The organism is Streptococcus suis (genome assembly GCF_002964575.1).
Lineage (GTDB): Bacteria > Bacillota > Bacilli > Lactobacillales > Streptococcaceae > Streptococcus > Streptococcus suis_R.
In genome coordinates, this window is the sequence record NZ_POQQ01000057.1 from 1 (window position 1) to 57671 (window position 57671).

50 protein-coding genes and 4 pseudogenes (1 of these 54 running past the window's edge) are annotated in these 57671 nt (G+C 43.3%); 49 read left to right on the top strand and 5 right to left on the bottom strand.

Annotation, left to right across the window (positions count from 1 at the left end):
• Positions 1-57 precede the first annotated feature (57 nt).
• The 10 genes and pseudogenes from C1E58_RS07790 (at position 58) to C1E58_RS07830 (ending at position 8618) form a co-directional block, all read left to right on the top strand.
• Positions 58-585, top strand: a complete 528-nt coding sequence (locus C1E58_RS07790) for a hypothetical protein (RefSeq protein ID WP_105209955.1) — start codon at positions 58-60, stop codon at positions 583-585.
• A 254-nt stretch (positions 586-839) separates the two neighbouring features.
• The gene (rimP, locus tag C1E58_RS07795; protein WP_105106918.1) at positions 840-1310 is read left to right on the top strand and encodes a ribosome maturation factor RimP; all 471 of its coding nucleotides are present in this window, start codon (positions 840-842) and stop codon (positions 1308-1310) included.
• Between the two features lie 39 nt (positions 1311-1349).
• Positions 1350-2504 carry a transcription termination factor NusA gene (gene nusA / locus C1E58_RS07800; RefSeq protein ID WP_105209956.1) on the top strand — a complete coding sequence of 385 codons (1155 nt, stop codon included), beginning with the start codon at positions 1350-1352 and terminating at the stop codon, positions 2502-2504.
• Between the two features lie 16 nt (positions 2505-2520).
• A complete protein-coding gene (rnpM, locus tag C1E58_RS07805; protein ID WP_105114456.1) occupies positions 2521-2817 on the top strand; it encodes an RNase P modulator RnpM in 297 nt (98 codons plus the stop codon).
• Positions 2774-3112, top strand: coding sequence for a YlxQ-related RNA-binding protein (locus C1E58_RS07810; protein ID WP_105114457.1), 339 nt, complete (start codon positions 2774-2776; stop codon positions 3110-3112). The genes rnpM and C1E58_RS07810 overlap by 44 nt, the downstream gene beginning before the upstream one ends.
• A gap of 17 nt (positions 3113-3129) precedes the next feature.
• Positions 3130-3493: pseudogene (locus C1E58_RS12620) on the top strand (translation initiation factor IF-2 N-terminal domain-containing protein); the annotation flags it as partial.
• Between the two features lie 215 nt (positions 3494-3708).
• Positions 3709-5919, top strand: a pseudogene (gene infB, locus C1E58_RS07815) (translation initiation factor IF-2); the annotation flags it as partial.
• Between the two features lie 130 nt (positions 5920-6049).
• Complete coding sequence (rbfA, locus tag C1E58_RS07820) at positions 6050-6403, top strand: 30S ribosome-binding factor RbfA (RefSeq protein ID WP_024379497.1); 354 nt, start codon at positions 6050-6052, stop codon at positions 6401-6403.
• Between the two features lie 213 nt (positions 6404-6616).
• The gene (locus C1E58_RS07825; protein ID WP_105114459.1) at positions 6617-7312 is read left to right on the top strand and encodes a colicin release lysis protein; all 696 of its coding nucleotides are present in this window, start codon (positions 6617-6619) and stop codon (positions 7310-7312) included.
• A gap of 166 nt (positions 7313-7478) precedes the next feature.
• Complete coding sequence (locus tag C1E58_RS07830) at positions 7479-8618, top strand: carbohydrate-binding domain-containing protein (RefSeq protein WP_105209958.1); 1140 nt, start codon at positions 7479-7481, stop codon at positions 8616-8618.
• Between the two features lie 36 nt (positions 8619-8654).
• On the opposite strand, the gene C1E58_RS07835 is transcribed toward C1E58_RS07830, so the two are convergent.
• On the bottom strand, positions 8655-9314 hold the full coding sequence (locus C1E58_RS07835; protein WP_105114461.1) for a trimeric intracellular cation channel family protein: 660 nt from the start codon (positions 9312-9314) through the stop codon (positions 8655-8657).
• Positions 9315-9546: 232 nt separating this feature from the next.
• On the opposite strand from C1E58_RS07835, the gene C1E58_RS07840 reads away from it, so the two are divergent.
• The 8 genes and pseudogenes from C1E58_RS07840 (at position 9547) to C1E58_RS07875 (ending at position 21112) form a co-directional block, all read left to right on the top strand.
• The gene (locus C1E58_RS07840; protein ID WP_029187403.1) at positions 9547-10515 is read left to right on the top strand and encodes a thiamine pyrophosphate-dependent dehydrogenase E1 component subunit alpha; all 969 of its coding nucleotides are present in this window, start codon (positions 9547-9549) and stop codon (positions 10513-10515) included.
• 52 nt (positions 10516-10567) lie between these two features.
• Positions 10568-11563 carry an alpha-ketoacid dehydrogenase subunit beta gene (locus C1E58_RS07845; RefSeq protein ID WP_002942393.1) on the top strand — a complete coding sequence of 332 codons (996 nt, stop codon included), beginning with the start codon at positions 10568-10570 and terminating at the stop codon, positions 11561-11563.
• Between the two features lie 217 nt (positions 11564-11780).
• Positions 11781-13166: a dihydrolipoamide acetyltransferase gene (locus C1E58_RS07850; protein ID WP_105209959.1), complete on the top strand. Its 1386-nt coding sequence runs from the start codon at positions 11781-11783 to the stop codon at positions 13164-13166.
• Positions 13167-13364: 198 nt separating this feature from the next.
• The gene (gene lpdA, locus C1E58_RS07855) at positions 13365-15125 is read left to right on the top strand and encodes a dihydrolipoyl dehydrogenase (protein ID WP_105209960.1); all 1761 of its coding nucleotides are present in this window, start codon (positions 13365-13367) and stop codon (positions 15123-15125) included.
• A gap of 140 nt (positions 15126-15265) precedes the next feature.
• Positions 15266-16105 carry an HAD family hydrolase gene (locus C1E58_RS07860; RefSeq protein WP_105209961.1) on the top strand — a complete coding sequence of 280 codons (840 nt, stop codon included), beginning with the start codon at positions 15266-15268 and terminating at the stop codon, positions 16103-16105.
• A gap of 188 nt (positions 16106-16293) precedes the next feature.
• Complete coding sequence (gene licT, locus C1E58_RS07865) at positions 16294-17127, top strand: BglG family transcription antiterminator LicT (protein WP_105114465.1); 834 nt, start codon at positions 16294-16296, stop codon at positions 17125-17127.
• A gap of 198 nt (positions 17128-17325) precedes the next feature.
• Positions 17326-19235 (top strand): annotated as a pseudogene (locus tag C1E58_RS07870) (beta-glucoside-specific PTS transporter subunit IIABC).
• 191 nt (positions 19236-19426) lie between these two features.
• Positions 19427-21112: a carboxylesterase family protein gene (locus C1E58_RS07875; protein ID WP_105114466.1), complete on the top strand. Its 1686-nt coding sequence runs from the start codon at positions 19427-19429 to the stop codon at positions 21110-21112.
• A 126-nt stretch (positions 21113-21238) separates the two neighbouring features.
• On the opposite strand, the gene C1E58_RS07880 is transcribed toward C1E58_RS07875, so the two are convergent.
• Both C1E58_RS07880 and C1E58_RS07885 read right to left on the bottom strand, forming a co-directional pair.
• A complete protein-coding gene (locus C1E58_RS07880) occupies positions 21239-21568 on the bottom strand; it encodes a putative quinol monooxygenase (protein WP_419579767.1) in 330 nt (109 codons plus the stop codon).
• Between the two features lie 249 nt (positions 21569-21817).
• Entirely contained in the window at positions 21818-22732 is a 915-nt protein-coding gene (locus C1E58_RS07885; RefSeq protein WP_105209962.1) for an AraC family transcriptional regulator, read from the bottom strand.
• A gap of 110 nt (positions 22733-22842) precedes the next feature.
• Between C1E58_RS07885 and C1E58_RS07890 the strand changes: the two genes are divergently transcribed.
• The 9 genes from C1E58_RS07890 (at position 22843) to alr (ending at position 33620) form a co-directional block, all read left to right on the top strand.
• Positions 22843-24327, top strand: coding sequence for a family 1 glycosylhydrolase (locus tag C1E58_RS07890; protein WP_105209963.1), 1485 nt, complete (start codon positions 22843-22845; stop codon positions 24325-24327).
• 44 nt (positions 24328-24371) lie between these two features.
• Positions 24372-24755, top strand: a complete 384-nt coding sequence (locus C1E58_RS07895; protein ID WP_044689260.1) for a VOC family protein — start codon at positions 24372-24374, stop codon at positions 24753-24755.
• 12 nt (positions 24756-24767) lie between these two features.
• Positions 24768-26237, top strand: a complete 1470-nt coding sequence (locus C1E58_RS07900; protein WP_105209964.1) for a glycoside hydrolase family 1 protein — start codon at positions 24768-24770, stop codon at positions 26235-26237.
• An 8-nt stretch (positions 26238-26245) separates the two neighbouring features.
• Entirely contained in the window at positions 26246-26845 is a 600-nt protein-coding gene (locus C1E58_RS07905) for a histidine phosphatase family protein (protein ID WP_105209965.1), read from the top strand.
• Between the two features lie 13 nt (positions 26846-26858).
• On the top strand, positions 26859-28295 hold the full coding sequence (locus tag C1E58_RS07910) for a 6-phospho-beta-glucosidase (protein WP_105209966.1): 1437 nt from the start codon (positions 26859-26861) through the stop codon (positions 28293-28295).
• Between the two features lie 83 nt (positions 28296-28378).
• A complete protein-coding gene (locus C1E58_RS07915; RefSeq protein ID WP_105114473.1) occupies positions 28379-29368 on the top strand; it encodes a lipoate--protein ligase in 990 nt (329 codons plus the stop codon).
• 152 nt (positions 29369-29520) lie between these two features.
• The gene (gene secA / locus C1E58_RS07920) at positions 29521-32046 is read left to right on the top strand and encodes a preprotein translocase subunit SecA (protein ID WP_105114474.1); all 2526 of its coding nucleotides are present in this window, start codon (positions 29521-29523) and stop codon (positions 32044-32046) included.
• A 79-nt stretch (positions 32047-32125) separates the two neighbouring features.
• On the top strand, positions 32126-32485 hold the full coding sequence (gene acpS / locus C1E58_RS07925; protein ID WP_105209967.1) for a holo-ACP synthase: 360 nt from the start codon (positions 32126-32128) through the stop codon (positions 32483-32485).
• Positions 32478-33620 (top strand): alanine racemase, encoded by a 1143-nt coding sequence (gene alr, locus C1E58_RS07930; protein ID WP_105209968.1) that lies wholly within the window; start codon positions 32478-32480, stop codon positions 33618-33620. Before acpS ends, alr begins: the two co-directional genes overlap by 8 nt.
• Positions 33621-34110: 490 nt before the next feature.
• Here alr and C1E58_RS07940 read toward each other — a convergent pair whose 3' ends face one another.
• A complete protein-coding gene (locus tag C1E58_RS07940; RefSeq protein WP_105209970.1) occupies positions 34111-35466 on the bottom strand; it encodes an aspartate kinase in 1356 nt (451 codons plus the stop codon).
• A gap of 181 nt (positions 35467-35647) precedes the next feature.
• On the opposite strand from C1E58_RS07940, the gene C1E58_RS07945 reads away from it, so the two are divergent.
• The 16 genes from C1E58_RS07945 to C1E58_RS08020 all read left to right on the top strand — a co-directional run bounded on the left by C1E58_RS07945 (position 35648) and on the right by C1E58_RS08020 (position 48807).
• Positions 35648-36292 carry an HAD family hydrolase gene (locus tag C1E58_RS07945; protein ID WP_105209971.1) on the top strand — a complete coding sequence of 215 codons (645 nt, stop codon included), beginning with the start codon at positions 35648-35650 and terminating at the stop codon, positions 36290-36292.
• A gap of 155 nt (positions 36293-36447) precedes the next feature.
• On the top strand, positions 36448-37239 hold the full coding sequence (locus C1E58_RS07950; RefSeq protein WP_105209972.1) for an enoyl-CoA hydratase: 792 nt from the start codon (positions 36448-36450) through the stop codon (positions 37237-37239).
• Between the two features lie 79 nt (positions 37240-37318).
• The gene (locus tag C1E58_RS07955; protein WP_105113994.1) at positions 37319-37753 is read left to right on the top strand and encodes a MarR family winged helix-turn-helix transcriptional regulator; all 435 of its coding nucleotides are present in this window, start codon (positions 37319-37321) and stop codon (positions 37751-37753) included.
• The gene (locus C1E58_RS07960) at positions 37750-38727 is read left to right on the top strand and encodes a beta-ketoacyl-ACP synthase III (protein ID WP_105209973.1); all 978 of its coding nucleotides are present in this window, start codon (positions 37750-37752) and stop codon (positions 38725-38727) included. The genes C1E58_RS07955 and C1E58_RS07960 overlap by 4 nt, the downstream gene beginning before the upstream one ends.
• A gap of 58 nt (positions 38728-38785) precedes the next feature.
• Complete coding sequence (locus C1E58_RS07965) at positions 38786-39010, top strand: acyl carrier protein (protein WP_002938891.1); 225 nt, start codon at positions 38786-38788, stop codon at positions 39008-39010.
• 167 nt (positions 39011-39177) lie between these two features.
• Entirely contained in the window at positions 39178-40143 is a 966-nt protein-coding gene (gene fabK, locus C1E58_RS07970) for an enoyl-[acyl-carrier-protein] reductase FabK (protein WP_105209974.1), read from the top strand.
• A gap of 1 nt (position 40144) precedes the next feature.
• Complete coding sequence (gene fabD, locus C1E58_RS07975) at positions 40145-41065, top strand: ACP S-malonyltransferase (RefSeq protein WP_105209975.1); 921 nt, start codon at positions 40145-40147, stop codon at positions 41063-41065.
• Positions 41066-41074: 9 nt separating this feature from the next.
• Positions 41075-41809, top strand: a complete 735-nt coding sequence (gene fabG, locus C1E58_RS07980) for a 3-oxoacyl-[acyl-carrier-protein] reductase (protein WP_105209976.1) — start codon at positions 41075-41077, stop codon at positions 41807-41809.
• Positions 41810-41822: 13 nt separating this feature from the next.
• Positions 41823-43058, top strand: a complete 1236-nt coding sequence (fabF, locus tag C1E58_RS07985; RefSeq protein ID WP_105209977.1) for a beta-ketoacyl-ACP synthase II — start codon at positions 41823-41825, stop codon at positions 43056-43058.
• The gene (accB, locus tag C1E58_RS07990; RefSeq protein WP_105209978.1) at positions 43059-43535 is read left to right on the top strand and encodes an acetyl-CoA carboxylase biotin carboxyl carrier protein; all 477 of its coding nucleotides are present in this window, start codon (positions 43059-43061) and stop codon (positions 43533-43535) included.
• Positions 43532-43954, top strand: coding sequence for a 3-hydroxyacyl-ACP dehydratase FabZ (fabZ, locus tag C1E58_RS07995; protein ID WP_014638565.1), 423 nt, complete (start codon positions 43532-43534; stop codon positions 43952-43954). Before accB ends, fabZ begins: the two co-directional genes overlap by 4 nt.
• A gap of 296 nt (positions 43955-44250) precedes the next feature.
• A complete protein-coding gene (locus C1E58_RS08000) occupies positions 44251-45624 on the top strand; it encodes an acetyl-CoA carboxylase biotin carboxylase subunit (protein WP_105209979.1) in 1374 nt (457 codons plus the stop codon).
• A 14-nt stretch (positions 45625-45638) separates the two neighbouring features.
• Positions 45639-46505, top strand: a complete 867-nt coding sequence (accD, locus tag C1E58_RS08005; RefSeq protein ID WP_105209980.1) for an acetyl-CoA carboxylase, carboxyltransferase subunit beta — start codon at positions 45639-45641, stop codon at positions 46503-46505.
• Positions 46502-47275: an acetyl-CoA carboxylase carboxyl transferase subunit alpha gene (locus C1E58_RS08010; protein WP_105209981.1), complete on the top strand. Its 774-nt coding sequence runs from the start codon at positions 46502-46504 to the stop codon at positions 47273-47275. Before accD ends, C1E58_RS08010 begins: the two co-directional genes overlap by 4 nt.
• A 142-nt stretch (positions 47276-47417) precedes the next feature.
• Complete coding sequence (locus C1E58_RS08015) at positions 47418-48080, top strand: CPBP family intramembrane glutamic endopeptidase (protein ID WP_238142256.1); 663 nt, start codon at positions 47418-47420, stop codon at positions 48078-48080.
• Between the two features lie 58 nt (positions 48081-48138).
• Positions 48139-48807: a CPBP family intramembrane glutamic endopeptidase gene (locus C1E58_RS08020; protein WP_105209983.1), complete on the top strand. Its 669-nt coding sequence runs from the start codon at positions 48139-48141 to the stop codon at positions 48805-48807.
• A gap of 60 nt (positions 48808-48867) precedes the next feature.
• Here the strand turns inward: C1E58_RS08020 and C1E58_RS08025 are convergent.
• Positions 48868-49793 (bottom strand): annotated as a pseudogene (locus tag C1E58_RS08025) (site-specific integrase).
• Between the two features lie 120 nt (positions 49794-49913).
• Here C1E58_RS08025 and C1E58_RS08030 point away from each other — a divergent pair.
• The 6 genes from C1E58_RS08030 to C1E58_RS08055 all read left to right on the top strand — a co-directional run.
• A complete protein-coding gene (locus C1E58_RS08030) occupies positions 49914-50489 on the top strand; it encodes a restriction endonuclease subunit S (RefSeq protein ID WP_105209984.1) in 576 nt (191 codons plus the stop codon).
• A complete protein-coding gene (locus tag C1E58_RS08035; protein WP_105209985.1) occupies positions 50482-53688 on the top strand; it encodes a type I restriction endonuclease subunit R in 3207 nt (1068 codons plus the stop codon). The genes C1E58_RS08030 and C1E58_RS08035 overlap by 8 nt, the downstream gene beginning before the upstream one ends.
• 107 nt (positions 53689-53795) lie before the next feature.
• Complete coding sequence (locus C1E58_RS12405; protein ID WP_105209986.1) at positions 53796-55010, top strand: restriction endonuclease subunit S; 1215 nt, start codon at positions 53796-53798, stop codon at positions 55008-55010.
• Positions 55011-55022: 12 nt separating this feature from the next.
• Positions 55023-55691 (top strand): Fic family protein, encoded by a 669-nt coding sequence (locus tag C1E58_RS08045; RefSeq protein WP_105114010.1) that lies wholly within the window; start codon positions 55023-55025, stop codon positions 55689-55691.
• Between the two features lie 98 nt (positions 55692-55789).
• Complete coding sequence (locus C1E58_RS08050) at positions 55790-56278, top strand: restriction endonuclease subunit S (protein WP_105209987.1); 489 nt, start codon at positions 55790-55792, stop codon at positions 56276-56278.
• 44 nt (positions 56279-56322) lie between these two features.
• Positions 56323-57671 carry the 5' portion of a type I restriction-modification system subunit M gene (locus tag C1E58_RS08055; protein ID WP_105209988.1) on the top strand. The gene runs 241 nt beyond the window's last position, so 1349 of the gene's 1590 nt are visible here — the first part of the coding sequence; it begins with the start codon at positions 56323-56325; its stop codon lies beyond the right edge, outside the window.

Genomic DNA, 57671 nt, shown 5'->3' on the forward strand with positions numbered 1-57671 from the left:
GGAGGGGGGGGGGGGGGGGGGTATACTATAGAAAGAATAAATTAAAAGGAGATTGATATGATTAAATTTAAAGAGTTGACACCATTTCTAGATAAATGGAGCTACTTCCCAAATGGTGAGGATATGCCAGAACTATCATTAGAATTTTGCAAGTTAGTAATCGAAGAAAGCGCTGCAAAATTAGATTTACCAGTAGAAGTTTTTGTTGATCAAATCAATGTAGGTGGTTTGTTCAAGAAGGAAGAAGAAGCTTGCTTGGTTGTGCGTCACCCAGAACATATAAAAGATTATATTAGTTTAGTATTTAGACTCCGTACACAAGGCAGTATGCAAATTCTACAAGTGGATCAGTTAGGTACTAGTAAGCAACTAAAGAAACTGCATGCGGATGAATTTAACAGAAAGCATCGCGAGGAACGCTGGCATAATTCAGATCACACAATTAGTCAAAAAATGTTATACAGTGTTGGAAACAAGTTAGGTAATGCTATTGCTACTTTTGGTTTAAATAAGGCTAAAGTCGAGCAGGAGCAAGAGTACTATCAATTATTAAGTGATATTTTATCACAATTCAGCAATGATTAAAAAGTAATGAAATAATCCTGGGTCTAGATGTTTAGGAAACGGAATGATTTTTCCAGTTGCTTAATTGATTTAATTGATCAAACAAGCGTGATATGGAGAACGTTTACAAGGTCTATTCTTATCGTTTTCCTTTACAGGTGCTAGAAATTGTGGTAGAATACATGATAGAAATAAAGAGAAAAGGGGGTTGACGTCAGTCAACCCTTTCCCTGTATGCAAATTGTAGCAGGTTAGAATTGTAAAAGGAGGTGCCTATGTCATCAATTATTGATTTAGTCACGGCTACCATTGAACCAGCTATCCAAGCTCCTTATGAGCTGGTAGATGTGGAATATGGCAAAATGGGTGGTGACTATGTCTTATCGATTTTCATTGATAAGGAAGGAGGGATTTCCCTTCAGGATACGGCAGATTTATCCGAAATCATTAGTCCGCTTTTGGATACGATTCAGCCAGATCCATTTCCAGAGCAGTATATGCTTGAAGTGACCAGTCCAGGTTTAGAACGTCCCTTGAAGACAGCAGAAGCAGTTGCCCAGGCTGTTGGGAAATATATTCATGTCAAGCTGTATCAGGCTATTGACAAGGTCAAAATCTTCGAGGGAACCCTTCTGTCCTTTGATGGAACTGATTTGGTCATGGAATATATGGACAAGACTCGTAAAAAAGAAGTGACCATTCCATATTCGACTGTAGCCAAGGCACGTTTAGCCGTTAAAATTTAAGTATAAGAAAGGACCTTTTGCTATCAAAAGGAAATTAAGATGAGTAGAGAAATGCTAGAAGCCTTCCGCATTTTAGAGGAAGACATGGGTATTAACAAGGCGGATATTATTGATGCAGTGACAGAATCACTTCGTTCTGCTTATAAGCGCCGCTATGGACAAGCTGAGTCAGCAGTTATCGAGTTTGATGAGAAGAAGGCTGATTTCCACGTATATACTGTCCGTGAAGTAGTGGATGAGGTCTTTGATAGCCGTTTGGAAATCAGCCTCAAGGATGCCTTGGCCATCTCAACTGCCTATGAAATGGGTGATAAAATCAAGTTCCCAGAAGATCCAGCAGAATTTGGTCGCGTAGCTGCCCAATCAGCTAAGCAGACAATCATGGAAAAAATGCGCAAGCAAAAGCGTGCCATTACCTTTAATACCTACAAGCAACATGAAAATGAAATCATGTCTGGTACGGTAGAGCGTTTTGACAATCGTTTTATCTATGTCAACCTTGGTAGCATTGAAGCACAGTTGTCAAAACAGGATCAAATTCCTGGTGAGGTTTTCCAATCACATGACCGCATTGAAGTCTATGTTTACAAGGTAGAAGACAATGGTCGTGGGGTTAACGTATTTGTCAGCCGTAGCCATCCAGAAATGATCAAACGCCTCATGGAGCAGGAAATTCCTGAAGTGTATGATGGGACTGTTGAGATCATGAGTGTTGCTCGTGAAGCAGGTGACCGTACAAAAGTTGCTGTTCGTAGCCACAATCCAAACGTGGATGCTATCGGTACGATCGTTGGTCGTGGTGGTTCAAATATCAAGAAAATCACGAGCAAATTCCACCCAGCTCGTTACGATGCTAAGAATGACCGTATGATTCCGACTGAGGAGAATATTGATGTCATCGAGTGGGTAGCAGATGAAGCGGAATTTATCTACAATGCTCTTGCACCTGCAGAAGTTGACCAAGTATTGTTTGACACGGAAGATGGCAAGCACGCTACAGTCGTTGTGCCAGATGATAAATTGTCATTAGCAATCGGTCGCCGTGGACAAAACGTTCGTTTGGCAGCTCATTTGACAGGATTCCGTATCGACATCAAGTCTGCTTCCGAATATGAGGCATTTGAGGCTGCTCAATATGCGGCAGAAGAGCTTGTAGAAGAAGTCGCGGAAGAATTTACAGAAGAACAAGAATAGAACAAAAGGAGCAACCATGGCAAAAGCTAGAAAAATACCCTTGCGCAAGTCTGTGGTGTCCGGTGAAATCATCGACAAACGGGATTTGCTCCGTATTGTAAAAAATAAAGAAGGTCAAGTATTTATCGATCCAACAGGCAAGGCCAATGGGCGAGGAGCCTATATCAAACTAGATAATACTGAAGCTGCCCAGGCTAAAAAACGCCGTGTCTTTGACCGTTCCTTTAGCATGGAAGTACCTGAAGAGTTCTACGATGAATTGATTGCCTATGTTGATCACAAGGTCAAGAGGAGAGAACTTGGACTGGAATAAGAAACAGAAAATCTTAAATTTATTGGGCTTGGCTCAACGGGCAGGTCGCTTGGTTTCAGGTGAAGATCTGGTTGTTGAAGCCATCCAAAAAAAGCAGGCAAAGCTGGTGTTTCTAGCTGACGATGCTGCTGGAAATTTAAGTAAAAAAGTAACAGATAAAAGTCATACCTATCAAGTAGAAGTTGTAACAGTGTTTTCAACACTGGAATTGAGTGCAGCTGTCGGCAAGGCTAGGAAAGTTCTTGCAGTGACAGACGCTGGATTTACAAAGAAGATGAGGTCTATTATGGAATAGAACAGGAGGACAAGGCATTGTCTAAGAAGAGATTGAATGAAATTGCCCGAGAATTAGGCGTAAGTAGCAAGGAAGTTGTTGCTAAGGCGCAAGAATTGGGTTTTGAAGTCAAAAGCCATGCTTCAAGTGTAGATGAAGCAAGTGCCAAACGTTTGGCGGATAGCTTTAGCAAAAAAGTAGAAGCACCTAAACCTGCAATGAAAGTGCAGCCGGTCGAAAAGCCCGTTGAAAACAAGGTTGAAGTTGTAAAAGAAGAAGCACCTGCGCCAACGCCTAAGGAAGAAGCAAAGGTGGCTGCACCAGCAACACCTCACCGTCCACAGAGCCGTAACTTTAAGGCAGAACGGGAAGCGCGTGCCAAGGAGCAAGCTGCTAAACGAGCACAAGGTAAAGGTGGTCAAGGCAAACAGAATCAAGACCGTCGTGATAATCGTCAACAAGGTCAAAACCGTCCAAATAATGACCGTAATGACCGACGCGATAATAGACGTGAGCAAGGTTCAGATAAACGCAAGGACAATCGTTTTGGTGACCGTCGCGACAATCGTCACCAGGATAACCGTTCAGGCCAGTCAGCTCGCTTTGAGCAAAGAGAGGCTGCAAAACCTGCGGCACCTAAAATTGACTTCAAAGCGCGTGCAGCAGCTCTAAAAGCTGAGCAGAATGCAGAATATGCTCGTACTAGCGAGGAGCGTTTCCGCCAAGCTCAAGAAGCGAAGAAGCAACCGAAAAAACCGAAAGAAATCAAGTTTGAAGAACCGGTGATTGAAAGCAAGCCATTTGTTAAACCAACACCAGTCGCAGCGGTACCTGAGAAAGTTGCAGAAAGCGCTGTAGATACCCGTCGTAAGAAACAAGCTCGACCAGATAAAAAACGTGACTTTAACAGTGACGAAGAAGATGGTCCACGGAAACAACAAAGAAATCGAAATAGTCAAAATCAAGTGAGAAATCAAAGAAATAGTAACTGGAATAACAACAAGAAAAATAAAAAAGGCAAGAATAACCAGCCTGCTAAACCAGCAACCGAACGCAAGTTCCATGAATTGCCAACTGAATTTGAATATACGGCTGGTATGACCGTTGCAGAAATTGCAAAACGGATCAAGCGTGAGCCTGCTGAAATCGTCAAGAAACTCTTCCTCATGGGTGTCATGGCAACGCAGAACCAATCTCTTGATGGCGATACCATTGAACTCCTAATGGTTGATTATGGAATTGAAGCCAAAGAAAAAGTAGAGGTCGACAATGCCGATATCGAACGTTTCTTTGTCGAAGAAGGCTACCTCAATGAAGAGGAAATGGTGGAGCGTCCACCAGTTGTGACGATCATGGGTCACGTTGACCATGGTAAGACAACGCTTTTGGATACTCTTCGTAATTCTCGTGTCGCAACAGGCGAAGCGGGAGGGATCACCCAGCATATCGGTGCCTACCAAATTGAAGAAAACGGCAAGAAGATTACCTTCTTGGATACGCCTGGACACGCTGCCTTTACATCTATGCGTGCTCGTGGTGCCTCTGTTACCGACTTGACCATCTTGGTCGTTGCAGCAGATGACGGTGTTATGCCACAGACCATCGAGGCGATCAACCACTCAAAAGCGGCCAACGTTCCAATCATTGTTGCTATCAACAAGATTGACAAACCAGGTGCAAACCCAGAGCGTGTCATCGGTGAATTGGCTGAACATGGTGTTATCTCAACTGCTTGGGGCGGTGAGTCTGAGTTCGTAGAAATTTCTGCCAAATTCAACCAAAATATCGATGAATTGTTGGAAACGGTTCTTCTTGTAGCTGAAATCCAAGAACTCAAGGCAGACCCTACAGTTCGTGCCATCGGTACAGTTATCGAAGCGCATTTGGATAAAGGTAAAGGTGCTGTCGCAACCCTTCTTGTTCAACAAGGAACACTGAATGTTCAAGACCCAATCGTTGTCGGAAATACCTTCGGTCGCGTTCGTGCTATGACAAATGACCTTGGTCGTCGTGTCAAGGTTGCTGGTCCATCAACGCCAATTTCGATCACTGGTTTGAACGAAACACCAATGGCTGGTGACCATTTTGCAGTCTACGAAGATGAAAAATCTGCGCGTGCAGCTGGTGAAGAACGTGCCAAACGTGCACTTCTCAAACAGCGTCAAGCTACCCAACGTGTTAGCCTTGAAAACCTCTTTGACACTCTTAAAGCAGGTGAAGTTAAGTCAGTTAATGTGATCATCAAAGCTGACGTACAAGGCTCTGTTGAAGCACTTGCTTCATCTCTTCAGAAAATCGAAGTGGAAGGTGTGCGTGTTAATATCGTTCACTCAGCAGTTGGTGCCATTAACGAATCAGACATCACTCTTGCGGAAGCATCAAATGCGCTTGTCATCGGTTTCAACGTTCGTCCAACTGCCGAAGCCCGCAATCAAGCGGAAGCGGATGATGTAGAAGTTCGTCTTCACAGCATCATCTACAAGGTGATTGAAGAGATGGAAGATGCCATGAAAGGGATGTTGGATCCTGAGTACGAAGAAAAAATCATCGGTGAAGTAGTTATCCGTGAAACCTTCAAGGTATCCAAAATTGGTACTATCGGTGGATTTATGGTCGTACGTGGTAAGGTTACCCGTGATTCAAGTGTCCGTGTCATCCGTGACGGCGTTGTGATCTTCGATGGTAAATTGGCAAGCTTGAAGCGTTACAAAGATGACGTGAAAGAAGTCGGAAATGCCCAAGAAGGTGGTTTGATGATTGAAAACTACAATGACATTCGTGTAGATGATACCATCGAAGCCTACATCATGGAAGAAATTAAGAAATAGTCAACCTGAAAAGGTGCTATTTCAACCAACATATAAAATAAGGTGGATAGAAAGTACTTGCTTTCCTTCTACCAGCAAGAAAAGCTGAGGAAACTCAGCTTTTCTATCATTCAGTTAGAAAGGAAAGACTATGGCAAACCATTTTCGAACAGACCGTGTAGGGATGGAAATCAAGCGTGAAGTCAATGAGATTTTACAAAAGAAAGTCCGCGATCCTCGTGTGCAAGGTGTGACCATCACCGATGTCCAGATGGTTGGGGATTTGTCTATGGCAAAGGTTTACTATACTATTATGAGTAACCTGGCTTCTGACAACCAAAAAGCCCAAACAGGTCTTGAAAAAGCAACGGGAACGATTAAGAGAGAACTTGGCCGCAAGCTCACTCTTTATAAAATTCCTGATTTGGTTTTTGAAAAAGACCAATCGATTGAGTACGGCAACAAGATTGACCAAATGTTGCGAGCCCTAGAACAAAAAGATTAATACTCTTCGAAAATCAACATCAGATTTTCATTGAGTATAAGATAGGAAAGTCGAGTGGAAACATTCGGCTTTTTCTAATTTGACTCTTGTTTCGGTAAGATACTGTCTGTTTTTTAGGGTACCTCTAAATATGATTTATTACATCGTGTAAACGTGTACAAATAACAATAAAGATGGTATACTTAGATAAAAGAGAAGGTGGAGTAGTATCATATGAAAAAAGTTCTTACCAAGTTCATCCTGGTATCAAGTCTTGTTTTGTTGGCTGCTTGTCAATCGAATCAGACAAAGGAAGTGGAAAATTCTAGTTCGTCTACCAGTAGTTCAGTTCAAACTTCAACAAGCTCAAGTCAGGAAATTTCAACCAGTACAGAAACTTCGTCTAGTTCCGAAGCACAAACTGACACTTCATCTACGGTTGCTCAAGCGGTACCGACGATTTATCAATCCGTTATTGAGCGCTATCAAGCAAACCTAGGTCAAGCGGCAGAAGCAATAAATCAAGATGAGGTCAGTAGCTACCTGAGTTTATTAACTAGCCAAGGGAAAGAATATAGCGGACTATTTTATAGTTTGTATGATATCAATCATGATGGAGCAGAGGAGTTGCTTTTAGCTTTAGATAAATCAGGAGAATATGTTTTAATTGATCTCTACACCCAGCTCTCTGGAGAGAGTTTGCGACTAATAGATAATTTCAGGAATACCGGCTTGGAGATCGGTCCAGATGCGCAGCTCTATCCCTTGCAGGACGGAACCTATTTATTTGAAGGGAATGGTGTGTATCGTACTTACCAATACAATGCCATGATTCCTGGTTTGAAGAAAGTTGCGGAGTATGACAGTAGACCAGAAACGGGTGCCTTACTGGATTTGACAAGCTTAACTTGGACAAAGTTAGAAAAATAAGAGATGTTAAAGACTGGCTATCAGTCTTTTTTGCTGGCTTTACTGAAAATTTACTTTAAGTTTTCTTTTTGTTATCTTTAATCTTTCTTTTAGGAATGGGGAGTAAACTGAGAGCATATCAGGAAGGCAACCAAAACTTCCTAAAGAAAGAAAAGGAATCTACATTATGAAAACAAATCTAAAAAAACTTCTCTACTCTGGTGTTACTCTTATGAGTCTTGGTGTCTTGGCGGCTTGCTCGACAGCTTCTAGTTCGACAACAACATCAAGTTCTGTAACTACGAGTCAGTCAGCGACAGGTTCAAACAACTCGACAGCATCTAATTCAAGTTCTTCATCGATTGACTGGTCAGCTCTTCCAACAACAGAAGTAACCTTGTCAAATGATGGTTTGAAGATTACAGAAGGTGGTACTTACATCCTGACTGGTTCAACAACAGCAGGTGTGATGGTTGAAACAGATGCTAATGTTCGAATCATTTTAGCAGGTGCTGATATTTCAAGTTCGGACACCGCTGCTATCAATGTGATTAAGGCGGATAATGTTGAGTTGGAAATCAAGGACGGGACAAGCAACACAGTAAAAGATACCAGCAATCACTCAGATACAAACATCGAAGGAGCCATCCATGTTGAAGCTGATTTGACCATTACTGGTAATGGTAACTTGACAGTTGAAGGTAATTTCCAAGATGGTATCGTATCAACAGATGACCTTGTGGTAAATTCTAGCAACATTACTGTGACAGCAGTTGATGATGGTATTCGTGGTAAAGATTCATTGACTATCAATGGCGGAACAATCAATGTAACTGCAGGTGGTGATGGTATCAAATCAACCAATGACACAGATACAACTAAAGGATATACAACGATTATAGGTGGTGAAATCACTGTTAAAGCAGGCGATGATGGTATCAAAGCAGAAACTGCATTGACCATCGATGGTGGTACCATTACAGTACCTGAATCTCTTGAAGCCCTTGAAGGAACCAATATTACCATCAATGGCGGTACATTAGATGTCTACGGTTCAGATGATGCCATTAACGCTGCAAGCACAACTTCGACAGACATCTTTATCAAGGTGACAGGTGGTGACTTGAAAGTTGCAGTAGGTAGTGGTGATACAGATGCCTTCGATGCTAATGGAGATATCTACATCTCAGGTGGTACCATTGATGTGACAGCTCCAACATCAGCCTTCGACTTCGATGGAACTGCTGAATTGACAGGTGGTACAGTAAGGGTTAATGGTGAACAAATTAGCCAGATTGTAGCAACAGGTCCTGGTGCTCGATGGTAAGATTGACTAAAAACAAAAAGGTCTGAGTTGAGCAACTCAGGCCTTTCGTTTTCTATCCATATTTGGGAGGTTGATTTTATACTTGATGACCAAGAGCCGAATAATCAGACTAATGGTAAAAATACTGATAAAGGTCGGAATTTGTGGTAATTGCCAATCGACAATGCAAAGGTGGTAGAGAACACCAGAAAAGAAGGCTAGAACAGCATAAACATCTTCCTTAAGGACAATGGGAGTTTCATTGACCAATAAATCACGGGCAATCCCGCCGCCAACACCTGTCAGGGCCGCTAGTATTCCAGTTGTCATGGCGTTTAGTTGAAGGTCAACGCCAGTATTGGCACCGATAAGGGCGAAGATAGCTAGTCCGATAGCATCAAAGACTAGATTAATCTGGGAAAGAAAATGAACCATCTTTTTATCAAGTGGCTGATCCTGCTTTAGATTGATGACAATGATATACATGATAATGGCCACACCTATAGAAAGGTAGATGGCTTTTGGATCTGTTAAAGCTGCTGGAATACGATTGGCCATGGTGTCGCGGATAATGCCGCCGCCCACAGCTGTAATAATACTGAGCAGGCTAATCCCAAAAATATCTAGATTTTTCTTAAAACCTTTTATGGCACCTGAAACAGCAAAAGCGATAGTACCAATGTAGTTGCAAATGATAAGAAATAGATCGAATTCCATACGCACCTCCTTCTTTATATTAACAGAAAGGATGGAGGCTGACAAGTTTAGATTATAGTTTGTGAAAATTATTTCAAAAGGTGTAGGCAAAAGAATGTTGAATTGTGAAAAAACGCACTAAATCAGGCTTCTTCACAAAAATTTCAGTAAGTAGAAAACGGTTCAATTATTTGCCATTTGTGAAATATTGGTCTATCATATTACAGAACGAGAAAAACCTTTGGAGGAAATTATGGTATCTATCTCAAAAGAACAACACTTGGATATGTTCCTAAAAATGCAACAAATCCGTGATGTTGATATGAAATTGAACAAATTGGTGCGTCGTGGCTTTGTACAAGGTATGACTCACTTCTCAGTTGGTGAAGAAGCGGCTGCGGTTGGTCCAATCGCTGGTTTGACAGACCAAGACATCATCTTCTCACACCACCGTGGTCACGGTCACGTTATTGCAAAAGGGATTGACATTAACGGTATGATGGCTGAGCTTGCTGGTAAAGCAACTGGTACATCTAAAGGTCGTGGTGGTTCCATGCACTTGGCAAACGTTGAAAAAGGAAACTTTGGTTCAAATGGTATCGTAGGTGGTGGTTATGCTCTTGCAGTTGGTGCTGCCCTTACTCAACAATACCTTGGTACAGATAATATCGTTATTGCTTTCTCAGGTGACTCAGCGACAAACGAAGGCTCATTCCATGAGTCAATGAACTTGGCAGCTGTTTGGAACTTGCCAGTTATCTTCTTCATCACCAACAACCGTTACGGTATCTCAACAGATATTTCTTATTCAACTAAGATTCCTCACCTCTACCAACGTGCTGCTGCATACGGTATGCCAGGTCACTATGTTGAGGATGGTAACGATGTCATTGCTGTTTATGAGAAAATGCAAGAAGTCATCGAATACGTTCGTGCAGGAAACGGACCAGCAATGGTTGAGGTTGAATCATACCGCTGGTTTGGTCACTCAACTGCCGACGCTGGTGTTTACCGTACCAAAGAAGAAGTCAACGAGTGGAAAGCAAAAGACCCACTTAAGAAATACCGTAAATACTTGACAGAAAACAAGATTGCGACAGACGAAGAATTGGATGCCATCGAAGCACAAGTTGCAGAACAAGTAGAAGCATCTGTGAAATTCGCACAAGAAAGCCCAGATCCAGACATCTCAGTAGCTTACGAAGACGTTTTCGTGGATTAGTCTACTGTCCAGATTGAAGAAAATTTTTGATATAAGTAGGAGAAATTTTAAAATGGCTGAAACAAAAGTAATGGCCTTGCGTGAAGCGATTAACTTGGCTCAAAGCGAAGAAATGCGTAAGGATGAAAAAGTATTCTTGATGGGTGAAGACGTCGGTATCTACGGCGGTGACTTCGGTACATCTGTTGGTATGTTGGACGAATTTGGTCCAAAACGCGTTCGCGACACGCCTATCTCTGAGGCAGCAATCGCTGGTTCTGCGGTTGGTGCAGCTCAAACAGGTCTTCGTCCAATCGTTGACTTGACTTTCATGGACTTCATCACAATTGCCCTCGATGCGATTGTTAACCAAGCGGCTAAAACCAACTATATGTTTGGTGGTGGCTTGAAAACACCTGTAACCTTCCGTGTGGCATCTGGATCAGGTATCGGTTCAGCGGCACAGCACTCACAATCTCTTGAAGCTTGGTTGACCCACATCCCAGGTATCAAAGTTGTTGCACCAGGTACAGCGAACGATGCAAAAGGTCTCTTGAAATCATCTATCCTTGACAACAACCCAGTTATCTTCTTGGAGCCAAAAGCTCTTTACGGTAAGAAAGAAGAAGTGAACTTGGATCCTGATTTCTACATTCCACTTGGTAAAGGTGAAATCAAACGTGAAGGTACAGATGTAACTATCATTTCATACGGTCGTATGTTGGAACGTGCCTTGAAAGCTGCTGAAGAAGTAGCTGCTGAAGGCATCAGCGTAGAAGTGGTTGACCCTCGTACCCTTATCCCATTGGATAAAGAATTGATCATCGAATCTGTGAAGAAAACTGGTAAGGTTATCTTGGTCAACGATGCTTACAAAACAGGTGGTTTCATTGGTGAAATCGCATCAATCATCACAGAAAGCGAAGCCTTTGACTACTTGGATGCACCAATCATCCGTATCGCTTCAGACGATGTACCAGTTCCTTACGCAAACATTCTTGAAAACGCAGTATTGCCAAACGTAGAGAAAATCAAGGCGGCAATCTATAAGCAAGTAAACAAGGGTTAAGAAAGATGAAAGGACGGGCAACCGTCCTAGCCCTGTTTGAAAGAGTGTAGCCAGAATTTGACCTGACTTGATGAAACAGTCTGGTTTAATGGTTACGTAAGAAACTGAAAGAAAGGAATTGAACCCGTCCGGAAGACTTGGAAAAAAGATAAATCGCTACGAAAAGGAGGATTTTCTATTTTTCAATCGTTTTCTGTTCGGACTTGGTATCTAAAAAATGGCTATTGAAATCATTATGCCTAAGCTCGGTGTGGACATGCAAGAAGGTGAAATCATCGAGTGGAAAAAACAAGAGGGCGATTTCGTCAATGAAGGCGATGTCATCTTGGAAATGATGTCTGACAAGACCAGCATGGAGCTGGAAGCAGAAGAGTCAGGCGTCTTATTGAAAATTGTTCATGGAAACGGTGCTACTGTTCCCGTAACAGAAGTTATTGCCTACTTGGGTGCTGAAGGTGAGACAGTTGAAGCAGGAGCTTCATCTGCTCCAGTTGCTCCTGCAGCAGCAATCGAAGAAGTGCCTGCAGGTCGTACACCTGTCATCGTTGCACCTGCAGTTGCTGCCAAGCCACAAGGTGGTGGCAAGGTTCGTGCGACTCCTGCAGCACGTAAATTGGCGCGTGAGCTTGGAATTGACTTGGGTCTTGTTCCAGGAACAGGTGCTAACGGTCGTGTCCACAAGGTTGACGTTGAAGACTTCAAGGGAGCAGCTCCAAAAGCAACTCCGCTTGCAGCCCGTATTGCAGCCGACCAAGGTGTTGACTTGTCAACTCTTACTGGTTCAGGTGTCAATGGTAAGATTGTTAAGGACGACGTTCTTGCAGTACTTGCTCCTGCAGCTGTAGAAACTGCTGCTCCAGCACCGAAAGCAGAAGAAAAACCAGCTAAAGAATTGCCAGAAGGCGTTGAAATCATCAAGATGAGCCCAATGCGTAAGGCAATTTCAAAAGGTATGGTCAACTCTTACTTAACAGCTCCAACCTTTACGCTTAACTACGATATCGACATGACCAACCTCATGGCATTGCGTAAGCAAGTCCTTGAGCCAATCATGAACAAGACTGGTCTGAAAGTGACCTTTACAGACTTGATTGGTCTTGCGGTTGTTCGTACTTTGATGAAAGAAGAACACCGTTACATGAACGCATCTTTGATTAATGATGCTCAGGAAATCGAGTTGCACAAGTTTGTCAACCTTGGTATCGCGGTAGGTTTGGATGAAGGATTGGTGGTGCCAGTTGTTCACGGTGCAGATAAGATGAGCTTGTCTGACTTCGTAGTGGCTTCGAAAGATGTCATCAAGAAGGCGCAATCTGGTAAGTTGAAGGGTGCTGAAATGTCAGGTTCGACCTTCTCTATCACCAACTTGGGTATGTTTGGTACTAAAACCTTTAACCCAATCATCAACCAACCAAACTCAGCAATCCTTGGTGTTGCGGCAACTGTTCAAACACCAGTTGTCATCGACGGCGAAATCAAAATCCGTCCAATCATGGCACTCTGCTTGACCATTGACCACCGTATCGTTGACGGTATGAATGGTGCTAAGTTCATGGTTGACTTGAAGAACTTGCTGGAAAACCCATTAGAATTATTAATCTGATAAGGTTTTTATTGGTCGAAAATAAAGGAATGTAGATTTCTGAATAGAAAATAAAGAAAGGGAATAAGAGCGAGAGAGTTTTAGCAATTGAACCCGAGCGGAAAGCTCGGAAAAATAGATAAATCGTTTAGAAAATCAGGATTTTCTACGATTTCCTAATTTTTCAGTCGCTTTCTCTTCGCTCTTGGTATCTTAATCATGGCAATTGAAATTATTATGCCTAAACTTGGTGTAGATATGCAAGAAGGCGAAATCATCGAGTGGAAAAAACAAGAAGGTGATTTTGTCAACGAAGGTGATGTTATCTTGGAGATGATGTCAGACAAGACAAGCATGGAATTGGAAGCAGAAGAATCAGGTGTTCTTTTGAAAATCGTTCATGGTAACGGTGCAACAGTTCCTGTAACTGAAGTCATTGCTTACCTTGGTGCAGAAGGTGAAACTGTTGAAGTGGGTGCTGCACCTGCTCCAGCAGCAGTTGCTCAAGCAACTGCTGACTTGAAAGCAGCTGGTTTAGAAGTGCCTGGAGCTCCTGCAGCAGCTCCACAAGCCCCTAAGGCTGAATTGGCTGCTGACGAGTATGATATGGTTGTTGTCGGTGGTGGTCCTGCTGGTTACTACGCAGCTATTCGTGGTGCTCAATTGGGCGGTAAAATCGCTATCGTTGAGAAATCAGAATTTGGTGGTACTTGTTTGAACAAGGGTTGTATCCCAACTAAGACTTACCTTAAGAACGCTGAAATCCTTGACGGCTTGAAGATTGCAGCTGAGCGTGGTATCAACCTTGCTTCAACAAACTACACCGTTGACATGGACAAGACAGTTGACTTCAAGAACAAGGTTGTGAAGACATTGACTGGTGGCGTTCAAGGTCTCTTGAAAGCTAACAAGGTAACCATCTTCAATGGTCTTGGTCAAGTAAACCCTGACAAGACTGTTGTCATTGGCGACAAGGTTATCAAAGGTCGTAGCATCATCCTTGCAACAGGTTCTAAAGTATCACGCATCAACATCCCAGGTATTGATTCTAAGTTGGTATTGACTTCTGATGATATTCTTGATTTGCGTGAAATTCCTAAGTCACTCACTGTTATGGGTGGTGGCGTAGTCGGTGTGGAACTTGGTTTGGTTTACGCATCATACGGCACAGAAGTAACAGTTGTTGAAATGGCTGACCGTATCATTCCAGGTATGGACCGCGAAGTGTCTGTTGAATTGCAAAAAGTCCTTTCTAAGAAAGGTATGAAATTCTTGACATCCGTTGGTGTATCTGAAATCGTTGAAGCTAACAACCAATTGACAATCAAGTTGAACGACGGTTCAGAAATTGTTTCTGAAAAAGCCCTTCTTTCAATCGGACGTGTACCACAATTGGCTGGTCTTGAAAATCTTAACCTTGAATTGGACCGCGGTCGTATCAAGGTTAACGAATACCAAGAAACATCTATCCCAGGTATCTACGCACCAGGTGATGTCAACGGTACCAAGATGTTGGCACACGCTGCTTACCGTATGGGTGAAGTGGCAGCTGAAAATGCCATCAACGGCAACCACCATAAGGCTAAATTGGACTTCACACCAGCAGCGGTTTACACACACCCAGAAATCGCGATGGTTGGTTTGACAGAAGACCAAGCTATTGAGATATACGGTAAAGAAAACATCCTTATCGGTCGCAACAGCTTCACTGGTAACGGTCGTGCGATTGCTTCTAACGAAGCACATGGTTTTGTAAAAGTTATCGCTGAGAAGAAATACCATGAAATCCTTGGTGTTCACATCATCGGTCCAGTTGCAGCTGAAATGATCAACGAAGCAGCAACCATCATGGAATCTGAATTGACAGTTGACGACGTGGCAGCATCAATCCACGGTCACCCAACCTTCTCAGAAGTGATGTACGAAGCCTTCCTTGATGTTCTTGGTGTTGCGATCCACAACCCACCAAAACGTAAATAATCAGATAAGTAAAAAGAAAGCCCGTGTGGCTTTCTTTTTTTGCATGTTCATACAATAGTATCAATCTTTCGCAGTTTTTGACTGTTATTTGGTAGAAAAACAGACTATACTTGTAGTAGAAAAAGGCAAGGAGAATAAAGATGCGCAAGATTATTTTTTTAGATGTGGATGGGACCTTGGTAGACTATCACAATCGAATTCCAGAATCAGCTATTCGTGCTATCCGGCAGGCTAGAGAAAATGGGCATTTGGTCTATGTCTGTACTGGTCGCAGTCGGGCAGAAATGCAGCCAGAACTATGGGAAATTGGCTTGGACGGAATGATTGGTGGCAACGGCTCCTATGTAGAGCATCAGGGCAAAGTCGTCATGCACCAACTCATATCAGAAGAGGATAGCCGAGCGATTGTGGACTGGCTTCATGAACGCGGTCTGGAATTTTACCTGGAAAGCAACAACGGCCTTTTTGCCAGTGAGAATTTCCGTGAACGGGCTCGTGAAACCTTGAAGATTTATGCCATGAACAAGGGAAAAACAGCTGAGGAGGTCGCTAATCAAGAGGTAGAAGATGTCATGCATGGAATGGTATTTGATGGAGAATTGTACCGAGATGATTTGAATAAAATCAGTTTTGTGCTCGATTCCTATCAGGATCATTTGGACTCCAAGGAAGCTTTTCCCAACTTGGTCGCAAATACTTGGGGTGGCCGCGGAGAGTCAGCTCTATTTGGTGACCTAGGAGTGAAAAACATCGACAAGGCGCATGCGATTAATGTTTTGTTGGACTATTTAGGAGCCAGTCAGAAGGATACCATCGCTTTTGGAGATGCTAAGATTGATATTCCCATGCTGGATTACTGTGCGGTTGGGGTCGCTATGGGAAATGGCGGAGCGGAGATCTTGGCTATGGCTGATATGATTACAGACGATGTTGAAGAAGACGGCCTTTACAATGCCTTTGACAGATTAGGGTTGCTATAAGATTTTTGAATTAGAATAATTTGTTCTAAAGTATTGCCAAACCGCTTACAATCTGATAAGATAAGAATAGGATTGTTACTGATAAGCAGGCAAAACCTAAGTAGATAGTAAATGGTCTGGAAACAGCCTTATTTGCTATATGCTTGGGTTCTTTTTTATCAGTCAAGTGAAATAGGTGGTGAGAACAAATGCAGATAGAAAAAGTCTATAACAATAATGTTGTTCAAGCAGTTGATAACCAGGGACGTGAATTGATTGTAATGGGGAAGGGTCTGGGATTTCAGAAGAAAACTGGTGAACAAGTAGATGCCAGTAAGATTGAAAAGACTTTTGTTCTTCAAAACGATAATCAACAGGCAGATCTAACCAATCTCTATCTTCAAATGGGGAATGGAGAGACTGAGGTTGTCAATACTATTATTGCTAAGGCAGAAACAGTTTTGGGTGTTTCCTTTGATCTATCACTTTACCTTGCATTAGGTGATCACCTCCACTTTGTTTTCCAAAGAAGTCGAGAAGGATTAAGCATTGAAAATCCTTTGGCTTGGGAAATTAGAAAATTTTATCCACAAGAATATCAGTTGGGACTAGCGGCGCTTGCTTATATCAAGGAAAGCTTGGGACTGGACTTGGAAAAATCAGAAGCATCATCTATTGCTCTTCACTTGATCAATGCTCAGAAAAATGGTGCTTTTGGAAAAGATAGTCAGATTATAAGTAAAATTGTCACACAGATCTTAGACATTGTCCGCTTGCATTTTGGCTGTGTAGCTTATGAAGAAGATACCAGCTACCACCGTTTTGTGACCCATGTGCAGTATTTTGCCCAGCGGGTGGCAAATGGGATTGTAGAAGGACAGAACGATGCCTTCCTTTATGAGCAGGTCAAAGCTAACTATCCGGATTCCTTTGCCTGTACACAAAAGATTCAGCAGTATATTGCTCAGGTCTATCAATTTGAAATGTCCAAGGATGAACAAGTCTATTTGACCATTCATATCCAACGTTTAAAAACTAGTTAGAAAAAAATCAAAAAAACTTCAGAAAACGCTTGCAAAAGTTTTGGCAATGTGTTATTATAATTTTAACAAAAGGATTGTTACTGGTTAGCAGGCAAAACCTAAATATATACAAGACATGATTGTTGGCGTATGCTATCAACTGTGTTTGGTATATGTTTAGGTTTTTCTGTTTATCAGAAAAAAGAAAGGAGCCGAAAAATGGCAAAGGATTATACAGATTTAGCTACAGATATCGTAGCTCACGTCGGAGGAAAAGAAAACATCAGCAGTCTCAAACACTGTGTGACTCGTCTTCGTTTTGGTCTCAAGGACGAAAGCAAGGCAGACACTGATTACTTAAAGGCGCGTGATGGTGTTGTGACAGTTGTACAAGCTGGAGGTCAATACCAGGTAGTTATTGGCAACCACGTACCCGATGTCTATGCAGCGGTGCAAAAAGTTGCGGGGATCGCAGGGGACGGTGCTTTGGATATTGACGAAGGTGACGGACCAAAAGGCAATCTCTTTGACCGCTTCGTTGATTTGGTTTCAGGTGTATTCCAACCCTCACTCGGTGTTTTAGCAGCTGCCGGTATTATCAAAGGAATCGTTGCCATTTTAGCTGCAACACTTGGCTGGAATAGTACCAATAGTGCATTATATGTAATCTTGAATGCCGCAGGTGATGGTTTCTTCCAATTCCTACCAATTGTGCTGGCTTATAATGCAGCTCGCAAATTCAGAATGAATGAATTTACAGGTATGGCAATTGCCATGGCCCTAGTTTATCCAACACTTCCTACAACAGTTGCAGGTCTTGCAGAAGCAGGTTTAGATAAAGTATTTGGAATTACTCTTCAATTACCAGCGTCTGGTAGCTATTTGCAAACAGTAATGCCAGTTTTACTTGCTGTATGGGTGGCATCCCATGTTGAGAAGTTTATGAAGAAAATCACGCCCGATGTGGTCAAAGTCTTCATCGTTCCATTTGCAACACTACTTATTACAGTACCTCTTACTTTCTTGGTAGTTGGACCAGTTGCAAACTATATTTCAGATTTACTATCAGCAGGATTTACTGCAGTTATGGGCTTTAGTCCACTACTTTATGGTATCCTTCTAGGTGCATTGTGGCAGGTTATGGTTATGTTCGGTCTTCACTGGGCATTGGTTCCGCTTGCGATTTTGCAGTTCTCACAAAACGGTTGGTCTAATATTTTATTAGCAGCTGCACTTCCAAACTTTACTCAAACTGGTGTGTTGTTGGCTATTATGATGAAAACTAAAGAATCGAAAGTTAAGTCGGTTGCTATGCCAGCATTTATATCTTCTATCTTTGGTGTTACTGAGCCTGCGATTTATGGTGTTACACTTCCGATGAAAACCCCATTCTATATCTCTTGTGCTGTATCTGCAGTAATTGGTGCAGGACTTTCCTTCTTCGATTTGAAAAACTACGCTATGGGAGCTCTTGGTATCTTTATGTATCCAGGCTATGTAAGTCCTGAACTTGGTGTCACACCAATGTGGATTATGATGGGCTTCTCTCTAGCAGCAGTTGTTCTATCATTTGCAGTCCAAATGGCTCTTCCAGTTCCTTACTTGTACGGAGAGCCTACTGAAAAAAAGTAGTTGAGACTCCACAGGAGTCTATCCCAACATTAAAAGAAATCAAGCAAGAAATTATTGCTAGTCCTCTCATTGGTAAAATTGTCAAATTAGAAGATGTTCCAGATGCGGTGTTTGCTTCAGGAGCTATGGGGAAAGGGATTGCCATCGACCCCCTAGACGGTATCCTAGTTTCCCCTGCTAAAGCAGAAGTTACACTTGTCTTCCCAACCAAGCATGCTATCGGTCTACGGACGGAAAATGGAGCAGAGCTTCTCATCCATATCGGCATGGACACCGTTTCCCTCGCAGGTAAAGGTTTTGAGTCCTTTGTCCAAGTAGGGGATATGGTAGAAGCAGGTCAGAAGTTGTTAGAATTCGATCTTCATCAAATCAAAGCAGCAGATTTACCGGTCATCACTCCAATTATCGTGACCAACACAGCTGACTACGAGGACATCTTGGTAACCCAAGAAAGCCAGATCAACAGTGGTGATTACCTGTTGACGACTGTGAAATAATTAAATTGAATAGAGAAAGGGTAAATTAATATTTCTATACAAGACTAGAAAAACAGATAATTTTGTATAGATCATTGTAATAAATCTAAATAGATGCTAATCAGAACGTATTTTCCACGGATTTTGCGAATAAGTTAGTATTTATTTAGATTTTTTTGTGGTAAAAACATATTAAAATATGGGTGATTATTATGAAAAAGATACTATTTTATATACTTACCGTTCTATCCTTCAGCACATTAGCTGCTTGTGGCCAGACTGATAATGCACAGACTTCTATTTTTGATAATAAAGTAACTAAGGTGATCGCTAGTGGAGAAGTCACGGGTCAAAAAGATGATACGACTTCAACAATTGAATGGCTAGGTATCCCTTATGCAGCGGAACCAGTAGGAGAGTTGCGTTGGAAGGCACCGCAACCTGTAGAAAAATGGGAAGGTAGTTTTGATGCAACTGAAACAGGTTCTCCCTTTATTCAAATTTCCAAAGGTGAAGTAATTGGAACGGAAGAAGCTTTGAATCTTGATATTGTAAGACCAGATACAACAGATACCAATTTGCCTGTTGTCGTCTTTCTACATGGAGGCAATAACCAAACTGGTCATGCACAAGAAATCAAAGGAAACGGCTTTGTAAATGATCTCAATGCAGTTTACGTTTCAGTTAACTATCGATTAGGAGCTCTTGGTTTTAATCCTTTAGATGCTCTCAAAAATGGGACTGATGAAGAGAATTCTGGAAACTATACACTTCTAGATATTGCTGCTGCTTTGGATTGGGTTGAAGAAAATATTGAAGTTTTTGGTGGAGATAAGGATAATGTGACCTTAGCAGGCTTTTCGGCTGGTGGTCGTGATGTAATGGCAACATTAATTTCTCCACTATTTAAAGATAAATATGATAAAGCAATCTCCTTTAGTGGAGGAATGACTTTAGCAGATGAAACAGAGAGCCAAGATATTTTTGCAACTGCGATAGCGCCATTAGTTGTTGAAGATGGTATAAAGTCAACAGAGAGTGAAGCAAAAGAATGGTTACTATCTAATGATGATCAAGTAACTGATTATCTCTATGGTCTACCTGCAGAGCGACTGGCTTCTTTGATGGGAAATGCTGGTATTCGTATGTCTGTCTTTCCGCACCTGTATAAAGATGGGGTAGTCATTCCGAAGGAAGGATTTGATACGTCAAATTATAATGATGTGCCTCTTCTTTTAATAACAGGAACTAGCGAATTTTCTTTATTCACAGCTTTCGATCCCTATTTTGCAAATTCTGTGACAGATGGCAGTCTATTTTCAGATGCTGACAAATTAAAAGAATTTATATTTACCGAAACATATGGTAGTGCTCTGTATCGTCTCTCTAACACTGTAGATAGTGCTAGAAAAATGCAAGGAACATATAATTCACCAATATACATTGGAGAAATTTCTTATGGAGATAATGCAGAGACTGCTCCAAAAACAGCTCAGCTGTTAGGTGCCTTTCATGGCGTATTTGAACCTTTACTTCAACAACCATCAAATTATGCTACCTTCATCGGTGAAGATTTCAATTCTGAAGGTGCTAAACAACTAAGCCAACAGTTTAAAGCATATCTGAAAGGATTTATCACAAGTGGTAACCCTGAAGGAGAAAAATTACCACAATGGGAAGAGTGGACAGCTGACGGCAGTCAGGTAATGAAATTTGATGCTAGTTTAGAAAAAGCTGAAATTGAAATGGGTGAAGATTCTCAAACTGCGGAGGACATTGTTATGGACCTTCGAGAAGATAGTAACTTAACTGCAGATAAAAAACAGATTTTAATTGACAATGTGTTGAATGGTCGCTGGTTCAGTCAACCATTGGATGGATTAAAAGTCAACGAATAGTAATTGAATTATTTTTGATAGATTCCATTAAAAGTTTACCAAAGAGTGGTTATTACAGTTGAATAACAAAAAAACATCTGTCTACTAATTAAATAGAGGCAGATGTTGTTTTGTATGATATTGATATTACTTCTCTATAAAATTTCGGTCTCTATCCGGAATCCCATCTTCATCACTGCAATATCGTTCTGCTGTCACAGTCAGCTGGTACTTGCTCCGTAGATCTAGGATTTCCTGCATCATAGGGGAAGCATGGTGGATATCTAGAGCAGCTTGGTCTGTCCAACTATCAATCAAGAGAATGGAATGGGGATCGTCGAGCGGTGCAAAGTATTGGTAACGCTGGTTACCAGCCTGCTGGCGAATGCGGTCTGCAATGCCTCTAGCCTCCATTTCCTGAGCGAAAGCACGTGCATTATCAGCTGATCCAGTATAGTAGAGGTGCATGGTGATCATAATCTAAGATATAAAGGGCGTTCAGCGGACACAGATAAAATATAGTCTTTTAGTTTACTTTTAGTACTAGGCAATGAGCTGCAGGCAGTACTGAAGTACGGCAAAGCGAATTAACGAAGTAATAAAAGAAAAACTAAATGACGTAGGAAACAGAACGACGACGCAAGCGTCTAGTTCTCGTTTATCTTTTTGGCCCAGTCCGTAGCCCGTATTCAGTTCAACCAAATACGGAGGCCCTAGTCCTTTCTATTATTTATCAAAATTGGTATAGGTCCTATTCTTCCGCAATTGCTTGCGGTAGTTGCTAGGGGTGGTGTGGTAGTATTGCTTGAACTGGCGGTTGAAGTTGGACAGGTTATTAAAGCCAACTTCGGTGGCGATTTCCAGTACTGGTTTGAGGGTGTTAGTCAAGAGCTCGGTTGCGGCTCGCAGTCGGACTTGGATGATAAATTCCATACAGGAAGTCCCTGTTTGTTGCTTGAAGACTGTCATAAAGTGAGTTTTGGTATAGCCCATTCGGCCTGCCAGCTCTTCAATGGTCAAGTTATCGGCATAATGTTGCTGGATGTACTCGATCAACAACCGCAGTTTTTCATTCTTCCGATACATATCATCGGTATTTTTTCGGACAATGTAGCGGTGGCGGTAGAGCAGGTAGAAGAGGTCAAATAGTCGACTCTTGAGTGGCAATTCGAAGTAGGGTGGCTGGTGTCTGACCAATTCGAAAATGGTTAGTAAGCACTGTCTGATTTCTGCATAGCCTGGGTCTCGGGCTTGGATGCGTGGAACACACTTGAAGACATCCGTCTGCAGGGGTTGGAGATAGAGCATACTGGTTTTGTCCAAGTGAGAAGCCCCCAGCATATCCAGATGAAAGAGTAAAGTATCCGTCTCGTGCCCCCGTTGCTCAATCGGGTGAATGGAATGCGGAGCATTGGGCCGAATAAGGATTATATCACCAGCCTGACTATTGAAATAATCATAGTCGATATGGTAGCGGGCTGTCCCTCCGTAAACATAGTTGATTTCAAATTCATTATGCCAATGAAAAAGAACATCAGGAATCCCGTTCATGACACTGGTATGGTAATACTTATAGGGCAACAAACGGCTGTCGTAGTCAACGGCGTGTTTGAAGTTCTTATCCGTCAATGGTGGTTGCATACAATTCTCCAATTCGTAGGATAGTACCATTATAGCATATTATTTGAGAAGAAAAGGGTTTCAAATCTGTTTATACTATATTTATCAGAAAAAAGATAAGGGAGAAACTTATGTCACGATTTCCAAAAAATTTCCTCTGGGGAGGAGCTATTGCAGCCAACCAGGCAGAAGGTGCCTATAATGTAGACGGACGCGGTTTGGTCCAGACAGACGTTACAACAGGAGGTTCTGTTAACAGCCCTCGCTATACAACCTACATTGACAAGGATGGCAAGCCAGGCAAGTATGCTTCCATGGGCCATGCTGGTGGTCATCTGCCAGAAGGGGCAACCTATGCAGTTCTAGAAGATCATTATTATCCAAACCATAAGGCTGTGGACTTCTACCACCGCTATAAAGAAGATATCAAGCTCTTCGCAGAAATGGGTTACTCTGTTTTCCGTTTGTCCATTTCGTGGGCACGGATTTTCCCAAATGGTGATGATGCTGAGCCAAACCAAGCCGGCCTAGATTTCTATCGTTCTGTTTTTGAAGAATGCCGCAAGTACGGTATTGAGCCCCTGGTTTCCATTTGGCACTTTGATACACCACTTAGCCTAGAACAACGTTTTGGTGGCTGGAAAAACCGCAAGCTTGTTGATTTCTATGTCAAGTATGCGGAAACTATTTTCAAGGAATACAAGGGGCTTGTTAAATACTGGTTGACCTTCAATGAAATCAACGGTGGCATCATGTTCTTGGATCTCTTTGGTGATGACATGACGGACCAGGATTACCAAGATGCCTACCAAAGTCTCCACCACCAATTTGTTGCCTCTGCCAAGGCCGTTCAAATTGGGCATGAGATTGACCCAGAAAATAAAATCGGGAACATGATTTGCGGTATCACCTTCTACCCTGGGACTTGTGATCCAGCAGATATTCTTGCTAACCAACACGCTTGGGAGCAAAACATCTACTATTGTGGCGACGTGCAGGCCAAAGGAAAATACGGCACCTATGCCAAACGCCTCTGGGCAGAGCACAATGTGGAGCTTGAAATGGCAGAGGATGACCTAGAAGTCCTGGCCAAAGGGAAAGTCGATATGTACACCTTCTCTTACTATATGTCAACCGTTGTAACGACTCACCAGTCAGATGATACAGTATCAGGAAACTTCTCTGCAGGTGCCAAAAACCCTTACTTGACTTACTCAGACTGGGGTTGGGCACATGATCCGTCTGGACTCCAATACTATCTTGAAAAAATGTACGACCGCTATGAAATTCCACTCATGGTTGTGGAAAATGGCTTGGGAGCCTTTGATACGGTGGAAGAAGACGGGGTTATCCACGATGATTACCGCATCGACTACCACCGTGCCCATGTTAATGCCATGGCAGATGCTATTGCAAATGGTGTTGACTTGATTGCCTACACGACTTGGGGCTGTATCGACCTCGTGTCAGCAGGAACAGGTGAAATGCGGAAATGCTACGGCTTTATCTACGTGGATATGGACGATGCTGGAAATGGAACACTGGACCGAACACCAAAAGACTCATTCTACTGGTACAAGAAAGTCATTGCCAGCAATGGTGAAGATGTGGAATAAGGAAGACGGCACTTTGCCGTTTTTCTTTAAGGAAGGAGTACAACATGAGGATAGAACATATAGCAATCTACACTCAGGATTTGGAAGGTATGCGTAATTTCTTTGAAACCTATTTCCATGCTCAATCGAATCAACTCTACCATAATCAGAAAACCAGTTTCAAATCCTATTTTCTTACCTTTGAAGACGGGGCTCGACTGGAAATTATGACCAGAGACGATGTAGTAGACAAACCAAGCCAGCTCAATCATCTAGGTCTCATTCATCTAGCCTTTAGTCTAGGAAGTGAGGAAGCTGTGAATGAGTTGACAGAGCGACTCGTTGCAGCAGATTACCCACTTCTCAGTGGGCCAAGAGTAACTGGAGATGGTTACTATGAATCGTGCGTTTTAGGATTTGAAGGTGTTCAAATTGAGTTAACAGTGTAAAGGAGCCAAGTAATGTCAGAAAAACAATTTCCAAAAGGATTTCTTTGGGGTGGTGCAACAGCAGCCAATCAATATGAAGGTGGTTGGAACTTGGGTGGTCGTGGTCCAGCCACCTCCGATACCTATGTGGCAGTCGATCCCGACAAGCGTAAGGATATGAGCCACTTTGGTAAGCCTGTTTCGCGGGCCGATGTGGAATTTGCCTTGGCAGACCAGGAAGGACTCTATCCAAAACGTTGGGGCTCTGATTTCTATCATCGTTACAAGGAAGACATCGCCCTCTTTGCAGAAATGGGCTTCAAGACCTTCCGACTATCGATTGCCTGGTCCCGTATTTTCCCCAAAGGAGATGAAGTAGAGCCAAATGAAGAAGGTCTGGCCTTCTATGATGCGGTTTTCGAGGAGCTCAATAAATACGGCATCGAGCCGCTAGTGACCCTCTCACATTACGAATTTCCCCTTCATCTTGCTCTGGAATACGGTGGCTGGAAAAATCGCAAGGTTATTGACTTCTTTGTCCGCTATGCCGAGACCGTTTTCAACCGCTACAAGGGCAAGGTCAAGTATTGGCTGACTTTCAATGAAATCAATATCTTGGGTATGGTTGGCTATCTGTCAGGAGGTCTCCTCTTTGAAGATGGCAAGAATGACCTGGAGGCTATGTACCAAGCTGTCCACCACCAATTTATCGCCTCTAGTTTGGCAACAAAAGCAGCCCATGAGATTGATCCAGAAAACAAGGTTGGCTGTATGCTAGCCCGTATGGAGAACTATGCGGCCACTTGCAATCCAGACGATGTTTTGGCGGCCTTGAAAAAAGACCAGGAAAATCTCTTCTATACAGATGTGCAGGTGCGTGGAGCCTACCCTAGTTATATAAAACGCTTCTTCAAAGAAAACAATATCCAGGTCGTGTTCGAGCCGGGAGACGAAGCGATTTTGAAACAATATCCTGTTGATTTCATGAGTTTTTCTTACTATATGACATCCATCACCCGTGCTCTTCCAGACAAGGACAAGGCAACGGCAGGTAATTTGATACTAGGAGAGGCCAATCCTTATCTGGAAGCGTCGGACTGGGGCTGGCAGATTGACCCTGTCGGACTTCGTATCACCCTCAACAAGCTTTATGACCGCTACCAAGTTCCCCTCTTCATTGTGGAAAATGGTCTGGGAGCCTTGGATAAGGTGGAGGCAGACGGCAGTATCCAGGACAGCTATCGTATTGCCTACCTTGAAAAACACATCCAGCAAATGTATGAAGCCATTGAAGACGGTGTGGAGCTCATGGGCTATACCCCTTGGGGATGTATCGATCTAGTTTCTGCTTCAACCAGCGAAATGTCCAAACGCTACGGCTTTATCTATGTGGATGCGGACGATCAAGGAAAGGGCAGTTTTGACCGATCACGGAAGGCATCATTCTACTGGTATAAAGATGTCATTGCCAGCAATGGAGCTAATGTATTGACAGAAAAATAGGAGGTCTTATGACAAAAACGATTTATCTCATGCGTCATGGTGAAACCCTCTTTAATACGCAAAAACGAGTGCAGGGTTGGTCGGATTCTCCCTTGACAGAACGTGGTATCGCTCAGGCTCAAGCCGTTGGTCAGTATTTTAAGGAGCAGGGAATAGTCTTTGCCAGTGCCTATTCTTCCACGCAAGAGAGGGCTACTGATACACTAAAATTAGTTACGGATGCTCCCTACCAACAGCTCAAGGGGCTCAAGGAGATGAACTTCGGGATTTTTGAAGCCAGAGAGGAAGAATTGCTTCCCAAGCATCGGCCAGGTGCTCGCTCCTTTGAAGACCTCTTGGTTGCCTATGGGGGTGAGGACATTCGAGTGGTTGGCGAGCGGGTCAAAGAGGCAATTCTCTCTGTTGCGGAAAGCGATCCAGCGGATCCCATTCTCATGGTCAGCCACGGTGCTGCCATTTGGGGTTTGGTGCAGGTTTTGGATGTCGCCTTCCCACCAGGTGTCTTTCTACCCAACTGTGCCATTTGCCAACTGACTGTTGAGAATAATCAGATACGCTTTGACAAACTGATTGATTCAGCACATGATTTTAAGGTCTATGATTTTTAGAGGAGGAGAAAATATGCCAACAAAAGTATTTCCAGAAGGATTTTTATGGGGTGGCGCAACAGCAGCCAACCAATGCGAAGGTGCCTATGATGTGGACGGGCGTGGACTTGCCAATGTTGACGTAGTGCCAATTGGTGAAGACCGTGGTGCCATTATCACTGGACGTAAAAAGATGTTTGATTTTGAGGATGGCTATTTCTACCCAGCCAAAGAGTCTATTGACATGTACCACCATTTCAAGGAGGATATTGCCCTCTTTGGTGAAATGGGCTTTAAAACCTATCGCCTATCCATCGCCTGGTCTCGTATTTTCCCTAAGGGAGACGAGCTAGAGCCTAATGAAAAAGGCCTGCAATTCTACGAAGACTTGTTCAAGGAGTGCCACAAGTACGGTATTGAGCCACTTGTGACCATTACCCACTTTGATTGTCCAATGCACTTGATTGAGACCTACGGCGGCTGGCGCAATCGCAAGATGCTTGAATTTTATGAACGCCTTTGCCGCACCCTCTTCACACGTTTCAAAGGCTTGGTCAAATACTGGCTGACCTTCAACGAGATCAACATGATTCTCCATGCACCATTTATGGGGGCTGGTCTCTACTTTGAAGAAGGTGAAAATGTGGAGCAGGTCAAATACCAGGCTGCCCACCACGAGCTTGTTGCCTCTGCCATTGCCACAAAATTGGCCCATGAAATTGACCCAGAAAACAAGGTTGGCTGTATGTTGGCCGCAGGTCAATACTACCCACACACCTGTCACCCACGTGATGTCTGGGAAGGTCTGCAAGAAGACCGTGAAAATTATTTCTTCATCGATGTTCAGGCGCGTGGCTATTATCCAAACTATGCCAAGAAGAAATGGGAACGTGCAGGTATTAACATTGAAATGACCGACGAAGACCTAGCACTCCTGAAAGATCATACGGTGGACTTTATTTCCTTCTCTTACTACTCTAGCCGTGTCGCATCTGGCGATCCAGCAGTCAAGGAAAAGACAGCAGGTAATATCTTTGCTTCTATTAAAAATCCTTACTTAGACGCATCGGAATGGGGCTGGCAGATTGATCCGCTCGGTTTCCGCATTACCCTCAATTCTATCTGGGATCGCTATCAAAAACCGCTCTTTGTGGTGGAAAATGGTCTGGGAGCAGTTGATACGCCAGACGAAAACGGCTATGTGGAAGACGATTACCGTATCGACTACCTCCGTCAACACGTCTTAGCTATGCGCGACGCCATTGTCGAAGATGGTGTTGAACTCTTGGGCTACACTACTTGGGGCTGTATTGACCTAGTTTCTGCTGGAACGGGCGAAATGAAAAAACGCTACGGCTTCATTTATGTTGACCGTGACAATGAGGGAAATGGCACCCTCAAACGCTCTAAGAAAAAATCATTTGATTGGTATAAAAAAGTCATCGCTACAAACGGAGCTGATGTGGAATAATGTTTGAAAGACAGGTCTTCGGACTTGTCTTTTGTTATCGTTTCCACTATAATAAAAATTAGTTAACAATAAAGGAGTTTTGCATGAAATACATCGTAAACAACAGCAATGACCCAGCCTATAACATTGCCCTCGAAGCTTATGCCTTCAAGGAATTAACAGATATTGACGAGATTTTTATTCTCTGGATCAATGAGCCTGCCATCATTATCGGTAAGCACCAGAATGCTATTGAAGAAATCAACAAGGAATTCACAGACGAAAAGAGCATCCATGTTGTTCGCCGTCTGTCAGGTGGTGGCGCTGTCTATCACGACCTCAACAACCTCAACTACACTATAATCTCTAACAAGGCAGACGAGGGAGCTTTTGACTTCAAAACCTTCTCCAAACCTGTGATTGATACCCTTGCGACACTTGGTGTTGAGGCGAATTTCACCGGCCGTAATGATCTGGAAATCGACGGCAAGAAAATCTGTGGTAATGCCCAAGCCTATGCCAAAGGCCGTATGATGCACCACGGTTGCCTGCTCTTTGATGTGGATATGTCAGTCTTGGCAAGTGCCCTCAAGGTCAGCAAGGACAAGATTGAGTCCAAGGGAGTTAAGTCAGTCCGTGCCCGCGTGACCAATATCAACGACGAATTACCAGAGAAGATGACGGTCTTGGAATTCAAAGATGCTATCCTCAACCAGATGAAGCAAGAATATCCAGACATGGACGAGTATGTATTGTCAGAAGACGACTTGGCCCGTATCCAAGAAATCCGTGATACCCAGTTTGCGACCTGGGATTGGACCTACGGTCAGACACCAGAATACACGGTTGAGCGTAGCGTTCGTTACCCAGCTGGTAAAATCACAACATACATCAAGGCCGAAAAATCTGTCATTGAATCCATCAAGATTTACGGAGACTTCTTCGGTATTGGTGATGTGTCAGACATCGAAAACTTGTTGGTCGGCACTCGCTACGAGTACGCAGATGTCCTAGCGAAACTCCAAGAAATCGACACCACACACTACTTCTCACGCATGACAACAGAAGAAGTAGCCAAAGCAATTGTGGCTTAATCTATCAGACTATCCATGAACTTGGATAGTTTTTCGTTTGTTAATACTTTCCACTTGTTCCCGTCTGTGGATTTTTAGGGTTATATCTTGATAAAACATAAGTATTATCTTATAATAGATTATTGATTAAAACTTGAAATAGGATGAAATATATGTTAGCAAATAAACTTCGTTCTCTTATCGAAAATGACAAGGGAGAACAAAGAAAACTTGAAAGAATGGCAGACAAGGTCTTCTCTTATGCAGATGAGATGGAAGCCCTGACCGACGAACAATTACAAGCCAAGACTAATGAGTTCAAAGAACGATACAAAAACGGAGAGACCTTGGATGAATTGCTCTATGAGGCCTTTGCCGTTGTACGTGAAGCAGCAAAACGTGTCCTAGGTTTGTATCCATATAAAGTTCAGGTTATGGGTGGGATTGTTCTCCACAATGGTGACGTGCCAGAAATGCGTACAGGTGAGGGAAAAACTCTAACTGCGACTATGCCAGTTTACTTAAATGCACTTTCTGGAGAAGGTGTACACGTTGTTACAGTCAATGAATACCTGTCAACTCGTGACGGAGAGGAAATGGGGCAACTCTATTCTTGGCTAGGTCTATCTGTTGGAATCAACTTGGCAGCAAAATCATCTTTTGAAAAGCGTGAAGCCTATAACTGTGATATTACCTATTCCACCAACTCTGAAATCGGTTTTGATTACCTTCGTGATAACATGGTTGTTCGTGCGGAAGATATGGTTCAGCGTCCACTTAACTATGCCTTGGTTGATGAGGTAGACTCCATTTTGATTGACGAAGCGCGTACGCCTCTGATCGTTTCCGGTCCTCATGGGTCAGAAACCAACCAGCTCTACTTCTTGGCGGATAAATTAGTTAAATCTTTGAATAGTGATGATTACATCATTGATGTTCCGTCTAAAACGATTGGTCTATCCGATTCGGGGATTGATAAGGCTGAAAAATTCTTCAAGTTAGATAACTTGTATGATATAGAAAATGTAGCCATTACACATTTCTTGGACAATGCCCTTCGTGCCAACTATATCATGATCTACGATGTGGACTACCTTGTGAATGACGAACAAGAAGTCATGATCATTGATCCATTTACAGGTCGTACTATGGAAGGTCGTCGCTATTCTGATGGACTTCACCAAGCTATTGAGGCTAAGGAAGGCGTCCCAGTTCAGAATGAATCAAAAACCAGTGCCTCTATCACTTACCAAAACCTATTCCGTATGTATAAAAAATTGGCAGGAATGACTGGTACAGGGAAGACAGAAGAAGAGGAATTCCGCGAAATTTATAATATCCGTATTATTCCAATCCCTACCAACCGTCCAATTCAACGTATTGACCATGAAGACTTGCTTTACCCAAGCTTGGAATACAAGTTCAATGCAGTTGTTGCGGATGTGAAGCGACGTTATGAAAAGGGGCAACCAGTTCTTGTCGGTACAGTGGCAGTGGAAACGTCTGACTATCTATCTCAACGCTTGGTGGCTGCTGGAATTCCTCACGAAGTATTGAATGCTAAGAACCATTACCGTGAGGCACAAATTATTATGAACGCTGGTCAGCGCGGAGCAGTTACCATTGCGACCAACATGGCGGGACGTGGTACAGATATCAAGTTGGGCCCTGGCGTCTTAGAGTTAGGTGGTCTATGTGTCATCGGTACAGAACGTCATGAGAGTCGTCGTATTGACAACCAGCTTCGTGGACGGTCTGGTCGTCAGGGTGATCCAGGTGAGTCACAATTCTATCTTTCATTGGAAGATGATTTGATGAGACGTTTTGGTTCAGAACGAATCAAGGTCTTTATGGAACGCATGAACCTGACAGAAGAAGAGTCTGTTATTAAGTCTAAGATGCTGACCCGTCAAGTTGAAGCGGCTCAAAAGCGTGTTGAGGGAAATAACTACGATTCCCGTAAACAAGTTCTTCAATACGATGATGTCATGCGTGAGCAACGCGAGATTATCTACCGCCAACGTCAGGATGTCATTACATCTAATCGCGACTTATCACCTGAAATCAAGGCTATGATTAAACGTACCATTGAGCGTCAAGTCGAAGGGCATTTCCTTGGTTCTAACGAAGAAGCAATCGAAGGAATTCTAAAATTTGCTCATGCTAATTTGATTGATGAAGGCTCTTTGAGTTTTTATTACTTTGAAGGACTGAATAAAAAAGAAATCATCGATGAACTCTATGAACGCGCCTTGAAAGTATATGCTTCACAGCTTGAAAAACTACGTGATGAGGGAAGAATACGGGAGTTCCAAAAAGTTCTAATTCTCCGTGTGGTAGATAGCAAGTGGACAGACCATATCGATGCCTTGGATCAATTGCGTAATGCGGTTAGCTTGCGTGGCTATGCTCAAAATAACCCAATTGTTGAATACCAATCAGAAGCCTTTACCATGTTTAATGATATGATTGGCGCTATTGAGTTTGAAGTGACCCGCTTGATGATGAAAGCCCAAATTCATGACAATATTGAGCGTGAACGTGCTACTCAAGAGGCCCATACAACAGCAGCAAAAAATATTATGCCGGTTCAATCACAAGCTGAACAAGAACAAGTATCTTTTGAAGATGTGGATCGAAACGACCCATGTCCATGCCAATCTGGTAAGAAATTCAAAAATTGTCACGGCCGTAAATAGAAAGAACGAAAAGGACTGGACGGCTGTCCACTCCTTTTCGTCGTTCTTGAGAAAGATTTTGATAGGGAGAAGCACTTCAATGATAATTGGACATGGAATAGACCTTCAGGAAATAGAAGCGATTGAGCGTGCTAGGCAGAAACATGATGGTTTTCCCAAACGAATTCTCACAGAAAGAGAATTGGAACGCTATCAAGAGCTACAAGGGCGTCGTCAACTGGAATATCTGGCAGGACGATGGGCAGCAAAAGAGGCTTTTGTAAAGGCGTTGGGGACTGGTATAGGCAAGGTGACCTTTCGGGACATTGAAATTTTAAATGCTAGCAATGGAGCACCTTTTGTCGTTTGTAGCCATTTTTCAGGGAAAGTATGGCTGAGTATTAGCCATTCAGGGAATTTTGTCCAGGCTAGTGTTATTTTGGAGGAGAAAAATGATTGAAAGTGAACATCGACCCACACAAGTTCGAGTCAATTTAGATGCTATCGTTGGAAATCTTGAGCAGGTGATGATGCGCTTGCCAAACAAAACAGAAGCCTTTGCGGTTATTAAGGCAAATGCCTATGGTCACGGTGCTGTTGCGGTAGCTAAAAAATTATCCAGTAAAGTAGCGGGTTTTTGTGTATCGAATTTGGATGAGGCTTTAGAATTGCGCTGGGCAGGTATTGAAGACCCAATCTTGATTTTGGGTATCGTTCCTCCGCACTTTTTACCCTTAGCCCATCAGTTAAATATCAGCGTGACCGTTGCTAGTTTAGAATGGCTGGAGCAAGTGCGAAATGTAAATGCGGACTTATCTGGCTTAGCAGTTCATTTAAAAGTAGATACGGGTATGGGTAGAATTGGTTTTCGAAGTGAGGAAGAAATTCTACAAGCACTGGACCTGCTAGGTAGCTTAGAATTTGACTTGGAAGGTATTTTCACCCACTTTGCAACAGCGGATGAGGCAGATGACAGGCAATTCCAAGAGCAGCTAGCTAGCTTTAATGCTTGTTTGGCTCTCTTGCCAACATTACCACGCTGGATTCATGCCAGTAATTCTGCGACAAGTATCTGGCATGCAGATACAGTATTCAATATGGTCCGTCTGGGTAACATTATTTATGGAATGAACCCAAGTGGAACTACCTTAGATCTACCATTTCCAGTGGAACCAGCCTTGTCTTTAGTGTCAGAAATTGTCCATGTCAAGCAGGTTCAGGCTGGAACTGTAATTGGTTATGGAGCTACTTACACTAGTCCCGAAAAGGAGTGGATTGCCACCATTCCGATTGGTTATGCGGATGGAATGATGAGGAGCTTGCAAGGCTTTCATGTCTTAGTTGATGGGCAGGCTTGCGAGATTGTTGGTCGTATTTCCATGGATCAAATCACCATTCGCCTACCTGACTATTATCCAATTGGTGAAAAAGTTACCTTAATCGGTCGGGATCAGGAAGCTAGTATTACTGTTCAAGATTGGGCAGCCTATATTGGCACAATTAACTATGAAATAGTCTGCCTGCTAACTGACCGCCTGCCTCGCATTTTTGATACTCTTCGAAAATCAAACTCAGCCGTTGTTGACTTGATTTGATGACTGAAAAGCTCCTGAGGAGGTTTTCAGCCTGTTCCCTTGAAATATAAAAGGAACAGAGTTCTATCTGTGTAAGTAGAAACGAACTACGTTTGCTCTATCTCCAACCTCCAAAGGTTCCCCAAACCTTTTTGTAGCGAACTTTGTTCGCCTTATCTCCAACCTCCAAAGGTTCCCCAAACCTTTTTGTAGCGAACTTTGTTCGCCTTATCTCCAACCTCCAAAGGTTCCCCGAACCCTTTTGTAGCGAACTTTGTTCGCCTTATCTCCAACCTCCAAAGGTTCCCCGAACCTTTTTGTAGCGAACTTTGTTCGCCTTATCTCCAACCTCCAAAGGTTCCCCAAATCTTTTTGTAGCGAACTTTGTTCGCCTTATCTCCAACCTCCAAAGGTTCCCCGAACCTTTGGAGCTAGCCTGATTTTGATTTCCATTGAGTATGAACAACAAAAATATCCATGCTATGAAATGATTTAGCATGGATATTTTAATTTATTTATCTTCAAAGAATGCATTGTAAAGTGCTTTGAGGGCTTTTTTCTTCTCTTCTGTTTTAACAACGAACATGACAGAAACTTCACTGGCACCTTGAGAAATCATGGCCAAATTGACATTTTGCTGTGAAAGAGCTGCTGTGGCAGTGGCGGTCACACCGACATGACTCTTCATGTTTTCGCCAACAATCATGATGATGGACAGCCCGTGCTCAATCTCGGCCTTATCCACTTCCAGCTTAGTATTGAGTTGTCGAAGAATTTCTTCCTCCTTGATAGGTGTCAATTCACGTTCGCGGAGGACAATAGACAAATCATCAATACCAGTTGGCATATGTTCAAAGCGGATATTGAGGTCTTCAAGGATTTGCAAGACTTTACGACCAAAACCAACTTCGCGGTTCATCAAGTATTTAGACATGTTAATACTTACGAAATCATCATCGGCAGCGATACCGACAACCGGAACAGTTTTCTCGGTATGTTTGTGGACAATTCGGGTACCGGGATGTTCAGGATTATTGGTATTTTTTATGACTAGAGGAATACGACCACGGTAGGCAGGAAGAAGGGCTTCATCATGAAGTACAGAGAAGCCAGCATAGGCCAATTCCCGCATCTCACGATAGGTTAATTCCTTGATCGAATGTGGATTTTTGATAATGCCAGGGTGGGCGGCGAAGATACCATCCACATCTGTAAAGTTTTCATAGAGATCGGCCTTGACACCAGCGGCTACGATGGAACCAGTAATGTCTGATCCTCCACGTGAGAAGGTACAAATTTGATTATCAATTGTTACACCAAAGAATCCAGGAATAATAAGGATTTCATCCGCATCACGCAGTTCTTCAATTTTGTCATAGCTTGACGGAAGAATGCGAGCATTACCTGGTTCAGAGCTGACGATAATGCCAGCTTTTTTAGGATGAACATAGCGTGCTGGCAGTCCCTTGTAGGTGAAGTATTCAGCAATCAATTTTGCATTGTTATCTTCACCAGCAGCTAGGAAAGCATCATAGAGAAAATCGTTGTTTTCAATTGGAAGGCTAGCCAGAGCTTTAATGCTTTCAGTGATTTTTTTCATGCTCTTGGCAGTGAAACCAAGCTCGTCCACCATTGCCTGATAGCGATTGATAATCCATTCTTGACTAGCAGTAACGTCTTCCCCATTGATGTAGTTTTTATAATATTTGATTAAAGCATCTGTAACCTTGGTGTCCTCAGCATTTCGTTTTCCAGGTGCTGAAACAACGACAAAGCGGCGTTCGGGATCTGACTGAACAATGTTAAATACTTTTTCTAGCTGACTGGCAGATGCAAGAGAGCTTCCGCCAAATTTGATAACTTTCATTCCTATCTCCTTGGATATTTTTTACTATTATAGCAGAATAGCATGGGATTGTCAGTACCTACAAACAAATCTTGTGACTAGTGAGCTTTAAAACGAACGATAGTTTTATCAAAAACTTTCTGAAAACAATAAATTCCTTTCAACTATGCTACAATAAGATGGAATAGAATAGGAGAAAAACATGGTAAAAGCTATTATTTTTGATATGGATGGTGTTCTGTTTGATACAGAAACCTTTTATTTTCAACGTCGGATTGATTTTCTGGCAACCAAGGGACTGTCGGTAGACCATTTAGAGCCATCTATTTTTGTTGGTGGTAGAGCTAGTCAAATGTGGAAACGTATCCTGGCAGATGATTATGAAAGTTGGGATGTACCTGCCTTGGAGGAAGAGTATCGCATTTACAAGGAAAATCGTCCTACTCCTTATGCGGAGCGTATTTTTCCGGATGTAAGAGAGAGTCTGGAGCGTTTGACTACTAAAGGCATACCTCTGGCATTGGCCTCCAATACAGACAAGGAAGAGATTGAACGAGCTTTGTCTGAGGCGGGGATTGCAGAGTATTTTGATTGGACCTTTTCTGGTATGGACTGTCAAGCACCAAAGCCACATCCAGCAGTGTATGAACGGGCAGCCCAAGCTTTAGGAGTGGATAAAGAGGATGTTTTGGTCTTTGAAGACAGCTCTAAGGGGATTGCAGCAGCAAAAGCGGCAGACCTGACTGTTTGGGCTATTCGAGATCAGCACTATGGCATCGACCAGTCCCAAGCTGATCAGCTTGTAGATAGTTTGGGTCAAGCACTGGAACTATTAGACATAGGATAAAAGAGTTGGCTTTGCCGACTTTTTTTCGGATGTCACACTTTATGTAGGGTAAACTAGTGACAAATTTTCATTGTGTGTTAGAATGGATTACAGAGTTTGAGATTTGATGTTCAAATATTTTAAATATCAAACTATTTTTTCGGAAGGAGAATCAGATGGCTTACCAAACAGTTGCTTATGAGGTGATAGGGAACCTTGCTAGACTGACATTCAATCGTCCTGATGTTGCTAATGGCTTTGACATTCCTATGTGTGAAGAGATTCTTGCAGCAATAGAAGAAACGGCTAAAAATGACAAGGTTCACTTCCTACAGATTGCTGCCAATGGTCCTATTTTCTCTGTCGGAGGAGATTTGGTGGAGATGAAGCGAGCGGTGGATGAGGACGATATTCCCTCTCTTGTGCGCATAGCAGAGCTGGTTAATGACATCTCCTTCGCCCTCAAGCAGCTACCAAAGGTTGTCATTATGGTCGCCGATGGAGCAGTAGCAGGCGCAGCAGCCAATATGGCTGTAGCTGCGGATTTTGTCATCGCCTCAACCAAGACAAAATTCATTCAGGCCTTTGTTGGCGTTGGTTTGGCACCAGACGCGGGTGGTATTTTCCTACTCAGTCGTGCTATTGGAGCCAATCGTGCCAGCCACTTGGCTATGACTGGAGAGGGCTTGTCTGCTGAAAAAGCCTTAGAATATGGGATTGTCTATAAGATGGTGGAGCCGGAGAAGTTGGAAAAAACGGTCCAGCAGGTCCTTAAGAAACTCATGCGTGGGTCCATCAATTCCTACGTGGCGATCAAGCAACTGGTCTGGGAGAGTCAGTTCAAGGACTGGGAATCTTATCGTACTTTAGAGCTGAAATTGCAAGAAAGTTTAGCCTTTAAAGAAGACTTCAAAGAGGGTGTAAGAGCCCATGCAGAGCGGAGAAGACCAAACTTTACAGGAAAATAATGAAGATTTTCTGAAAAAATATTTGACATTCAAATTATTTTAGATTATACTTTGATTATCAAAGTAAAGGAGGCTTGTTTTGGAAGATTCAAAAGTAAATGAATATCTGACAGCAATTTTTAATAATGTGTTGGTGATTGAAGAAACAAGTCTTCGCGGCAGTCGTTTCAATGATATTTCTATTAAAGAAATGCACACCATTGATGTCATCGGTGGTATGGATGGTGCGACGCCGAGCGATGTAGCTCGAACTTTGATGGTTACACTTGGTACGGTGACGACTAGCTTAAATAATTTGGAGAGAAAGGGATACGTTGAGCGTATCCGTTCTACCAAAGACAGGCGAGTGGTTCATCTCTATCTGACCAAGAAAGGTCGTTTGGTCTATCGCTTGCACCAACGGTTTCATAATGAAATGGTCAAGCAGATTACAGACGGCATGGATGAGGCAGAATACCAAGTGATGAAAAAAGGGCTCTACAAACTCTATAATTTCTTGGAGGATTTGAAATGAGAACCTTCGCTAAAATCAGTCAGGTTGCCCACTATGTTCCTGAACAGGTCGTGAGCAATGATGATTTAGCACAGATTATGGATACCAGCGATGACTGGATTGCTTCACGGACGGGTATTCGTCAAAGACGGATTGTTGTAGATGAAAATACCAGCAATTTAGCTAGTCAGGTTGCCCAATCCTTGCTAGACAAGTCGGGTGTGGCTGCTGATGAAATTGATTTTATCATCATCGCAACCATCACACCAGATTCAGCCATGCCGTCAACGGCAGCTCGGGTCCAGGCGGCAATCGGTGCCAAGAAAGCTTTTGCCTATGACCTGGTGGCAGCTTGTTCGGGCTTCGTTTTCGCCCTGTCCACCGCCGACAAACTGATCTCCTCTGGTATCTACCAAAAGGGAATCGTGATTGGAGCAGAGGTCTTGTCCAAGACTCTTGACTGGACAGATCGTGGAACGGCAGTCTTGTTTGGAGATGGTGCTGGTGGGGTTTTGCTGGAAGCTAGCTCGGAGCAGCATTTCCTGGCAGAAATCAACCGAACGGATGGCAGTCGTGGTCTCGGTTTGACCTCTGGTCAAACAGGTTTGCACTCTCCTTTTTCAAAAAAGGGAGGCAATCAGCCCTATTTGCAGATGGATGGTCGAGCGATTTTTGAGTTTGCTGTTCGCGACGTGACCAAGACCATCGCCGAGCTGTTAGACAGTCAGGGTCTGACGGGTGATGAGGTGGATTACTTCCTGCTTCATCAGGCAAATAGTCGGATTTTGGATAAGATGGCACGCAAGTTAGGTATTGGTGTTGAGAAATTTCCAGCCAATATGATGCACTATGGCAATACCAGTGCAGCCAGCATTCCTATTCTCTTATCAGAATGTGTGGAAGCAGGCAGCTTGCGCTTGGATGGTAGCCAAACGGTTGTGTTGGCAGGCTTTGGTGGCGGCCTAACTTGGGGAACGCTACTACTGAAACTTTAGTTAATTCCTTGCCTTAGGCAAGATTTTAAAAATTTTTTTATCAAAAAGGAGCACTATCATGGCAGTATTTGAAAAAGTACAAGAAATCATCGTTGAAGAATTGGGTAAGGATGCTGAAGAAGTAACCCTTACAACAACATTTGAAGATTTGGACGCAGATTCATTGGATCTTTTCCAAGTTATCTCTGAAATCGAAGATGCATTCGACATCCAAATCGACACTGAAGAAGGTTTGACAACTGTAGGCGATTTGGTTGCCTACGTTGAAGAAAAAACAAAATAATATTTCTAAGGAAAAGTGCTGGTGAGCATTTTTCTTTGGATAGATAGTTTGATAATCAAAACATTGAAATATCAAACTAATTATTAAGTGAGGGCTTTGCCCTCGCTTGTTTAGCTAATTGTTTGATATTCAAATGATTAGGTAAGCAAAGAAAGAATGAGGGAACTATGAAAACAAAGATTACAGAATTATTGAACATTGATTATCCAATTTTCCAAGGTGGGATGGCCTGGGTTGCAGACGGTGACTTGGCTGGTGCGGTTTCAAATGCTGGTGGTCTGGGCATCATCGGTGGGGGAAATGCTCCCAAAGAGGTCGTCAAGGCAAATATTGAAAAGGTGAAGTCTATCACAGACAAGCCTTTCGGGGTCAATATCATGCTTTTATCTCCTTTTGCGGACGATATCGTTGACTTGGTCATCGAAGAAGGTGTCAAGGTGGTGACGACAGGTGCGGGCAATCCTGGTAAATACATGGAACGCTTGCATGCAGCTGGTATTATTGTGATTCCAGTAGTTCCTAGTGTGGCTCTTGCCAAACGTATGGAAAAACTGGGTGTGGATGCCGTCATCGCTGAAGGAATGGAAGCAGGCGGCCACATCGGTAAATTGACCACTATGACCCTGGTCCGTCAGGTTGTTGAAGCAGTTTCGATTCCTGTTATCGCAGCGGGCGGTATAGCAGATGGTGCTGGTGCTGCCGCAGCCTTTATGCTAGGGGCAGAAGCCATCCAAGTGGGGACGCGTTTTGTTGTTGCCAAGGAGTCAAATGCCCACCCAGCCTACAAGGAGAAGGTCCTCAAGGCCAAGGATATTGACACGACTGTTTCTGCCTCCGTTGTCGGACATTCGGTGCGTGCCATTAAGAACAAACTTTCTACAGCCTATGCTGCTGCGGAAAAAGACTTCCTAGCAGGGAAAATTTCTGCAGAATCTATTGAAGAACTTGGGGCAGGTGCCCTTCGCAATGCCGTTGTGGATGGTGATGTGGTCAATGGTTCGGTCATGGCAGGTCAGATAGCTGGCTTGGTGACCAAGGAAGAAACCTGTGAAGAAATTCTGAAGGATTTATATTTTGGAGCTGCCAAGGTGATTCGTGAAGAGGCGAATCGCTGGGCATCTGTTGGAGAATAAGATGACAAAAACAGCCTTTCTATTTGCAGGTCAAGGGGCTCAGACACTTGGTATGGCCCGTGACCTCTATGACACTTATCCTATTGTCAAGGAAACCTATGATCAAGCTAGTCAGATTTTGGGCTATGATGTGCGGGACTTGATTGACCACCAGGAAGACAAGCTCAACCAGACCCGCTATACCCAGCCGGCGATTTTGACAACCTCACTTGCTATCTATCGTTTGTTGGCAGAAAAGGGGATTGAGCCCGACATGGTGGCTGGTTTGTCCTTGGGAGAATACGCAGCCTTGGTTGCCTCAGGTGCTTTGGCCTTTGAAGATGCTATTGCACTGATTGCCAAACGGGGTGAGTACATGGAAACGGCTGCGCCAGCAGGAACTGGTAAGATGGTCGCTGTCCTCAATGCAGATGCCAACTTGATAGAAGAAATCTGTTCGACTGTTACCTCTGGAATTGTTTCCCCAGCCAACTACAACACACCGGCCCAAATCGTCATCGGAGGCGAGGTGGCTACAGTGGATGAGGCGGTTGAATTGCTGAAGGAAGCAGGTGTCAAACGGATGATTCCGCTCAATGTATCTGGCCCCTTTCACACGGCTCTCCTGCGACCAGCTTCGGAGCAACTGGCTCAGGCCTTGGAGCAGGTGGAATTTGCGGACTTCCAAGTAGAGTTGGTTGGCAATACGGAAGCCAAGGTCATGAAAAAAGAGAACATCCAGTCCCTTTTGACCCGTCAGGTTATGGAGCCAGTCCGTTTTTATGAGTCTATTGGGACCATGCAGGCGGCTGGAGTGAACAAGTTTATCGAAATCGGTCCAGGCAAGGTCTTGGCAGGTTTTATCAAGAAGATTGATAAGACGGCTGAGGTTGTGACGGTGGAAGATGTAACAAGCCTAGAAAGCTTGTTGAATAGCCAATAAGGAGAAATCATGGAACTTACCAATAAAAATGTGTTCGTAACGGGTTCAAGTCGAGGAATCGGCTTGGCCATTGCCCATAAATTTGCCAGCCTTGGTGCCAATGTGGTGCTGAACGGTCGTGGTCAGCTGGGCCAGGACTTGCTGGACAGCTTTTCAAGCTACGGTGTCAAAGTAGTGGCAATTTCAGGAGATATTTCCAGCTCGGCGGATGCCAAACGGATGGTGGCAGAAGCTATCGAAACCCTCGGTAGCGTTGATATCTTGGTCAACAATGCAGGGATTACCAAAGACGGTATGGCTCTTCGGATGACGGAAGAGGATTTCGAGAGCGTTTTAAGTATCAACTTAACCGGAACTTTCAACATGACTCAGGCAGTCTTGAAGCCTATGACCAAGGCGCGTGAAGGGGCTATTATCAATCTATCAAGTGTATCTGGCTTGATTGGAAATGCTGGACAGGCCAACTATGCTGCTTCTAAGGCAGGTGTCATTGGTTTTACAAAATCCATTGCCCGTGAAGTTGCTGGTCGAAATGTTCGCGTCAATGCCATTGCACCAGGCTTTATCCAGTCAGATATGACAGATGTCCTGTCTGATAAGATTAAAGAGGCTATGTTGGGGCAGATTCCTATGAAACGCTTTGGTTTGACAGAAGAAGTAGCGGATGTAGCTGTATTCCTTGCCAAGCAAGAATATCTGACAGGTCAAGTGATTGCAATTGACGGCGGCTTGACCATGCAGTAAGAGAGGTTTGAAAATGACAAAATTTAATCGTGTAGTAGTAACAGGCTATGGTCTGACATCGCCAATTGGCAATACGCCAGAGGAATTCTGGGATAGCCTGGTCAATGGTAAGATTGGGATCGGAAAGATTACCAAGTTTGATACCAGTGAATACTCTGTCCATAATGCTGCGGAAATCAAGGATTTTCCTTTTGACAAATACTTTGTTAAAAAAGATACCAACCGCTATGACAACTATTCCCTCTATGCTCTCTATGCAGCTCAAGAGGCAGTAGCCAATGCTAATCTTGATACAGAAGCCGTTGACAGTGACCGTTTTGGCGTTATCTTATCAACAGGTATCGGTGGTATTTTGGAAATCGAAGAGCAGGTGGCTCGTATGAACGAAAAAGGTCCAAAACGCATTCGTCCTATGGCCCTTCCAAAAGCTCTTCCAAATATGGCGGCTGGAAATATTGCTATGCAAGTCGGTGCAAATGGTGTCTGCAAGTGTGTCATCACAGCCTGTGCTTCATCCAACGATGCCTTGGGAGAAGCCTTCCGTGAAATCAAGTTTGGCTTCCAAGATGTCATGTTGGCAGGTGGCTCAGAAGCAGCCATTACGCCTTTTGCAATCGGTGGTTTCCAAGCCTTGACGGCTATGTCGACTACTGAGGATCCAGAACGTGCGTCTATTCCATTTGACAAGGACCGCAATGGTTTTGTCATGGGAGAGGGTTCCGCGGTTTTAGTATTGGAAAGTTTGGAACACGCAGAGGCACGTGGGGCAACTATCTTGGCTGAAATCGTTGGTTATGGAAATACCTGCGATGCCCACCACATGACGTCTCCACATCCAGAAGGTCTGGGTGCTATTAAGGCTATGAAGTTGGCTATTTCAGAAGCAGGTTTAGAGCCAGCTGACATTGACTACATCAATGCCCATGGAACTTCGACACCGGCTAATGAAAAAGGGGAAAGTCAAGCTATCGTATCCGTCTTCGGCAAGAACACGCCAGTTTCTTCCACCAAGTCCTTCACGGGTCACTTGTTGGGGGCAGCAGGTGCCGTTGAAGCAGCGGCTGTTATAGAGGCGATGCGTCATTCCTATGCACCGAAGACAGCTGGTACGACGGAGTTGTCTGACTACATCGAAGCGGATGTTATCTATGGTCAAGGTCGTGACATGGAAATCCGTCATGCCATTTCAAATACATTTGGCTTTGGGGGTCACAACTCGGTGATTGCTTTCAAACGTTGGGAGGCTTAAGTGAATATTACAGAAATAAAGGACTTGATGAGTCAGTTTGACCAGTCAAGTTTGCGAGAATTTTCATATAGCAATGCTGGGGAAACCTTGCATTTCAGTAAAAACCAGCAGGCGACAGTGGCTCCGAGTGCAATCGTAGAAGCTCCGCTTGCTCCAGTAGCTCCTGCAAGCCCCGCCCCTGTGCCAGCAGTTGAAACCAGTGAGCCAGCTCCAGTAGAAGCAGGTGCCAGCCCTGTGGCAGAGGGTGCGGTAGTGGAAAGTCCACTTGTTGGTGTGGCCTATTTGTCACCAGCTCCAGACAAGCCAGCATTTGTAGCGGTCGGCGATACGGTCAAAAAAGGACAGACCCTCATGATTATCGAAGCCATGAAGGTCATGAACGAAGTACCTGCTGACCGTGACGGTGTGGTCACAGAGATTTTGGTGGCCAACCAGGATGTTGTAGAATTTGGACAAGGATTGGTACGCATCAAATGATTGATATTTTGAAAATTAAAGAGGCTCTTCCTCATCGCTACCCTATGCTCTTGGTCGATCGTGTCCTTGAAGTATCGGAAGACGAGATTGTCGCCCTCAAAAATGTGACCATTAACGAGCCATTCTTCAACGGGCATTTCCCAGACTACCCTGTTATGCCAGGCGTTCTCATCATGGAGGCCTTGGCACAAACCGCAGGTGTCTTGGAGTTGTCCAAGGAAGAAAACAAGGGCAAGCTGGTCTTTTATGCCGGCATGGACAAGGTCAAATTTAAGAAGCAAGTTGTACCTGGCGACCAGTTGATTATGACAGCTAAATTTGTCAAACGCCGTGGAACCATTGCGGTCGTTGAGGCAAAGGCAGAGGTGGACGGAAAATTGGCTGCGTCTGGGGTGTTGACTTTTGCTATCGGAAACTAAATCAGTTCTCCCTTTTATCTTTTATTGCGTCGACGAACGAGGAAACTTCGTTTCCTTATTTCCAACTTCAAATAATTTCATCATTATTTGAACTCGTTTTGCCGTACCCAAGTACTGTCTACAACAATTGATACGAATTTTATTCGTGTCATTTCCAACCTCCAAAGGTTTCCCAAACCTTTGGAGCAAGCACTAAAAGTAAAATGAAGAACTGCTATTGATAACCATTATTTAATATTCTCACCTTGAGATTGTTATAACAATTATTCTATGTTAAAAAGGAGATAGGATTCATCATGTTTGAGAAGATTTTGATTGCCAATCGTGGTGAGATTGCGGTGCGGATCATTCGTGCGGCCAGGGAATTAGGGATTGCGACTGTGGCTGTCTATTCAGAGGCTGACAAGGAAGCTCTCCACACCATGTTGGCAGATGAGGCTGTCTGTATCGGCCCAGCCCGTTCGACAGACTCCTATCTCAATATGCAGGCAGTCATCTCGGCGGCTGTTGTGACAGGTGCCCAGGCTATTCATCCTGGCTTTGGATTTTTGAGTGAAAACTCTAAATTCGCTACCCTCTGTGAAGAGGTCGGTATCAAATTTATCGGGCCTTCGGGGACGGTCATGGATACCATGGGCGATAAAATCAATGCACGGGCAGAGATGATTAAGGCCCAAGTGCCTGTCATTCCAGGATCAGACGGCGAAGTTTTGACCAGCCAAGAAGCCCTTGAAATCGCTGAAAAGATTGGTTACCCCGTCATGCTCAAGGCATCGGCAGGTGGTGGCGGCAAGGGGATTCGTAAGGTGGAAAAAGCCGAAGACTTAGTGCCAGCCTTCGAATCGGCTTCCAGCGAAGCCAAGGCAGCCTTTGGCAACGGAGCCATGTATATGGAGCGAGTTGTCTATCCCGCCCGGCATATCGAGGTGCAGATTTTAGCGGATCAACACGGCCATGTCATCCATCTGGGAGAACGGGATTGTTCCCTTCAACGCAACAACCAGAAGGTTTTGGAAGAAGCTCCGTCTATCGCCATTGGTCAGACCATGCGGGATCGTATCGGTCAAGCAGCTGTGCGGGCAGCCCAGTCTGTTGGCTATGAAAATGCGGGAACCATTGAGTTCCTCTTGGACGAAGCCAAGGGCGAATTCTACTTCATGGAAATGAACACACGGGTGCAGGTGGAACATCCTGTTACCGAATTTGTCACTGGTGTGGATATTGTCAAGGAGCAAATCAAGATTGCGGCTGGGCAGGAACTCAGTGTCCGCCAAGAAGATGTGCGGATTACAGGCCATGCCATTGAATGCCGTATCAATGCTGAAAATCCAGCCTTCAACTTCGCCCCAAGTCCAGGTAAGATTTCCAATCTCTACCTGCCAAGCGGTGGCGTTGGTCTGCGTGTGGACTCGGCAGTTTACCCGGGCTACACTATTCCGGCTTACTATGATTCTATGATTGCCAAGGTCATCGTGCATGGGGAAAATCGGTTTGAAGCCCTGATGAAGATGCAGCGAGCTCTCTACGAATTGGAAATTGACGGAGTGGTGACCAATACCGACTTCCAGCTGGATTTGATTTCCGATAAGCATGTGGTGGCAGGTGATTACGACACTGCCTACCTCATGGAAGAATTTTTACCTCGCTATCAGGAAGAATTAAAAAAGTAAACTAGGAGAATGCTATGGCTTTGTTTCGCAAAAAGGACAAATATATCCGCATCAATCCCAATCGTTCGCGGATAGAGTCAGCACCTCAAGCAAAGCCAGAGGTGCCAGATGAACTATTTTCTAAATGTCCAGCTTGTAAGGTCATCCTTTACAAGAATGATTTGGGATTAGAGAAAACCTGTCAACACTGTTCCTATAATTTTCGGATTACAGCCCAGGAACGCCTGGCTTTGACAGTCGATAAAGGCTCGTTCGAGGAATTGTTTACAGGGATTGAAACCACAAATCCGCTGGACTTTCCCAATTATCTAGAGAAATTGGCAGCCACCCGTCAAAAGACAGGTTTGGACGAGGCTGTTCTGACAGGCAAGGCGACCATCGGCGGTCAGCCAGTTGCCCTTGGCATCATGGATTCGCACTTTATCATGGCTTCTATGGGAACGGTAGTTGGTGAGAAAATTACCCGCCTCTTTGAGTTGGCTACTGAAGAGAAACTGCCAGTCGTCCTCTTTACCGCATCTGGTGGTGCTCGCATGCAGGAAGGCATTATGAGCCTGATGCAAATAGCCAAGATCTCGGCAGCTGTAAAACGCCATTCCAACGCTGGCCTCTTTTACCTGACGGTCTTGACAGACCCCACAACAGGAGGTGTGACGGCTAGTTTTGCTATGGAAGGCGATATTATCCTGGCTGAGCCACAGACTTTGGTTGGCTTTGCAGGCCGACGGGTTATTGAATCAACTGTACGTGAAAATCTGCCAGACGATTTCCAGAAGGCTGAATTTTTACAAGAACACGGCTTTGTCGATGCCATTGTCAAACGCCAGGACTTACCAGCGACCATTAGTCGCTTGTTGAGAATGCATGGAGGTGTCAGATGACCAGTGATGTAGCACGTATGATCCGTTTGGCACGTGACCAGGCTCGCCTGACGACCTTGGACTATGCCACACAGCTCTTTGATGACTTTATCGAACTGCACGGCGATCGGAATTTCCGCGATGACGGAGCTGTAGTGGGTGGCATCGGCTTTCTAGCGGGTCAGCCGGTGACAGTCATCGGTATCCAGAAAGGCAAGAACCTCCAGGACAACCTCAAACGCAACTTCGGTCAGCCCCACCCAGAAGGCTACCGCAAAGCCCTTCGCCTTATGAAGCAGGCGGAGAAGTTTGGTCGTCCTGTTGTCACCTTTATCAATACCGCTGGAGCCTATCCAGGCGTTGGTGCTGAGGAGCGTGGACAGGGCGAGGCCATTGCCCGCAACCTCATGGAGATGAGCGACCTCAAGGTGCCTATTATCGCCATTATCATTGGTGAGGGAGGCTCTGGCGGAGCACTTGCCCTAGCAGTCGCAGACCAGGTTTGGATGCTGGAAAACTCCATGTACGCCGTCCTCAGCCCTGAAGGTTTCGCCTCTATCCTCTGGAAAGACGGCAGTCGGGCCATGGAGGCGGCAGAACTCATGAAGATCACTTCCTATGAGCTGGAGAAACTCCAAGTGGTCGATCGGGTCATTTTAGAAAATGGCAGAGCGACCAAGGAAGTCTTGTCTGACATCAAGGAAAATCTGGTCAGCCAGTTGGCTCAACTACAAGCCTTACCACTTGATCAACTACTCGAAAACCGCTATCAACGCTTTCGAAAATACTAGGAAGACCTAGTATTTTTTCTTGGTTTTTATTGACAAAATATTTGTATTATTGTAAAATTGTTTTATATAAACAATACAAAAAATATAGGCGTCAGGATATATTCTATATAGTCGATGTTCTGTAGTAGTAAAGGAGATTGGTGTGGAAAAATTTAGGTATTGTATGAAATGGCTTGGTCGAAAACTTTGGATATTACTGAGAGTTTTTGGTTTTATGCTGATTGCAGCTCTTCCAGATTTGATTTTGGATGCGTCTTCTTCGCCAGTAGCTCAATATGTTGCAGGTCTGATCTCGCTGATTGTGCTTGCGTTTATGTGCTGGCGAGCTGAGAGGAATGGAATTGCCATTTGGGATAGAAAAATCCTGACCTGGAAGGGCTTTGGGTTGGTAGCACTAACATTTTCCGTAGCTTATTTAAGTAAAAAGCTGGGTTATTTTATTATGGATTTTCAAGGGATAGAGGATACTGCCAATCAGCTTGATATTGAAACGATTTTGCAGAAGATTCCAGCTTGGCTAGCCTTCATAAATTTTGTATGTCTACCTGCTATTTCAGAAGAAATAATTGTTAGAGGTTATCTGTTCAAGAAGTTATTTGAAAAGTACAAGGTTTTGGGAATTGTAGTATCAGGCTTGATTTTTGCCTTCTTGCATGGACCGACAGATTTGGGTTCTTGGATTATTTACGCAAGCCCGGGTTTCTTATTGGGCTACCTCTATTACAAAACTGACTATCTTATCTACCCCATTGCAGTACATTTTATTAATAACGCTTGGGCCTTTTTGGCTTACTATTATCTATAGTTTTTGAGCAAGAAGGTATGGACATGGTCTACATGGAGAAGTGGATAGGAGTTTGGAAATGCTAGAAACATTCAGTCAAAAATTAGAGTGGTTTTGTCGGAAAATCTGGATTTTACTGCTGGCCTTTCTATTGTTGCTTCTCGATCATATTCCAATTTCTATATTGGAACAATCAACCTCGCAAGTCGCTCAATGGACTGTAGGCCTATCTTCTATTGGAATAATGGTCTTTATGTGTTGGTTGGCAGAAAGGAAAGGGCTAGCCATTTGGGATAGAAAAATCTTAACTTGGAAGGGTCTGGGTATTATTCTCTTAACCTATATTGTGGCTCAGTTATTCAAGTATCTCGGGCAGTTTATCATGGACCTTCAAGGGATTGAAGATACCGCTAATCAGATTGGCATTGAAAAGTTGTTACAAACGATACCCTTTTGGTTAGCCTTTGTAAGAATAGCCTGTCAGGCAGCCATTACCGAGGAGATCATTGTCAGAGGCTATCTATTCAAAAAGTTATTTGAAAAGCACAAGATCCTAGGAATTGTAGTATCTGGTTTGATTTTTGCCTTCTTACATGGACCGACAGATTTGGGATCTTGGATCATTTATGCCAGCCCAGGATTTTTAATGGCTTATCTCTACTACAAGACAGATTACCTCATCTATCCCATGGCAGTGCATTTTATCAATAATGCCTGGTCGGTGGTGGCATTCTACTATTTTCAATAAGGGAAACGAAAAGACGATTCCGTTCGGAGTCGTCTTTTTGCCAAGGTAGAAATATGGAATTTAACAAAGCCCTGAGAGTGACCGCATGATCAAATCAACATCTTGGTTTTCCAATTCACGAATGATGTGAAGATAGGTCTTTTGGGTTGTTGTCATGCTTGCGTGACCAAGCCGTCTAGCGACACTGGCGATGGATACACCAGCAAATAATAAAATCGAGGCGTGCGTATGCCTAAGAGCATGAATAGTGATGATAGGGAGATTTGCACTTAGACAGCGTTTTTCAAGAACAGCATTGATAGTAGAGTTGTAAATCCGCTCTTTCTTCACGAAAAGTAAGTCATCGGGTTGGCTACCTTGCAATAAGTTGGCGAATTGCGTACTGGTTTGCCAGTCAAGTTGGATTTTCCGGACAGAAGATTTATTTTTTGTAGGTAAAAAACCGCCTCCTCCTTTATAATTCCATGTTTTGTCAATGGTTAGTAGTTGGCGGTGAAAATCAAAGTCTTGGGTGGTCAGAGCGAGGGCTTCGGAGAATCGAATACCTGTTTTGGCAACCAATAGGATGAGCCAATCCCAATTTAAGTTTTCACCGAGATGTAATTCTTGTATCAACTGATGAAGTTCAAATTGGCTGAGGTATTTTGTTTTCTTCTTTCGAGGAAGTTTTCCCTTGATAATCACCTTGCGGGTCGGATCTCGCTCTAGGATACCCTCGTCAACAGCATCTAAAATGGCTCCTTTCAACTGATGATGAAAATCCATGGTTGTCTGTCGTTCATGTGTTTTTGCATAGCTGTTGATCAACTCTTGGTAACGAAGTCGATTCAAATCCTCTAACAATAGATTGGGAGCGAGTCTGATGATCCATTGCAATGTCATACGATATTTTTTAAGGTGATTTCGCGGATTGCTCCTTCCTTATAAACCTGAAGCCAGTTTGCATAGTAGTGATGGAAAAGTATTTTTTCTTCTGATAAGTTCATAGCAGAACCTCCTTTTTTAATTTTTAAAAATTACATAATAAGTTGACAAAACAATGGGAAGTTGCTATACTTATTTTAACAAAAATGTAATTATAAAAAATTTCAAAAGAAAGGGTGCTTATGAAACTGGAAGAATTAGCTCTCTTTACGGGCGGAAGCTTGCAAGTTCGATTGGATGCAACCGGTTTGGAAGATATTAAGGCCTATGTTCTCTACAATCAGCAACATCATCAATTAGATGGTTATGAAGTGATAGAGGAAACAGTAGACAGTCGGACGGTGAGGACGGACAGAGAAGTGACCTTGCTAAAGGAAGGGGACTTGCTCTTTAGTTTGCTATCTGGAAAGGCTGTTTTAGTGAGAGCGGAACACGCAGGCTTCCTTTATACACAGAACTATATCAAAATTGATCCGATTGCACAGCTTGACAAAGCTTTCTTGCTCTATCTTATCAATGAATCCTCTGATATTAGACGGCAGTTTTACCAAAGCTTACAAGGTAGTGAGGTATTAAAATACACAGTAAAACAATTGAAAAGTTTACAATTAGGTCCCTTGCCAGATTTGGACATGCAGGTTAGATTAGGGCGGGTTTACTTGGATGGATTAGCCTTACGGCATAAGCGTTTCTCATACGCACAAGGGGATTTTTCTCGATTAACACATTTGATAAAGGAGGTTTACACACATGAATGAATTAGCATTTGAAACAGAATTGATTCAATATATTACAACAGGGACTATTACACATCCAGAACACCTAGAAGGTCTAGAATGGTCTGTTAGTGATTCTTCTACCCTTTATGCAGTCAAGTCTAAGCTATGGACCTATGAGCCGACTATCAAAACAACTGAGCAATTGTGGGAAAATTTTCGGACGATTCTCTGGCAACATAATCAGCATCGATTGGACAAACCCCTGAGTGATACGGAGTTTGCTCAAGTTAAGCAGATTATTTCAGATCTCAAGACTCCCTATGAGGCTGGTCAGTTTTTATATGGTGTCAGTGGGGTTTCAGAATTAGAGATTACGCTTGATGATGGACGGCATACATTCTTGACGGTATTTGACCAACGAAAGATAGGTGGCGGGGATACGGTCTATCAAGTGGTGAACCAAATCCATCGTGCTCCAAAAATCCCTGGACGGCAGGAGCGTCGGTTTGACACGACCTTACTGATTAACGGCTTACCTATTATTCAAATCGAAGAGAAAAAAGATACTCGGAATGTTGACGAAGCATTGAACCAAATGCACCAATACATCCAAGAACGGCAATATACGGATATTTTTTCCACCTTACAGATACTGGTTGGCATCACTCCAAACAATGTTCGCTACATGGCCAATACCACTGCGGAGAAATTCAATAAGGACTTTGCTTTCCACTGGCAACGCAAGTCTGATGGTGGCAAGGTTCGGAATTGGAAAGAGTTTGCAGATTCTATGCTCAGCATTCCCATGGCCCATCAGATGGCGACCAACTATATGATATTAGATGGTACACCGCAGAAACAAATGTTGAAAGTTATGCGTCCCTATCAAGTTTACGCCACTCAGGCAGTCATTGAGGGGATTAAAAAAGTGGATTTTGAACTAGGCTGCAATAAGATTGGCTATATTTGGCATACAACAGGTTCAGGTAAGACCATCACTAGTTTCAAAACTGCTTGGCTAGCTAGTCGAATGCCAAAGGTGGACAAGGTTGTCTTTCTAGTGGACCGTATTGCCTTGACCAATCAAACCAAGGATGACTACCTGGCCTATGACCCGGAAGCAGGGGAAAATAGCTTTGGTAGTATCCGTGAAACTCAGAATACCACAGCCTTGGCGCGACAGCTGTCCAGTAAGGATAATGGGATTATCGTCACCTCTGTGCAAAAATTGGACACACTGGTGAAGAGGAAGTCCTTCAAATCCCCAGATAAGCATATCGTGTTTATCGTTGATGAAGCCCATCGGTCAACAGGTGGAGATAGTTTTGCAGGTATTCAAAAAGCCTTTAAAAAAGCGGCTTGGATTGGCTATACAGGAACTCCCAACCTAGATGATACAGGAGCTAGTCTGCGGACGCAAGATATCTTCGGTCCCCTTCTTCATGCCTACACTATTAAAAATGCCATTAGTGATCGCAATGTACTAGGGTTTAAGGTGGATTTTGAAACGACCATCAATCAGGAACACATGAAAACAACCTACTTGCCAGATTTTTACAGGCAGAAATATCCGAGTTGGACAAGTGCACAGATTGAGGAAAAGATTGCCAATCTAAGTCCAGATGATATGGATGATGCGGTGACTTCCAGTGTTTATGATGAAAATCCAGAGCATGTCCGCTTGGTCGTTGAAGATGTCTTCAAACACTGGGCAAATCGCTCTGGTAGTGGTCGTTACAATGCCTTATTTACCACTCATGTAGGCGGTGGCAAAGCCTCCACGCCCATGGCCATGATGTATTTCAGGGAGTTTCAACGGACTAATCAACTGCATCGGGAGCAAGGTGGCTTGGTCTTGAAAGTGGGTGTTACATTTGCCTTGAATACTCAAAACAACAATAGCATGGTCGAGTCAAATACTGGTTTGCTGGAAGCTATTGAGGTCTATAATGCAGAATTTGGGACATCCTTTGGCTTGTCAGATGTTTCTGCTTATACAGAAGACCTGGTTAGTCGTTTGAACAGAACGGCCAAGGACAAGAACTATTTGGATCTAGTGATTGTTGTAGATCAGCTTTTGACAGGTTTTAATGCTCCTGAACTCAATACTTTGTATGTTGACCGAACCCTAAAAGGTGCCAGTCTTATCCAGGCTTACTCCCGCACCAATCGTGTGGAGGATATGGATAAGAAACCTTTCGGACGTGTGGTCAATTACCGCTGGCCTGCCCATAATGAGAAATTGATGAACCAGGCCTTGGCCATCTATGCAGATGATAGTGCAGCCAATTTGTCAGATGAGGAACAAAAAAATAATAACGAAAAAAATGGATTGGTAGCAAAACCCTTCAAGGAAGTGTTTGCTGAGGTAAAACAAACTGTCGAACAATTGAGAAAGTTGACAGATGATTTCAATGATATTCCGAAGTCTGAGAAAAAGCGTGAAGATATGTTGGAATTGCTTCGTGCATACAATCAAGGCATGTCCAAGCTCAAACAGTACCAGCCTGAGTTAGTCGATGGAGTATTGGAGGGATTTGATTATAATCAACCAGAGCGTTTCATTGAAAGCTTGGGAATGTCAGTAGAGGAAGAAAAACTCTTGACGACGGTTTTGGCAAACGAATTGAAACGAGCCTTGGCTAAAGAGCAAAAAGTAAGCATTCATCAGATCGAACTCAAGATGACTCATATCAAGGAAGTGACGATTGACTACGATAAATTGACAGAATTAGTAGAACTCTTGCTGAATCAGGTTCATGATGAGAAGATGATAGAAGCGGCAGCTACTAAGGATGAATTAGACAGATTCGCCAGTGGTTTGGACGATCATAACTACGCAGATCAGATCCGTCAGACAGGGGATGCCATCTACCGAGGAGATTTCCCAACAAAAGATATGAATATGACTTATCCAGTCAAGGGTATCGATAGCCAGAAGATTATCCAAGATGCTTCGCACGTTTACATTGACAAGAAACTCTTTGCTTTCCGAATCCAATGGGGGCTGACTGAGCATATTCGCAACCAAGAACTGCGGGAGTTGATGGCACCACACCGCTATGGTCAGAAGGATTTGGATGATACGGGTCACTTGCGTGCTTTGATAAAAGAAGCCAGTCGAGATTATCAGACCAGGGCAGATGACGATACTGTCAAAGGACTAGGAAAGATTCAATACCGCAATCAATTACGACAGGCCATCTATGATTTGGCAGATGACTTGGTTGGTCAATAGCTTGCGATTTTGTCGGATGGTAGCGTATAATAGAATGGAAATCATCCGAAAAATTGCAAAAATAACTTTCAGAAATAAAAGAAAAGGAAAGTAGATTAGGAGGGACTATGACAAAAGAAAAACCAACCGAGCCACGGTTACGCTTCCCTGGATTCACGGACGCTTGGAAACAGCGTAAGTTGGGGGAGGTGGCGGAGATTAATCCCAAATCGGTATTGCCAGATAAATTCAAATATGTAGATTTGGAATCAGTTGTTGGAACAGAAATGATTTCACATCGAACAGAGTATAAAAATAGTGCTCCATCTCGAGCGCAACGCGTTGCGAGTAAAGGGGATATATTTTATCAAACTGTAAGACCATATCAGAAAAACAATTATCTTTTTAATCTTGATAGCAATGACTTTGTATTTTCGACTGGTTATGCACAATTACGTCCCAGTTGTAATGGTTATTTTATGTTCACTGTGATGCAGACTGAAAAGTTTGTAAATAAGGTTTTAGATAACTGTACTGGAACAAGTTACCCCGCTATTAATGCGAACAAATTGGCAGAGATTCCGATTTTCTTACCTCCAACAGTCACTCCTCTGACTGTTGGAGCCCTCCCCGAACAAGAAGCCATCGGCAGCTTCTTTTCCGACTTAGACCAGCTTATTACTCTTCATCAGCGAAAATTAGATAGTGTCAAAGAAATGAAGAAGGCTTTGTTACAGAAAATGTTTCCGAAAGGAAATGGAAACGATTTTCCTGAGCTGAGATTCCCTGGATTCACGGACGCTTGGAAACAGCGTAAGGCAATGGATATTTTTAAGCCAGTGTCTGATAAGGGGTATACAGATTTACCGATTTTATCAGCTTCACAAGAATATGGGATGGTTAGACGAGATGAAATTGGGATTGATATCAAGTTTGACAAGGAAGCGATAGTGAATTATAAGCGTGTTCTACCAGGGCAGTTTGTAATTCATCTTAGATCATTCCAAGGAGGATTTGCTTGGTCGGAGATAGAGGGATTGACCTCACCTGCTTACACAATTCTAGATTTTCGGGAAATAAATTCTTCAAAGTTTTGGCAATATGTGTTAACTAGTCCGAATTTTATCAAAAAACTTGAAACAGTTACTTATGGAATAAGGGATGGAAGAAGCATAAGTTATTCTGATTTTTCAACTTTAGGCTTTATTGTACCTACCCTCCCCGAACAAGAAGCCATCGGCAGCTTCTTTTCCGACCTAGACCAGCTTATTACTCTTCATCAGCGTCAGTTGGATCATCTGAAACTGCTGAAAAAGGCATTGTTACAGCAGATGTTTATATAGAAAGAGGTCAGTATGACATATTCACAGGATTATTTAGATGACCTTCTGGTACGAATGGCCTATCATTCCAGCGGGATTGAGGGGAATACCATTTCTCTGCCTGAAACGGTTTCGATTATTTTGGAAAGTACTCTGCCTGGAAAGCACAAGAGTATCCGTGAATTTTATGAGATTGAAAATCACAAACAGGCTTTCCAAGCTCTGCTATTTGCCTTAGATAATGAGGAAGAGCTGAGCTTGGGGCTGGTTAAGGATATCCACGCCTTGTTGATGGACCGTCTCCAGCATGATCGGGGACAGTTCAAGTCTGTGCAAAACGCTATTATTGGTGCGACCTTCAAGACGGCCTCGCCAGAGGAAACGCCTTTCCTTATGCAACAGTGGGTCGATAATGCCAACTACCGCTTAGACTTGCCTTTGGAAATAGCAGAGCTGTTAGAGGTGCTGGCGGATGTACATATCCAGTTCGAGCGGATTCACCCTTTCAGTGATGGGAATGGACGAACAGGGCGGCTGATTTTGATGTTCCAAAGCATGCTCAAGTTGGGAGCGCCAGTACTCATCAGTAAAGAAGATCGAGCACTTTATATGGAGCTCTTAGCGGAACAAGATGTGGCAGGTTTATCCCAATTACTCCAACGTTCCTTGGAGTTCGAACAGGAACGAAAAAATCAGTTTTAAGACGGATTTTCAGAAAGCAATTTTCAATCGGTACAACTAATTTCGTCTGAAAATACGGTGAAAACCTTACTTTCACAACTACTTGGAAACAGCGTAAGTTGGGGGAAGTTTTGGACGAGAGGAATGAAAGTAGGTCTCCAAGTGCTGATGTGCCCCTAGTTTCATTTACAGTAGAGAATGGAGTTACCCCAAAAACAGAGCGCTATAATCGAGAGTTTCTAGTTAGGAATGACGATAAGAAGTATAAATTTACCCAATTGGATGATATTGTATATAATCCAGCAAATTTGAAATTTGGAGCTATTGCAAGAAACAAATATGGTGCTGCAGTATTTTCTCCAATATATATTACCTATACAGTAATACCAGATGCTTCTCCGATTTTTATTGAATTGGTAGTTACTTTTGCAGATTTTATTCAGCGCGCATTACGTTATCAAGAAGGGACAGTTTACGAGAGAATGGCAGTTAAATCATCTGATTTGCTTAGAAGTGAAATTTTATTGCCTACTCTCCCCGAACAAGAAGCCATCGGTTCTTTCTTCTCCGACCTAGACCAGCTTATTACTCTTCATCAGCGAAAATGAGATGTTGACTGAAAATTGAAACAAAATGAAAGGATTATAAAAACATGTCAAAAACTATTCAAGCCATTACCAATCAGATTTGGTCTATGGCCAATGAATTGCGTGGAAATATGGATGCTTCGGAATATAAGAACTATATCCTAGCCTTTATGTTCTATCGCTATCTGTCAGAACACCAAGAGCGTTTCTTGTTGGAAGATGAAATTATCAGCCCTGCTCCAGGTGAAACTGTGCAAGACGCCTATGCGCGTGAAGCAGTTGGGAGTGACTTGGCAGAGCATTTGGAAAATACAGCTTCTCACCTTGGGTATGCCATCGAGCCTGAAGACACATGGGCAAGATTGGTAGAAAAAATTGATAATAGCGAGATTGTGGCAAGTGACTATCAGACGATTTTTGATCATTTTAATACCAATGTGGAACTCAACCAGGATGCTATGGAAGATTTCAGAGGTGTCTTCAACGATATCAACCTAGGGGATTCCCGCTTGGGAAATTCAACGGTTGCGCGTGCCAAATCCTTGAACAGCATTGTGAAGTTGATCGATAGCATTGAGTATAAAAACGACGAAGGAAAGGATATTCTGGGGGAAATCTACGAATACCTTATCGGACAATTTGCCGCTTCGGCAGGTAAAAAAGGTGGCGAATTTTACACTCCGCACCAAGTAAGCAAGATATTAGCCAAGATTGTTACCTTGGGCTTGGAAAAATCAGATACAAGTTTTTCTGTTTACGATCCAACCATGGGGTCAGGTTCCTTGCTGTTGACAGTACGTAATGAACTACCTCGAGGGCAACACATCAAATTCTATGGTCAGGAAATGAACACGACTACTTATAACTTGGCACGGATGAACTTGATGATGCACCAGGTTGGCTACAGCAATATGATTTTAAACAATGCGGATACCTTAGAAGGCGACTGGCCAGATGGGGTGGATGAACTTGGAATCGACCAGCCACGGAGCTTTGATGCAGTAGTTGCGAACCCGCCTTACTCTGCTAAGTGGGACAACCGTGAATCCAAGTTGAAAGACCCGCGTTTTATGGAATACGGCAAGCTAGCCCCAGCCTCTAAAGCAGACTTTGCCTTTATTTTACACAGTCTTTATCATTTGAACAATACAGGAACCATGGCCATTGTCTTACCGCACGGTGTGCTCTTTAGGGGAGCGGCAGAAGGACAGATCCGCAAACTGATTATTGAAAAAAATTACTTAGATGCCGTTATTGGTTTGCCGGCCAACTTATTTTATGGGACAGGCATTCCAACGACTATCCTTGTCTTCAAAAAAAATCGTCAGACCAAGGATGTTTTCTTTATCGATGCGAGCAAGGAGTTTGAAAAAGGGAAGAATCAAAATCACCTGTCAGATGATATGGTAGAAAA

Excerpts from the sequence above, each read along its gene's own strand:
- C1E58_RS08000 (WP_105209979.1), top strand. The coding sequence starts at position 44,251 with ATGTTTGAGAAGATTTTGATTGCCAATCGTGGTGAGATTGCGGTGCGG.
- lpdA (WP_105209960.1), top strand. The coding sequence starts at position 13,365 with ATGGCAATTGAAATTATTATGCCTAAACTTGGTGTAGATATGCAAGAA.
- C1E58_RS07880 (WP_419579767.1), bottom strand. The coding sequence starts at position 21,568 with ATGATCACCATGCACCTCTACTATACTGGATCAGCTGATAATGCACGT.
- C1E58_RS07790 (WP_105209955.1), top strand. The coding sequence starts at position 58 with ATGATTAAATTTAAAGAGTTGACACCATTTCTAGATAAATGGAGCTAC.
- accD (WP_105209980.1), top strand. The coding sequence starts at position 45,639 with ATGGCTTTGTTTCGCAAAAAGGACAAATATATCCGCATCAATCCCAAT.
- C1E58_RS07965 (WP_002938891.1), top strand. The coding sequence starts at position 38,786 with ATGGCAGTATTTGAAAAAGTACAAGAAATCATCGTTGAAGAATTGGGT.
- C1E58_RS07895 (WP_044689260.1), top strand. The coding sequence starts at position 24,372 with ATGAGGATAGAACATATAGCAATCTACACTCAGGATTTGGAAGGTATG.
- C1E58_RS07960 (WP_105209973.1), top strand. The coding sequence starts at position 37,750 with ATGAGAACCTTCGCTAAAATCAGTCAGGTTGCCCACTATGTTCCTGAA.
- C1E58_RS07845 (WP_002942393.1), top strand. The coding sequence starts at position 10,568 with ATGGCTGAAACAAAAGTAATGGCCTTGCGTGAAGCGATTAACTTGGCT.
- C1E58_RS08020 (WP_105209983.1), top strand. The coding sequence starts at position 48,139 with ATGCTAGAAACATTCAGTCAAAAATTAGAGTGGTTTTGTCGGAAAATC.
- C1E58_RS07840 (WP_029187403.1), top strand. The coding sequence starts at position 9,547 with ATGGTATCTATCTCAAAAGAACAACACTTGGATATGTTCCTAAAAATG.
- acpS (WP_105209967.1), top strand. The coding sequence starts at position 32,126 with ATGATAATTGGACATGGAATAGACCTTCAGGAAATAGAAGCGATTGAG.
- C1E58_RS08030 (WP_105209984.1), top strand. The coding sequence starts at position 49,914 with ATGAAACTGGAAGAATTAGCTCTCTTTACGGGCGGAAGCTTGCAAGTT.
- alr (WP_105209968.1), top strand. The coding sequence starts at position 32,478 with ATGATTGAAAGTGAACATCGACCCACACAAGTTCGAGTCAATTTAGAT.
- C1E58_RS07900 (WP_105209964.1), top strand. The coding sequence starts at position 24,768 with ATGTCAGAAAAACAATTTCCAAAAGGATTTCTTTGGGGTGGTGCAACA.
- C1E58_RS07860 (WP_105209961.1), top strand. The coding sequence starts at position 15,266 with ATGCGCAAGATTATTTTTTTAGATGTGGATGGGACCTTGGTAGACTAT.
- C1E58_RS07835 (WP_105114461.1), bottom strand. The coding sequence starts at position 9,314 with ATGGAATTCGATCTATTTCTTATCATTTGCAACTACATTGGTACTATC.
- fabD (WP_105209975.1), top strand. The coding sequence starts at position 40,145 with ATGACAAAAACAGCCTTTCTATTTGCAGGTCAAGGGGCTCAGACACTT.
- fabF (WP_105209977.1), top strand. The coding sequence starts at position 41,823 with ATGACAAAATTTAATCGTGTAGTAGTAACAGGCTATGGTCTGACATCG.
- C1E58_RS07915 (WP_105114473.1), top strand. The coding sequence starts at position 28,379 with ATGAAATACATCGTAAACAACAGCAATGACCCAGCCTATAACATTGCC.
- C1E58_RS07950 (WP_105209972.1), top strand. The coding sequence starts at position 36,448 with ATGGCTTACCAAACAGTTGCTTATGAGGTGATAGGGAACCTTGCTAGA.
- C1E58_RS08045 (WP_105114010.1), top strand. The coding sequence starts at position 55,023 with ATGACATATTCACAGGATTATTTAGATGACCTTCTGGTACGAATGGCC.
- rbfA (WP_024379497.1), top strand. The coding sequence starts at position 6,050 with ATGGCAAACCATTTTCGAACAGACCGTGTAGGGATGGAAATCAAGCGT.
- C1E58_RS07810 (WP_105114457.1), top strand. The coding sequence starts at position 2,774 with ATGTTGATCACAAGGTCAAGAGGAGAGAACTTGGACTGGAATAAGAAA.
- rimP (WP_105106918.1), top strand. The coding sequence starts at position 840 with ATGTCATCAATTATTGATTTAGTCACGGCTACCATTGAACCAGCTATC.
- nusA (WP_105209956.1), top strand. The coding sequence starts at position 1,350 with ATGAGTAGAGAAATGCTAGAAGCCTTCCGCATTTTAGAGGAAGACATG.
- fabK (WP_105209974.1), top strand. The coding sequence starts at position 39,178 with ATGAAAACAAAGATTACAGAATTATTGAACATTGATTATCCAATTTTC.
- C1E58_RS07940 (WP_105209970.1), bottom strand. The coding sequence starts at position 35,466 with ATGAAAGTTATCAAATTTGGCGGAAGCTCTCTTGCATCTGCCAGTCAG.
- C1E58_RS07905 (WP_105209965.1), top strand. The coding sequence starts at position 26,246 with ATGACAAAAACGATTTATCTCATGCGTCATGGTGAAACCCTCTTTAAT.
- C1E58_RS08035 (WP_105209985.1), top strand. The coding sequence starts at position 50,482 with ATGAATGAATTAGCATTTGAAACAGAATTGATTCAATATATTACAACA.
- C1E58_RS07850 (WP_105209959.1), top strand. The coding sequence starts at position 11,781 with ATGGCTATTGAAATCATTATGCCTAAGCTCGGTGTGGACATGCAAGAA.
- C1E58_RS08010 (WP_105209981.1), top strand. The coding sequence starts at position 46,502 with ATGACCAGTGATGTAGCACGTATGATCCGTTTGGCACGTGACCAGGCT.
- C1E58_RS12405 (WP_105209986.1), top strand. The coding sequence starts at position 53,796 with ATGACAAAAGAAAAACCAACCGAGCCACGGTTACGCTTCCCTGGATTC.
- C1E58_RS07825 (WP_105114459.1), top strand. The coding sequence starts at position 6,617 with ATGAAAAAAGTTCTTACCAAGTTCATCCTGGTATCAAGTCTTGTTTTG.
- C1E58_RS07890 (WP_105209963.1), top strand. The coding sequence starts at position 22,843 with ATGTCACGATTTCCAAAAAATTTCCTCTGGGGAGGAGCTATTGCAGCC.
- rnpM (WP_105114456.1), top strand. The coding sequence starts at position 2,521 with ATGGCAAAAGCTAGAAAAATACCCTTGCGCAAGTCTGTGGTGTCCGGT.
- fabG (WP_105209976.1), top strand. The coding sequence starts at position 41,075 with ATGGAACTTACCAATAAAAATGTGTTCGTAACGGGTTCAAGTCGAGGA.
- C1E58_RS07875 (WP_105114466.1), top strand. The coding sequence starts at position 19,427 with ATGAAAAAGATACTATTTTATATACTTACCGTTCTATCCTTCAGCACA.
- secA (WP_105114474.1), top strand. The coding sequence starts at position 29,521 with ATGTTAGCAAATAAACTTCGTTCTCTTATCGAAAATGACAAGGGAGAA.
- C1E58_RS07945 (WP_105209971.1), top strand. The coding sequence starts at position 35,648 with ATGGTAAAAGCTATTATTTTTGATATGGATGGTGTTCTGTTTGATACA.
- licT (WP_105114465.1), top strand. The coding sequence starts at position 16,294 with ATGCAGATAGAAAAAGTCTATAACAATAATGTTGTTCAAGCAGTTGAT.
- C1E58_RS07830 (WP_105209958.1), top strand. The coding sequence starts at position 7,479 with ATGAAAACAAATCTAAAAAAACTTCTCTACTCTGGTGTTACTCTTATG.
- C1E58_RS07910 (WP_105209966.1), top strand. The coding sequence starts at position 26,859 with ATGCCAACAAAAGTATTTCCAGAAGGATTTTTATGGGGTGGCGCAACA.
- C1E58_RS07885 (WP_105209962.1), bottom strand. The coding sequence starts at position 22,732 with ATGCAACCACCATTGACGGATAAGAACTTCAAACACGCCGTTGACTAC.
- fabZ (WP_014638565.1), top strand. The coding sequence starts at position 43,532 with ATGATTGATATTTTGAAAATTAAAGAGGCTCTTCCTCATCGCTACCCT.